We start from the raw sequence: 57,671 nt of genomic DNA, 5'->3' as shown, positions 1-57,671 counted from the left end.
TCGCGCAGGGCTTCGTGGATCTCGTGCTCCACGCGCGCGTCCACCGCCGATGTCGCGTCGTCCAGGACGAGCAGGCGGGGGTCGGTGAGGATGGCGCGGGCGAGGGCCACGCGCTGGCGCTGGCCGCCGGAGAGGGTGAGTCCGTGCTCGCCGACGGTGGTGTCGTACCCGTCGGGCAGCTCGGAGATGAAGCGGTCGGCCTGGGCGGCGCGGGCCGCGGTCTCGATCTCCTCCTGGGTGGCGTCCGGGTGTCCGTACGCGATGTTGGCGCGGATGGTGTCGGAGAAGAGGAAGGAGTCCTCGGGGACCAGGCCGATCGCGGCCCGCAGCGAGTCGGCCGTCAGCTCGCGCACGTCGTGCCCGCCGATGAGGACGGCGCCGTGCGTCACGTCGTAGAAGCGGGGAAGCAGCAGCGAGACGGTGGACTTGCCGCTGCCCGACGTGCCGACGACGGCGAGGGTCTCGCCGGGCCGGATCTCGAAGGAGAGCCCGTCGAGGACGGGGCGGCTGTCCTCGTAGGCGAAGGAGACGTCGTCGAACTCGACGGTGGCCGGGGCGTCGGCGGGCAGCTCCTTGGTGCCGTCCTTCAGCGTCGGCTCGGTGTCGATGAGTTCCAGGACGCGCTCGGCGCCCGCGCGGGCCTGCTGGCCGACGGTGAGCACCATGGCGAGCATGCGGACGGGCCCGACGAGCTGGGCGAGATAGCTGGAGAAGGCGACGAACGTACCGAGCGTGATCTGCCCGCGCACCGCGAGCCAGCCGCCGAGCGCGAGCATCGCGACCTGCCCGAGCGCGGGCACGGCCTGCAGGGCGGGCGTGTACTTGGAGTTCAGGCGGATGGTGCGAAGGCGGCCCGCGAAGAGCTTGCGGCCGACCTCCCTGAGCTTCCCGGTCTCCTGTTCCTCCTGGCCGAACCCCTTCACGACGCGTACGCCGGAGACGGAGCCGTCCACGACTCCGGCGACGGCGGCGGCCTGGGCCTGCGCGTACCAGGTGGAGGGGTGCAGGCGGCTGCGGCTGCGCTTGGCGATGAACCAGAGGGCGGGGGCGACGGCGAGCGCGACGAGGGTGAGCGGCACGGAGAGCCACGCCATGATCACGAGGGACATGACGAAGAGGAGGACGTTGCCGATGGTCATCGGCAGCATGAAGAGCAGACCCTGGATGAGCTGGAGGTCGCTGGTGGCACGCCCGACGACCTGCCCGGTGGACAGCTCGTCCTGCCGCCGCCCGTCGAGCCTGGTGATCGTCCCGAACATCTCGGTCCGCAGGTCGTGCTGGACGTCGAGGGCGAGGCGGCCGCCGTAGTAGCGGCGGATGTAGGTGAAGACGTAGACGAGGAGGGCGGCGCCGATGAGGGCGCCCGCCCAGGGGCCCATGGAGCGCGTCTTGTCCCCGATGACGTCGTCGATGATCACCTTGGTGATGAGCGGGACGAGCGCCATGACGGCCATGCCGCCGAGTGAGGAGCCGAGCGCGAGCAAGACGTCCTTCGGGTGCCGCCACGCGTACCCGGTCAGTCGTTTCGCCCAGCCGGATTTCTCCCGCTCGGACTCGCCCCGTTGCTCCACCACGTGCTGCCTCATCCCGTCGCCCTCGACCTGACCTGCCGAGAGGCCCAACGCGGTGGGATGAGGATTTCATCCCACCGCAACAAAGACAGGTCGTTGGACCTAGGACCACTCAGAGGTGGGCGGGCTCGAACACGCGCAGCAGAGCGGCAGGATCCGTCAGCCGGCGGGGACCGACACGAGCGCCTCCTGCGGCGTGTCCGTCGGGGTGTAGCGCTGGGACGCGGCGGCCGTGGGCGCCAGGTCCTTGTGGACGGCCTTGGCCACGCCCTGGATGGTGGCGACGCCGTAGTTCATGGTGCTGTTGCCGTGGGTGAGCACGGAGAGGGTGTAGTCGTGGCCGCCGCCCTTGAACGCGCCGATGCTGTGCACCCGCCAGCCGTGGGTCGACCGCTGCAGCCAGCCGTTCTTGACGTGGATCTTCACCCCGGCGGGCGCGCCCGCCGGGGTGCCCCAGCGCTGCGAGGAGACGACCTTGCCCATCAGCTTGAGGATGTAGGCGCGCGCGTTGTCGCTCAGGACGGAGTCCTCGCCCGGCTCGGCGGTGATCTGGGCGAGGAGCTTCTGCTCGTCGGCCGCGTTGATCTGGGTCAGGCCCCAGTACCCGCCGGATCCCGGCACCGTCTTCGTCATCTTGGCGGCCTTGAGGAACGCCTTGATCTTGCCCGTGCCGAGCTGACGCCAGAGCGTGCTGGTCGCCGCGTTGTCCGACTTGGTGATCATGGCGTACGCGAGGTCGGACTCGCGGGCCGTCAGCTTCCGGTCGGTCTTCTTCGCGTCCCAGAGCAGCGTCGCGAGGACGGTCGCCTTGACGACGCTCGCCGAGTCGAACGAGGTGGTCGAGCGCAGGGTGCAAGTGGTGCCGGTGGTGCGGTCGCGAAGGCCGATCGCGACGGTGCCCTTGCGGTTCTTCAGCGCCGCCGTGATGTCCTTCGTGAGCTTGGCGGCGAGGCCGGTCTGCGCGGAGGTGCAGGTGACCTTCGGTGCCGCCGCGGCGACGGCGGGCGTGGCGGTCGCTGCGGTGCCGAGCGGCACGAGTACTCCGGCGGCGAGGCCCGCCGAGAGCACGCGGGCACGCCTGGATATCCCGGATATCGGGTGAGTCATCGGATTCTTCCCATCCCCTTGGGTCCGTACAAGACCCACGGGGCCCGTACAAGCGCGCCCCCCGGCGCACTCGCCCCTCATGACCAACAAGAACAACAAGAGGTTGCACACCTTCGGACCGGAGAACCGACCTGTGACAAGCCGGTTGCAAAGAAGTCCCGGCGTCACCCGCTTTTCGCGGGGTGGCGCCGGGACTTTTCCGCAATCGGACGCGGACAGGCGGGGGCCAGGGGGGGGCGGCCGGGTGCGGGCTCTGGCTCTTAGAGGTGCGTCGGTTCGAACATGCGGAGTAGGGCCGGGAGAACGACCACCGAGGGGCCCGGGGCCGCCAGGGCCTTCGCCAGGTCGTCGCGGAGGGTTTCCGGGGTCGTGCGGACGCCCGGCACTCCGAAGGACTCCGCGAGGGCGACGAAGTCGGGGCGGGAGAGCTCCGTCGCCGTCGGTTCGCCGAAGGCGTCGGACATGTACTCGCGGAGGATGCCGTAGCCGCCGTCGTCGACGATCAGCCAGGTCACCGGGAGGTCGTGCTGCTTGGCGGAGGCCAGTTCCGCGATCGAGTACATCGCGCCGCCGTCGCCCGAGACGGCGAGCACCGGCTTGGTCGGGTCCGCCGCCGCCGCGCCGAGCGCCGCGGGGAAGCCGTACCCGAGGCCGCCCGCGCCCTGCGCCGAGTGCATGGTGTTGGGGCGCCGCGCGTCGAAGGCCGACCACGCCCAGTACGCGAGGATCGTCATGTCCCAGAAGGACGGCGCCGCGTCGGGGAGCGCGTCGCGCACCGAGGCGAGGACCTGCTGCTCCAGGGTGAGCTCCTGGGCGGCGATCCGTTCCTTGACCTTGGCGAGGACCGTCCGCACCCGCTCGGGGGCCGATGCGTCCTCGCGGCGGGTGTCGATCGTCTCCAGGAGCGCGGAGAGCGCGAGGCGCGCGTCCGCGTGGATGCCGAGCGCCGGGTGGTTGGACTCCAGCTTCCCGGCGTCCGCCTCGATCTGGACGACCCGGCCGCGCGGCTTGAACGTGTGGTAGTTCGAGGAGAGCTCGCCGAGCCCTGAGCCGACCACCAGGAGGACGTCCGCGTCCTCCAGGAAGTCCGTGGTGTAGCGGTCCTCCAGCCACGACTGGAGCGACAGCGGGTGCTCCCAGGGGAACGCGCCCTTGCCGCCGAAGGTCGTGACGACGGGCGCGTTCACCAGCTCGGCGAGGGCGAGGAGCTTGCCGCTCGCGTCGGAGCGGACGACTCCGCCGCCCGCGATGATCGCCGGGCGCTCGGCCCGGGAGAGCAGGTCGGCAGCGACCGCGGTCAGCTCGGGGCGCGGGACGACCTCGTCCGGGGTCGCGTCCATGGCGGTGACGACGGGCAGGGTCGTCTCCGCGAGCAGCACGTCCTGCGGGATCTCCACCCACACCGGGCCGTGCGGGGCGGTGAGCGCCGACTCCCAGGCCGCCGCGATCGCGGACGGGATCTGCGAGGCCGTGCGGACCGTATGGACGGACTTCACGATGTCGCGGAACGACGCCTGCTGGTCGCGCAGCTCGTGGAGGTATCCGTGCCGGCCGCCGCCGAGCCCCGCCACCGGGATCTGGCTGCCGATCGCGAGCACGGGCGAGGAACCGGCCGCCGCCTCCTGGAGCGCGGCGAGCGAGGTCAGCGCGCCGGGTCCGGTGGAGAGCAGCAGCGGGGCCACCTCACCGGTGATCCGGCCGTACGCGTCCGCCGCGAAGCCCGTGTTGTTCTCGACGCGCAGGCCCACGTACGACAGGGACGAGCGCCGCAGGGCGTCGAACATGCCGAGCGCGTGCTGGCCGGGGAGGCCGAAGACCGTCGTCGCGCCGAGGCCCTGGAGGGTCTCCACGACGAGGTCGCCGCCGTTGCGCCCCTCGGGCGGGTTGAGGGCCGCCTGCTGCTGTGCGTCCGTGGGGCGCAGTACTACGTCGTGGTCGTGCGTCACTTGGCCGCCCGCCCCTCCGCGATCTGGCGGGACATGATCGTCGTCAGCTCGTACGCGGTGTGCGAGGCGGCGACGGCCGTGATCTCCGCGTGGTCGTAGGCGGGGGCGACCTCGACGACGTCCGCCGACACGAGGTTGCAGGAGGAGAGCCCCCGCAGGATCTCCAGGAGCTCGCGCGACGTCATGCCGCCCGCCTCCGGGGTGCCGGTGCCGGGCGCGTGGGCCGGGTCCAGGCAGTCGATGTCGATGGAGATGTACAGCGGGCGGTCGCCGATGCGCTGGCGCAGCTGGTCGGCGACCTCGTCGGCGCCTCGGCGGTAGATGTCCGCCGACGTGACGATGCCGAAGCCCATCTTCTCGTCGTCGGTGAGGTCCTGCTTGCCGTAGAGCGGGCCGCGTGTGCCGACGTGCGAGAGCGCCTCGGTGTCGAGGATGCCTTCCTCGACGGCCCGGCGGAACGGCGTGCCGTGGGTGTACTCGGCGCCGAAGTACGTGTCCCAGGTGTCCAGGTGCGCGTCGAAGTGCAGCAGGGCGACCGGGCCGTGCTTCTTGGCGACCGAGCGGAGCAGCGGCAGGGCGATGGTGTGGTCGCCGCCGAGCGTCATCATGCGGGCGCCCGAGCCGAGGAGGTCGTCCGCCGCGGCCTCGATGGTCTCCACGGCCTCGTTGATGTTGAACGGGTTCGCGGCTATGTCACCGGCGTCCGCGACCTGCGCGAGGGCGAAGGGGGAGGCGTCCTGGGCGGGGTTGTAGGGACGCAGGAGCCGCGAGGCCTCACGGATCGCGTTGCCGCCGAAGCGCGCGCCGGGGCGGTACGAGACACCCGTGTCGAAGGGCACGCCGACCACCGCGACGTCCGTCTTGCCGCCGACCTCGTCGAGGCGGGGCAGCCGAGCGTACGTCGCCGGGCCCGCGTACCGGGGGACGCGGGAGGAATCGACCGGGCCGCGGGGGGTCGGGGTCTCGGCGCTGCTCATGGTCGGTTTCCTCCTGCTGGTACGAATGCTGTGTTGCTGGGACAAGTGTCGCGCGGCCCACTGACAGTGACGCGGGCAGTGGGCCGCGCGCAGGACTAGACGGCCACCGGCGATTCCGGTTCCGCTTCTTGGGACCCCCGGCCCGCGAGCCGCTCGCGCCAGGCGGCGAGGACGTTCGCGTCGGTGGGCTTGGTGGCGAGGGAGACGACGACGTACACGCCGAGGGAGATCAGCAGGCCGTAGTAGATGGGCTCGTTCGCGAGGATTCCGTACCCCCACATCAGCCCGACGACGGAGAGCCCACCGGCGACGATGGCCGCGAGCGCGCCCTCCGCGGTGCCGCGCTTCCACAGCAGTCCGCCGAGGATCGGCACGAGGAGACCGGCGACGAGCAGGTTGTAGGCGACGGTGAGCGCCTGGACGACATCGTTGAGGGCGATGGCGATGAGGACGACGGCGACGCCCATGATCAGGATGAAGAGGCGGTTGCCCTTCACCTCGTCGTGCGGCTCGTCGTCCGCTCCGTCCGCCTTCACGACTCCCCGCAGCCGCGACCAGATGTCGTTGTTGGCGACGGTGGCGCAGGCGATGAGCGCTCCGGAGGACGTGGACATCACGGCGGCGAGCGCCGCGGCGAGCACCAGACCCCGTACGCCCATGGGCAGTTCGTCCTTGACCATGGTCGCGAAGGCCGCGTCGGCGCTCGGCAGCTTCGGGTACATGACCTTGGCCGCCGTGCCGATGACGGCGCCCGCGATCGCGTAGACGAGACAGTAAGTACCGGCGACGGTGCCGCCGTAGCGGGCGACCTTGTCGCTGCGCGCGGTGAAGACGCGCTGCCAGATGTCCTGCCCGATGAGCATGCCGAACGTATAGATCAGGACGTACGTGAAGATCGTCTCGCCGCCGATGCCCAGCGGGTCGAAGTACTCGGTGGGCAGCTTGGCCTTCATCTCGCTGAAGCCACCGGCCTTGACGACCGCGATGGGCAGCAGCAGGAGCAGCACGCCGATGGTCTTCACCACGAACTGCACCATGTCGGTGAGCGTGATCGACCACATGCCGCCGAGCGTCGAGTACGCGACGACGATCGAGCCGCCGAGGATGATCGCGAGCGTGCGGTTCATGTCGAAGATGACGTCGAAGATCGTGGCGTACGCGATGGTCGAGGTGACCGCGAGCATCAGCGTGTACGACCACATGACGACTCCGGAGATGATGCCCGCGCGTCCGCCGTAGCGCAGGTCGAGCATCTCGGAGACGGTGTAGACCTTCAGGCGTGCGATGCGCGCCGAGAAGAAGACGCTCAGCGCGAGCAGGCCGAGGCCGATCGTGAAGACCATCCAGGCGCCGGAGAGCCCGTACTGGTAGCCGAGGCCGACACCGCCGATGGTGGACGCGCCGCCGAGGACGATGGCGGCCATGGTCCCGGAGTACATCCACGGTCCGAGGCGGCGTCCCGCGACCAGGAACTCGCTCTTGGACTTGGCGCGGCGCATGCCCCACCAGCCCATCGCGAGCATCCCGACGAGATAGACGACGATCACTGTGTAGTCGACGGCCATAGGGGGCCCTCCTTCGCGCACCTCGGTGGCGTGTCGTGCAGATGGGGGTGAGGGGGTGGCAACGACCGGCCGCGGGGACATCCGCCCGTACCCGTGGCCTGGGGTCGGCACGACACTAGGTGGCCGGAAAGCAACGCTGAAGTGTACGTTTCATCCACTCTTCACGACCAAGATGGATGGATCGTCCACCGTGCCGGACTCTGCCGCCTCCTCCTCGCCTGCCTCACCCGCATCACCCATCACTCCCCCGACTCCGCCGGTTCCTCTCACCGCGCTCCTCGCCCGGGAGGATCTGGGCCTGCGCCAGATCGCGGGCCCCGACGCCGGGGAGAGCGGGGCGGCCGTCCAGTGGGTGCACACCTCGGAGATGGCGGACCCGTATCCGTACCTCCTGGGCGGCGAGCTGCTGCTGACGGCGGGCGTGCACATCACGGACCCGGTGGGTGCGGGCGTCTATCTCGGCGACTACGTGGCGCGGATCGTCGAGGCGGGCGGCGCGGCCCTGGGCTTCGGCGTCGCGCCCGTGCACGACACGGTGCCGCGCGCCCTGGTGACGGCCTGCGACCGCTACGGCCTGCCGCTCCTTGAGGTGCCGCCGCGCACGACGTTCAGCGGGGTCGCCCGCGCGGTGTGGCAGCTGGTGGCGGAGGCCAGGCTCGCCGAGCTGCGCCGCGTCACGGAGGCCCAGCAGGGCCTCGCCACGGCCGCCGCGCGCCCGGACCCGGTGCCCGCGGTGCTGCGGCAGCTCGCGGCGCGCCTGGGCGGCTGGGCGGCGCTCTACGCGCCGGACGGCGCGGTGCTCCACACGGCGGGGACGGCTCCGGGGACGGGGGTGCGGCAGGCAGTGCACGACCTCTCCGAAGTCGTATGTCCGGCGGGGCGGCCAGGGCCCGTCCCCGCGTCGGCCACCGACTCCATGGGCGGCGCCCACCTCACCGCGTACGCGCTCGGTGGCGGGCAGGGGTTCGCGCTCGGGGTCGCCGCCGAGCAGCGCGAGCCGGGGGATCACACCATCACCGGGGTGGCCGTCGTGCTGCTCTCGCTCCTTACGGGCAAGCACCAGGGGGCCGCCGATTCCGTGCGCTCCGCGGCGCTCGTGCGGCTGCTTCTTGGCTCGGCGGCGGGCGATGTCGCGCCTCTGCTGGGGGCCGATGAGTGGACCGTGGTGCACGCGCGCGGGGATGCGGGGAACGACCCGGTGGCCCACTCCGTCGCCGCCTCCGCGCTCGCCGCCGCGCTGGGCAGCGGCCTGGTCGACACGGACCCGGACCAGGATCTCGTACGGCTCCTGCTCGTCGGCGACCGCGAGCTCACCGGACAGCCGGGCTGGACCCTGGGCGCCTCCGCCCCCGCGTCCCCCGGCGACCTGCCCGCGGCCGACGCCCAGGCGGACCGCGCCCTGCGCCGCGCCGAGGCCACCCGCGCGCCGCTCGTCCGGCACCGCGAGGCGGGCATCGCCGCTCTGGTCGCGCCCGCCGAGGCCGCCGCCCACGCGCGCGTGCTGCTCGCCCCGCTCGGCGGGAGCGCGGCGCTCACCGAGACCCTGCGCACCTGGCTCTCCCTGCACGGCAACTGGGACCGCACGGCGACCGCGCTCGGCGTCCACCGCAACACGGTCCGCCAGCGCGTCACGCGGTGCGCGGCGCTCCTGGGGGCGGACTTGGACGACCCGGACGTACGGATGGAGCTGTGGTTCGCGCTCACCAGGAAGTGACCCGGGGTCGATTCGACCGGAGAGGGGTGCACCTCACAGGTCCAGGGTTCGGGACTGCCCGCCACCAGCGGGTGACCGACGGCAGAATAGGACTCATGCCAATACCCAGCCGTGCCGCGCTCGTCGACCACCTCGTACGCTCCCGCATCGCCGGCGACGTCGCCACGCCACGCGAGAACAACCTCAGCCATTACAGGAAGCTCGCGAACGGCGACCGCCACTACTGGCTCGGTCTGGAGCTCGGCGACCGCTGGACCGACGAGCAGGACGTCCTCGCGGTGATGGCCGAGCGGTGCGGCGTGATCGACGACGACGCGTTCCGGCAGGGGCAGGACACGATCGACCCGGAGCTGACGGTCGACGCCCTGGAGCGCATGGCGGCACGTCTGCGCAAGGCGGCGGCCGGCAAGGAGAGGGTCCTTTTCGCCACCGGCCACCCCGGGGGCCTGCTCGACGTGCACCGCGCCACCGCGGCGGCCCTGCGCGCGGCGGGCTGCGAGATCGTCGTCATCCCGGAGGGCCTCACCGCCGACGAGGGCATGGTCTTCCAGTTCGCGGACGTGGCGATGCTGGAGCGCGGCGCGACCCTGTGGCACACGCACTCCCCCGAGCCGATGAACGCGATCCTGGACGGCCTGCTGCGCGAGGGGCGCCCGCTGCCGGATCTCGTCGTCGCCGACCACGGCTGGGCCGGACGGGCGGGCCAGCGCGGCATCGACTCCGTGGGGTACGCGGACTGCAACGACCCGGCGCTGTTCATCGGCGAGGCCGAGGGCACCCTCCAGGTGACGGTCCCGCTGGACGACCACGTCACGAGCCCGCGCCTCTACGACCCGATGACGGCCTACCTGCTCGACGCGGCGGGCCTCACGGCCACGGGTTGAGCCCTTCCTCGCGCCGCTGGGCGTACCCCGGCGTCGGATCCAGATAGACCCGTCGCACGCCGGGGAACCGCTCCCGCACCCGACGCTCGGCCTGTTCGCAGGCCCACTCGATCTGCGCCGCCGTCGAAGCGTCACGGAAGTCGACCTTGGCGGCGACGAGGGCCTCGCGCGGCCCCTGGAGCAGCGTCGTCAGTTCGAGCACGGCCTCGACGTGCTCGGAGGCGAGGAGTTCGGCGCGGATCTCCGCCCGCATCGGCTTGGGCAGCGGGCGCCCGATGAGGAGCTGGGCGTTGCTGCGCCCGAGGACCCAGGCGACGTACAGGAGCAGCGCACCGATGCAGAGCGAGGCCACGCCGTCCCACGCGCCGGACCCGGTGAGCTGCCCGCCGAGCAGTCCGCCGGCCGCGAGCACGAGGCCCGCGAGGGCGGCGGAGTCCTCCATGACGACGGCTTTCACTGCGGTGTCGGGCGTGTAGCGCAGGTAGCGCCCGAAGGACGCCCCGAAGCGCTCCGCCTCACCGCGTGCCTGTTTGACGCCGGTGCGCAGTGAATAGCCCTCAAGGAGGAAGGCGATGGCGAGCACGATGTACGAGATGAGCGGGTCGCCCAGCTCCTCGCCCGCCACCAGCGTGTGGATGCCGTCGTAGATCGAGAAGACGGCGCCGCCGACGAAGGTGGCGACGGCCGCGAGCATCGCCCAGATGTAGCGCTCGGGGCCGTAGCCCAGCGGATGCTCCTCGTCGGCGGGCTTCTCGCTCCGCTTCAGGGCGGTGAGCAGCAGCAGCTCGGTGACGGTGTCGGCCAGGGAGTGCGCCGCTTCGGAGAGCATCGCGCTCGACCCGCTGATGACACCGGCGACGGCCTTGGCGACGGCGATCCCGAGGTTCGCGACGGCGGCGACGATGACGGTGAAGGTGCTCTCGCCGCCGCCCTCCGGCGGCTCGGGCGGTTCGGGCCTGCTGCTGTCGACCTGCTCACTCATGTATCGGACGGTATGTCCGATCACCGAGGAACGCGATACGTCGATCAGCGCGGAACGCGGACGACGCCTTCCTGGATCACCGTCACCGCGAGCTGTCCGTCCTGCGTCCAGATCCGCGCCTGGCCCAGGCCCCGCCCGCCGGACGCCGACGGCGACTCCTGGTCGTACAGGAGCCATTCGTCCGCCCGGAACGGGCGGTGGAACCACATGGCGTGGTCGAGCGAGGCGCCGACGACGTCACCGACCGCCCAGCCGCCCCGGCCGTGCGCGAGCAGCACCGAGTCGAGCAGCGTCATGTCGGAGACGTAGGTGGCGAGGCAGACGTGCAGCAAAGACGCGTCGATACCGCCGTCGAGTTTGCCGTTCGTGCGGAACCACACCTGGGAGCGCGGCTCGCGCGGCTGCCCGACCGTGGCCCAGGGGGGTGCGTCCACGTAGCGCAGGTCGACGGCCGCGCGGGCCTCGACCAGGCGCTCGGCCACGTGTGACGGCAGATGGCGCGGCAGCATCTCGGCGGCGGTCGGAAGCGTCTCGGGGTCCGGTGCCGACGGCATCCCCGTCTGGTGTTCCAGGCCCTCCTCGTACGTCTGGAAGGACGCGGAGAGGTGGAAGATCGGCTGCCCGTGCTGGACGGCGACGACGCGGCGCGTGGTGAAGGAGCGGCCGTCGCGGATCCGGTCGACGGTGTAGACGATCGGCGCGCCCGGGTCCCCCGCACGCAGGAAGTACGCGTGCAGGGAGTGGGCAGTGGGGCCTCCCCTGCTCGAGCGAAGCCGAGAGCTTGGGGAACTGTCGGCGGGGACCGTACGCCCGGCCGCCACCAGCGCCTGGGCGGCCACTTGGCCGCCGAAGACGCGCGGGACGAGCGCCGAGCGGCTCATGCCCCGGAAAATGTCCTCCTCGATCTGCTCCAGGTCGAGCAGATCGAGGAGGTCTTGAAGTGCCTTGTTCATGAATGCAGTTCTACAGGGGGATCTTTACAGGCCCATGTCCTTGGCGATGATCATCTTCATGACCTCGCTGGTGCCGCCGTAGATGCGGTTGACGCGGTTGTCCGCGTACAGGCGGGCGATGGGGTACTCGTTCATGAAGCCGTAGCCGCCGTGCAGCTGGAGGCACTTGTCGATGACGCGGTGCGCGACCTCGGTGTTGAACAGCTTCGCGGACGCGGCCTCGGCAGCGGTCAGCTCGCCCGCGTCCAGGGCCTCCAGGGCGCGGTCGGCGACGGCCTCGGCGGCGTCCACCTCGGCCTGGCAGGCGGCGAGCTCGAACTTGGTGTTCTGGAAGGAGGCGACCGTCTTGCCGAACACGGTGCGGTCCTGCACGTACTCCTTGGCGAACCGGACGGCGGCCTTGGCCTGCGCGTACGCGCCGTAGGCGATGCCCCAGCGCTCGGAGGGCAGGTTGCTTCCGAGGTAGTAGAAGCCCTTGTTCTCCTCGCCGAGAAGGTCCTCTACGGGGACCTTGACGTCGACGAACGCCAGCTCGGCGGTGTCGGAGGTCTTCAGGCCCAGCTTGTCGAGCTTGCGGCCGACGGAGTAGCCCTCGGACTTGGTGTCGACGGCGAAGAGGGAGATGCCGAAGCGGCGGTCGTCGGCGGTGGGCGCGGACGTACGGGCGCAGACGATCACGCGGTCGGCGTGCACACCGCCGGTGATGAAGGTCTTGGAGCCGTTGAGGACGTAGTGCGTGCCGTCCTCGGAGAGCTTGGCCGTGGTCTTCATGCCCGCGAGGTCGGAGCCGGTGCCCGGCTCGGTCATGGCGAGGGCCCACATCTCCTCGGCGGAGACGAACTTCTCGAGGTAGCGCTTCTTCTGCTCGTCGGTGCCGAGCGCCTTGATGTACGGCAGGGCGAGCAGCACGTGCACACCGGAGCCACCGAAGCTGACGCCCGCGCGGGCCGTCTCCTCGTACTGGATGGCCTCGAACTTGTGCGACTCCATGCCCGCGCCGCCGAACTCCTCGGGGACGCTGATGCCGAAGAGACCGAGCTCGGCGAGCTTGTAGTAGAACTCGCGCGGCACCTGACCCGCGGCGAACCACTCCTCGTGGACCGGGACGACCTCGGCCTCGATGAAGGCGCGCAGGGTCTCCCGGAACGCCTCGTGGTCCTCATTGAAAACGGTACGGCGCACGGAGAACTCCTTCGATACGGCACCAGGCTCGGCCAAGCGCGACACGACTAAGCGCTTGCTCAGATCAACGTTACCCGCCGGTCACCGGACCGTCCAGAGATAAGCCCTGTCGCTCCCGTCACGCCACCGCCGCCGCGAACGCCCCTCGCGCCAGGCCGTGCAGCAGCCGCGCCATGGCGCTGCGACTGGGCAGCGCGTCGCGCCGGCTCAGGTGCGGCGTGGAGTTGAGCAGCCCGAAGACCGCGTGCACACAGACGCGGGCCTCGTTCTCGGCGAGGTCCGGATAGACCTTGCGCACCACGTCGACCCAGATCTCCACGTACTGCCGCTGGAGCTGGCGGACCAGCTTGCGGTCGGTGTCCCGCAGCCGGTCGAGCTCGCGGTCGTGCAGGGTGATCAGGGAGCGGTCGTCCAGGGCGAAGTCGATGTGGCCCTCGATGAGCGCGTCGAGCACCTGCTCCGGCGCCCCGTCCGCGTCGGCCACACAGCGCTTGCCGCCGGTCAGCAGCTGCCCGCTGATGCCGACGAGCAGCTCGGCGAGCATCGCGTCCTTGCCGGGGAAGTGACGGTAGAGGCCAGGGCCGCTGATGCCGACGGCCGCCCCTATCTCGTCCACTCCTACGCCGTGGAAGCCGCGCTCGGCGAAGAGCCGGGCGGCCTCTCTGAGGATCTGTTCGCGACGGGTGGGGGCGTCGGTTCTGGTGGCCATGGAATCAATTCTAGACAGGACGGTTAGCGGTCGTTAACCTGAACGCAATACGTTAACGCTCATTAACCGGGCAAGGGGGCTCGACTGATGCAGCAGGCACCAGTCCTTGCGAGCGCGGCTGATCCCGCGTCCGAAGCATGGCGGACGAACGAGGCGGCGCACACCGCCCTCGTCGAAGACCTGCGGGCCAAGCTCGCGGCGGCCAGGCTCGGCGGCGGCGAGCGGTCCCGCGCCCGCCATGTCGCGCGCGGCAAGCTGCTGCCCCGCGACCGCGTGGACGCGCTGCTCGACCCCGGCTCACCCTTCCTGGAGCTGGCACCGCTCGCGGCCGACGGGTTGTACGGCGGGGACGCTCCGGCCGCCGGAGTCATCGCCGGAATCGGCCGGGTCTCCGGGCGCACCTGCGTGATCGTCGCCAATGACGCCACGGTCAAGGGCGGCACGTATTACCCGATGACGGTGAAGAAGCATCTGCGCGCCCAGGAGGTCGCGCTGGAGAACCGCCTGCCCTGCCTGTATCTGGTCGACTCCGGCGGCGCCTTCCTGCCCATGCAGGACGACGTCTTCCCGGACCGCGAGCACTTCGGGCGGATCTTCTACAACCAGGCGCGGATGTCCGGAGCGGGCGTCCCGCAGATCGCGGCCGTCCTCGGCTCGTGCACGGCGGGCGGGGCGTACGTCCCCGCGATGAGCGACGAAGCGGTGATCGTCCGCGATCAGGGCACGATCTTCCTCGGCGGCCCGCCCCTGGTGAAGGCGGCGACCGGCGAGGTCGTGACGGCCGAGGAGCTGGGCGGCGGCGAGGTCCACTCCCGGGTCTCCGGAGTGACGGACCACCTCGCGGAGGACGACGCGCACGCGCTGCGCATCGTGCGGACGATCGTCTCCACGCTCCCCGATCGCGCCGAACCCCCGTGGTCCGTCCGCCCGGTCGAAGAGCCCAAGGTCGACCCCCTCGGGCTGTACGGGGCGGTGCCGACGGACTCCCGCACCCCCTATGACGTCCGCGAGGTCATCGCGCGCGTGGTCGACGGCTCGCGCTTCGCCGAGTTCAAGGCGGAGTACGGGCAGACCCTGGTGACCGGCTTCGCCCACCTCCACGGCCACCCGGTCGGCATCATCGCGAACAACGGCATCCTCTTCTCCGAGTCCGCCCAGAAGGGCGCCCACTTCATCGAGCTGTGCGACCAGCGCGGCATCCCCCTCGTCTTCTTGCAGAACATCTCCGGCTTCATGGTCGGCCGGGACTATGAGGCGGGCGGCATCGCCAAGCACGGCGCCAAGATGGTGACGGCGGTGGCCTGCACGCGCGTGCCGAAACTGACGGTCGTGATCGGCGGTTCGTACGGCGCGGGGAACTACTCGATGTGCGGCCGTGCCTACTCCCCCCGCTTCCTGTGGATGTGGCCGAACGCCAAGATCTCCGTGATGGGCGGCGAGCAGGCCGCGTCGGTCCTCGCGACCGTCAAGCGCGACCAGCTGGAGGCGCGGGGCGAACAGTGGTCGGAGGCCCAGGAGCAGGCGTTCAAGGACCCGGTCCGCGCCCAGTACGAACAGCAGGGCAACGCCTATTACGCCACCGCCCGCCTCTGGGACGACGGCGTGATCGACCCCATGGAGACCCGGCAGGTCCTCGGCCTCGCCCTGACCGCCTGCGCCGAGGCCCCGCTGGGCGAGCCCGGCTTCGGCGTCTTCCGGATGTGAGGCGGACGATGACTGACTTCAGCAGGAGAGGGACGATGTTCGACACCGTTCTGGTCGCCAACAGGGGCGAGATCGCGGTCCGCGTGATCCGGACGCTGCGGGCGCTCGGCGTGCGCTCGGTCGCCGTGTTCAGCGACGCGGACGCGGACGCCCGGCATGTGCGCGAGGCCGACACGGCCGTGCGGCTCGGTCCGCCGCCGGCCGCCGAGAGCTATCTGTCGGCCGAGCGCCTGCTCGACGCGGCGGCCCGCAGCGGCGCCCAGGCGGTCCACCCCGGGTACGGCTTCCTCGCGGAGAACGCCGAGTTCGCACGGGCCTGCACGGACGCGGGCCTTGTCTTCATCGGGCCGCCCGCATCGGCGATCGACCTGATGGGCGACAAGATCCGCGCCAAGGAGACGGTCGAGGCGGCCGGGGTCCCGGTGGTCCCCGGATCGTCGGGCAGCGGCCTGACCGACGCCCAACTGGCCGACGCCGCGCGGGAGATCGGCATGCCGGTGCTGCTCAAGCCATCGGCGGGCGGCGGCGGCAAGGGCATGCGGCTCGTGCGGGACGCCGCCCTGCTCGCGGACGAGATCGCCGCGGCGCGCCGCGAGGCGCGGTCCTCCTTCGGCGACGACACGCTGCTCGTGGAGCGGTGGATCGACCGCCCCCGGCACATCGAGATCCAGGTCCTGGCGGACGGCCACGGCCATGTGATCCACCTCGGCGAGCGCGAGTGCTCGCTCCAGCGCCGCCACCAGAAGATCATCGAGGAGGCCCCGAGCGTCCTGCTCGACGAGGCCACGCGCGCGTCGATGGGCGAGGCGGCGGTCCAGGCGGCACGCTCCTGCGGGTATGCGGGCGCGGGCACGGTGGAGTTCATCGTGCCGGGCAAGGACCCGGCCTCGTACTACTTCATGGAGATGAACACACGGCTCCAGGTGGAGCACCCGGTGACGGAGCTGATCACCGGCATCGACCTGGTGGAGTGGCAGCTGCGGGTCGCCGCCGGTGAGGAACTCCCTTACGGGCAGGACGACATCACGCTCACCGGGCACGCGATCGAGGCCCGCGTCTGCGCCGAGACCGTGTCTGTCAAAGCGGGTTCACGCGGTTTCCTGCCGTCCGGCGGCACGGTCCTCGCCCTGCACGAACCGCAGGGCGACGGCGTGCGGACCGACTCCGGGCTGAGCGAGGGCACGGAGATCGGGAGCCTGTACGACCCGATGCTGTCGAAGGTCATCGCGTACGGACCCGACCGGCCGACGGCGCTGCGCAAGCTGCGGGCCGCGCTCGCGGACACGGTGACGCTCGGGGTGCCGACGAACGCCGGGTTCCTGCGCAGGCTGCTCGCGCACCCGGCCGTGGTGGCGGGCGAGCTGGACACCGGCCTCGTGGAGCGCGAGGCGGAGAGCCTGGTCCCCCAGGGCGTACCCGACGAGGTGTACGAAGCGGCGGCGGCCGTCCGCACCGCCGCCCTCGAACCCACCGGTGACGGCTGGCGGGACCCGTTCTCGGTGCCGAAGGGCTGGCGCCTCGGCGGCACCCCGGCCCCGCTGACGCACCACCTGCGCGTGCCGGGACACGAACCCGTCGGGCACATCGCGGGCGAGGGCCCGCACACCGTGGAGCCCGGCCGCGTCACGGTCCACGTGGACGGTCTCGCCCACACCTTCCACCGCGCCGCCGACTGGCTCGGCCGGGACGGCGACGCCTGGCACGTACAGGATCACGACCCCGTGGCGGCGAGCCTCACCGGCGCCGCCCACAGCGGGGCCGACGCCCTGACCGCCCCCATGCCCGGCACCGTCACGGTCGTCAAGGTCTCCACCGGCGATCAAGTGGCCCAGGGGCAGAGCCTCCTGGTGGTGGAGGCGATGAAGATGGAGCACGTCATCTCCGCCCCGCACGCGGGCACCGTCAGCGAACTCGACGTCACACCGGGCTCGACCGTCGCCATGGACCAGATCCTGGCCGTGGTGATCCCCGAGGTCCCGCAGGCCCCGCAGGAACCACAGACCCCGCAGGAGGAGAAATGACGCTCCCCACGGCTCTCCCCATGGCCGTTCCCACCCAGGACCTGCCGCCACGCGTCCGCATCTATGAAGTGGGCGCCCGGGACGGCCTGCAGAACGAGAAGGCGCTCGTCCCCACGGAGATCAAGGCGGAGTTCATCCACCGCCTCGCCGCCGCGGGCCTCACGACCATCGAGGCGACCAGCTTCGTGCACCCCAAGTGGGTGCCCCAACTGGCCGACGCCGAGCAGCTTTTCCCGCTCGTGAGCGACCTTGAGCGGGACGCGCGGGCGAAGCTCCCCGTCCTCGTGCCGAACGCCCGGGGTCTTGACCGCGCCCTCGCGCTCGGCGCCCGCGGCGTGGCCGTCTTCGTCAGCGCCACGGAGTCCTTCGCCAAGGCCAACCTCAACCGCACGATGGGCGAGGCCCTCGCGATGTCGGAGCCGGTCGTGGCACGCGCCCGCGAGCAGAAGGTGCATGTGCGGGGCTATCTCTCCATGTGCTTCGGCGACCCGTGGGAGGGCCCGGTGCCCATCGCCCAGGTCGTCCGCACCGCGAAGGCCCTCGTGGACATGGGCTGCCAGGAGCTGAGCCTCGGCGACACCATCGGCGTGGCCACACCGGGCCACGTCCTCGCACTGCTCGCGGAGTTGAACGAAGAGGGCGTGCCGACGGACCGCATCGGCGTGCACTTCCACGACACGTACGGCCAGGCGCTCGCCAACACCCTGGCCGCCCTGCAGCACGGCGTGCGCACGGTCGACGCGTCGGCGGGCGGCCTCGGCGGCTGTCCGTACGCGAAGAGCGCCACCGGAAACCTCGCCACCGAAGACCTCGTATGGATGCTCGACGGCCTCGGCATCGAGACCGGCGTCGATCTCGGCCGCCTCACCGCCACCAGCGCGTGGATGGCCGAACAACTGGGCCGACCCAGCCCGTCCCGCACCGTCCGTGCCCTGACGGGCACCTCCCACCAGGAGCAGTGAAGAACGATGGACCACCGTCTGTCCCCCGAGCACGAGGAACTCCGCCGCACCGTCGAGGCGTTCGCGCACGACGTCGTCGCCCCGAAGATCGGCGACCTCTACGAACGCCACGAGTTCCCGTACGAGATCGTCCGTGAGATGGGCCGCATGGGCCTGTTCGGCCTCCCCTTCCCCGAGGAGTACGGCGGGATGGGCGGCGACTATCTCGCCCTGGGCATCGCGCTCGAAGAGCTGGCGCGGGTCGACTCCTCCGTGGCGATCACCCTGGAGGCGGGCGTCTCCCTCGGCGCGATGCCGATCCACCTCTTCGGTACGGACGAGCAGAAGCGCGAGTGGCTGCCCCGGCTCTGCTCCGGTGAACTCCTCGGCGCCTTCGGCCTGACCGAGCCGGACGGCGGCTCGGACGCGGGCGGTACCCGTACGACCGCAGTGCGGGACGGCGACGAGTGGGTGATCAACGGCTCCAAGTGCTTCATCACCAACTCCGGCACGGACATCACGGGCCTGGTCACGGTCACCGCCGTCACCGGCCGCAAGGCGGACGGCCGTCCGCTCATCTCCTCGATCATCGTGCCGTCGGGGACACCCGGGTTCACGGTCGCGGCTCCGTACTCGAAGGTCGGCTGGAACGCCTCGGACACGCGCGAGCTGGCCTTCTCCGACGTGCGGGTCCCGGCGGCGAACCTCCTGGGTGAAGAGGGGCGCGGCTATGCGCAGTTCCTGCGGATCCTCGACGAGGGCCGGGTCGCGATCTCCGCGCTCGCGACGGGCCTCGCGCAGGGCTGCGTCGACGAGTCCGTGAAGTACGCCAAGGAGCGGCACGCCTTCGGCAAGCCGATCGGGGCGAACCAGGCGATCCAGTTCAAGATCGCCGACATGGAGACGCGGGCGCACATGGCCCGGGTCGGCTGGCGGGACGCGGCGTCGCGCCTCGTCGGCGGTGAACCCTTCAAGAAGGAGGCGGCGATCGCGAAGCTCTACTCCTCCACGGTCGCCGTCGACAACGCCCGTGAGGCCACGCAGATCCACGGCGGCTACGGCTTCATGAACGAGTATCCGGTGGCACGGATGTGGCGGGACTCCAAGATCCTGGAGATCGGCGAGGGGACCAGCGAGGTCCAGCGCATGCTGATCGCCAGGGAGCTGGGCTTCGCGGGATAGGGGCGCGGCACAGGGGAAGCTTGCCGGGGCATCAGCCCGGGTAGCGGCGCGGCACACAGGAAGCTTCCCCGAGGCAACAGCCCGAATAGCGGCGCGGCACAGAGGAAACCTCCCGGGACGACAGCCCGGATAACAGCCCCGCCCGTGGGAAGGCGACCGCGAGGGCCACTGGACATCCGCTTAGGTTAGGTTAGCCTAAGCGCTGATTCCGGCCAGTGGCCACCCGCCGCCGTCCTCACGAAAGCAGAGACCCTCATGCCCAACGCCCGCCTCCCTCAGCCTTCCCGCCGCGGCCTTCTCGCCGCCGGCGGCGCCCTCGGCCTCACGGCCCTGCTGGCAGCCTGCGGGGACGAGAAGAAGGACGGCTCGGGCGCGTCGGCGGACTCCGGGGACTCGGGCCCCTGGAGCTTCAAGGACGACCGCGGCACGAGCGCCAAGAGCAAGGGGACGCCGAAGAACATCGTCGCCTTCACCGGCGTCGCCGCCGCGCTCTTCGACTACGGCATCGAGGTCAAGGGCGTCTTCGGCCCGACGAAGACCAAGAGCGGCAAGCCCGACGTCCAGGCCGGTGACATGGACGTCAGCAAGCTGACGATCCTCGGCAACGAATGGGGTCAGTTCAACATCGAGAAGTACGCGGGCCTCGCCCCCGACCTCCTCGTCTCCACGATGTTCGACGACGCGGGCACCCTCTGGTCCGTCCCCGAGGACAGCAAGGACAAGATCCTCAAGCTCGCCCCGAGCGTCGGCATCAGCGTCTACGACCGCCAGATGACCCAGCCCCTCCAGCGCCTCCTCGCGCTCGCCGAGTCGCTCGGCGCGGACGTGAAGGCCGACAAGGTCGTCAAGGCGAAGAAGCGCTTCGAGGCCGCCGCCGAGCGGCTGCGCAAGGTCGCCAAGGCGAACAAGGACATCAAGGTCCTCGTGGGCTCGGCAAGCCAGGACATCTTCTACGTCTCCGGCACGAACCTCTCCGCCGACCTGGAGTACTTCAAGTCCCTCGGCGTGAACTTCGTGGAGCCGTCCGAGAGCGCCAAGAAGGCGAGCGGCGGCTGGTTCGAGAACCTGAGCTGGGAGAACGTCAACAAGCACGCCGCCGACGTGATCATGATGGACAACCGCACCGCCACCATCCAGCCCGCCGACATCGAGAAGCCGACCTGGGCGAAGCTGCCCGCGGTCAAGGCAGGCCAGGTCATCCCGCGCGTCACCGAGCCCATCTACTCGTACGACAAGTGCGCCCCGATCCTCGAGGACCTCGCCGACGCGATCGAGAAGGCCAAGAAGGTCAGCTGACCCTTCACCCGAGGCCCGCACAGCACAGCCCTCTCCGCATTTCGGAGAGGGCTGTTCCGTTTACCAGGGAGGGCTGTTCCGTTTACCGGAGAGGGCTGGTCCATTTTCCGGAGAGAGTCGTTCCGTTTCCCTGCCTCATGGTGATCACCAGACCCCCCTGGGTTTATCCACAAGGATAGTTAGGTTAGGCTTACCTCACTTCCCCCAAGTCCCCTCACCCAGAGGAAGTTCATGCGCTCGCACCTGCTCAACGACACCACCGCGGAGCGTTACCGCAGCTCCGTGACCGAAGGAGTCGAGCGGGTGGCGGCCAGAATCGCCACCACCTCACGCCCTTTCACCGGCGTCTCCGTCGAAGATCTCGCGCCCCGCATCGAGGCCGTCGACCTGGACGAACCCCTGCACGACACCATCGCAGCCCTGGACGAGCTCGACGAGCTCTACCTGCGCGACGCCGTGTACTTCCACCATCCCCGCTATCTCGCGCACCTCAACTGCCCGGTGGTCATTCCGGCGGTGCTCGGCGAAGCAGTGCTCTCCGCCGTGAACTCTTCCCTCGATACCTGGGATCAATCCGCGGGCGGCACACTGATCGAACGCCGCCTCATCGACTGGACCGCCGACCGCATCGGGCTGGGCCCGGCCGCCGACGGCGTCTTCACGAGCGGCGGCTCACAGTCCAACCTCCAGGCCATGCTGCTCGCCCGCGAGGAGGCCGCCAAGGCGGGAAAGCCTGCCGGGCGGCTGCGCATCTTCGCCTCCGAGGTGGGCCACTTCAGCATCCAGAAGGCCGCGACCCTGCTGGGTCTCGGCGAGGACGCCGTGATCGTCATCCCCACCGATCACAACAAGCGCATGCAGACCGTGGCACTCGCCCGCGAACTGGAGCGCTGCCGCGACAACGACCTCACCCCCATGGCGGTCGTCGCCACGGCGGGCACCACCGACTTCGGCTCCATCGACCCGCTCCCCGAGATCGCCGAACTCTGCGAGCAGTACAACACCTGGATGCACGTCGACGCGGCGTACGGCTGCGGTCTGCTCGCCTCGCTCAAGAACCGGCATCTCATCGACGGCATCGACCGCGCCGACTCCGTCACCGTCGACTACCACAAGTCCTTCTTCCAGCCGGTGAGCTCCTCCGCAGTCCTGGTGCGGGACCGGACGACGCTCAGCCACGCCACCTACCACGCGGAGTACCTCAACCCGCGCCGCATGGTGCAGGAACGTATCCCCAACCAGGTCGACAAGTCCCTCCAGACGACGCGGCGCTTCGACGCCCTGAAGCTGTGGATGACGCTGCGGGTGATGGGCGCCGACGCCATCGGCGAGCTCTTCGACTCCGTGTGCGACATGGCGGACGAGGGCTGGGCACTGCTCGCCGCCGACCCCCGCTACGACGTCGTCGTGGAGCCCCAGCTCTCCACGCTCGTCTTCCGCTACATACCCGAGTCGATCTGCGACCCCTCCGCCATCGACCACGCCAACCTGTACGCCCGCAAGGCCCTGTTCGCCTCCGGTGACGCCGTCGTCGCGGGCACCAAGGTCGGCGACCGCCAGTACCTCAAGTTCACCCTGCTCAACCCCGAGACCACGGTCGAAGACATCACGGCCGTCCTCGATCTGATCGCCGGCCACGCCGAGCAGTACCTGGGAGAGACCCTTGACCGCGCTTCCTGATCACCGAGAACCACGGGAACTCCGAGAACCCCGAGGACCCCTGGAACCTGTGGACCCCATGGAACCCCTGGACTTCATCGGTATCGGACTGGGCCCCTTCAACCTCGGCCTCGCCTGTCTGACCGAACCCATCGACGAGCTCAGCGGCCTCTTCCTGGAGTCCAAGCCGGACTTCGAGTGGCACTCGGGCATGTTCCTGGAGGGCGCTCACCTCCAGACCCCGTTCATGTCGGACCTCGTCACGCTCGCGGACCCGACGTCCCCCTACTCCTTCCTCAACTACCTGAAGGAAGCGGGGCGGTTGTACTCGTTCTACATACGCGAGAACTTCTATCCGCTGCGCACCGAGTACAACGACTACTGCCGCTGGGCCGCGGCCAAACTCTCCTCGATCCGTTTCAGCACGACGGTGACCGAGGTGACGTACGCCGATGAGCTGTACGTCGTCCACACCTCCACCGGCGACACCTTCCGGGCCCGCCACCTCGTCCTGGGGACCGGCACCCCTCCGCACATCCCCGAGGCCTGCGCGGGACTCGGCGGGGACTTCATCCACAACTCCCGCTATCTGCAGTCCAAGCGGGAGCTCCAGAAGAAGGAGTCGATCACGCTCGTCGGCAGCGGTCAGTCCGCCGCCGAGATCTACCAGGACCTCCTGAGCGAGATCGACGTCCACGGCTACCAGCTCAACTGGGTCACGCGCTCCCCGCGCTTCTTCCCCCTCGAATACACCAAGCTGACCCTGGAGATGACCTCTCCGGAGTACGTCGACTACTTCCACGCGCTGCCGGAAGCCACCCGCTACCGCCTCCAGGACCAGCAGAAGACGCTCTTCAAGGGCATCGACGGCGACCTGATCAACGACATCTTCGACCTGCTCTACCAGAAGAACCTCGCCGGCCCGGTGCCGACGCGGCTGCTCACCAACTCCTCGCTGCAGAGCGCGCGTCACGAGAACGGCACCTACACCCTGGGCCTGCGCCAGGACGAACAGGGCAAGGACTTCGAGCTGGAATCCGAGGGCCTGATCCTGGCCACCGGCTACCAGTACGCCACCCCCGACTTCCTGGAGCCGGTGCGCGACCGCATCCGCTGGGACGGCCGGGGCCGCTTCGAGGTCGCCCGCAACTACTCGATCGACACCACGGGACGCGGCATCTTCCTGCAGAACGGTGCCGTGCACGCCCACTCCCTGACCAGCCCCGACCTGGGCATGGGCCCGTACCGCAACGCGTACATCATCGGTGAGCTGCTCGGCGCGGAGTACTACCCCGTCGAGAAGTCCATCGCGTTCCAGGAGTTCGCCGTATGAGCAACCCCAGCACCAACCCGGACCTGGCCCTGCGCCCCCTCGACGCCCTTGAGGACGCCGAGCTCCTGCACGGCTGGGTCACCCACCCCAAGGCCTCGTTCTGGATGATGCAGGACGCGACGCTCCCTGACGTCGAGCGCGAGTACATGGCGATCGCCGCCCACGAGCACCACGACGCGTTCATCGGCCTGCACAAAGGCGTTCCCGCCTTCCTGATGGAGCGCTACGACCCCAGATACGTCGAACTCGTCGGTCTCTACGACCCCGAGCCCGGCGACGTGGGCATGCACTTCCTCACCGCGCCCTCCGACGTCCGCATACCCGGCTTCACCCGGGACGTGATCACCAAGGTCATGGCGACGCTCTTCGCCGACCCGGCGACGGCGCGCGTGGTGGTCGAACCCGACATCGACAACACGGCCGTGCACGCCCTCAACGAAGCCGTCGGGTTCCGCGCGTCCGAAGTCATCCAGAAGCCGGAGAAAAGAGCTCTGCTGAGCTTCTGCACCCGCGAGCAGTTCGAAGAAGCAGTACGCGAAAGGGAATCGGCGATATGACCCTGTCCGACGCAACGGCGCACCTCTCCCCCGAGCGCTGGGAGCAGGCCAACCGCCTCCTCATCCGCAAAGCCATCGCCGAGTTCTCCCACGAGCTGCTCTTCACCCCGGAGCCCCTGGGCGACGACAAGTACGTCATCCGCAGCGACGACGCCCTGACCCGCTACCGCTTCACCGCCAAACGCCTGCGGCTCGACCACTGGCAGGTCGACGCAGAGTCCATATCCCGGCACCGCGACGGCACCGAACTCCCCCTCAACGCACTCGACTTCTTCATCGAGCTGCGCACGGCCCTCGGCCTGAGCGACGAGATCCTGCCGGTCTACCTGGAGGAGATCTCCTCCACGCTCTCCGGCACCTGCTACAAACTCACCAAGCCCGCGATCCCGGCCGCCGAGCTCTCCCGCTCCGGCTTCCAGGAGATCGAGACGGGCATGACCGAGGGCCACCCCTGCTTCGTCGCCAACAACGGCCGGCTCGGCTTCGGCGTGCACGAGTACCTCTCGTACGCTCCCGAGACCGCGAGCCCCGTACGCCTCGTGTGGCTGGCGGCGAGCAAGGAGCGCGCCGCGTTCACCGCGGGCGCGGGCATCGACTACGAGTCGTTCTTCCGGGCCGAGCTCGGCCAGGAGACCCTTGACCGCTTCGACCGCGAACTCCGTGACCAGGGCCTGGACCCCGAGGACTACCTCCTGATCCCGGCCCACCCCTGGCAGTGGTGGAACAAGCTCTCCGTGACCTTCGCGGCCGAGGTCGCCCAGCGCCACCTCGTCTGCCTGGGCGAGGGGGACGACGAGTACCTGGCCCAGCAGTCGATCCGTACGTTCTTCAACACCACCGACCCGGCCAAGCACTACGTCAAAACGGCCCTCTCGGTCATCAACATGGGCTTCATGCGCGGGCTCTCGGCCGCGTACATGGAGGCGACCCCGGCGATCAACGACTGGCTCGCGAACCTCATCGACACCGACGAGACCCTGAAGAGGACGGGCCTCACGGTCATCCGCGAGCGCGCGGCCGTGGGCTATCGCCACCTGGAGTACGAGGCCGCGACCGACCGCTACTCCCCGTACCGCAAAATGCTCGCGGCCCTGTGGCGCGAGAGCCCCGTCCCCACGCTCGCCGACGGCGAGCAACTGGCCACGATGGCCTCGCTGCTCCACACCGACCTCGACGGCGCGTCCTTCGCGGGCGCCCTCATCGAGCGCTCCGGACTCACCCCCGCCGAGTGGCTGCGCGGCTATCTGCACGCCTACCTGACACCGCTCCTGCACAGCTTCTACATGTACGACCTCGTCTACATGCCGCACGGCGAGAACGTCATCCTGGTCCTGAAGGACGGCGCCGTACAGCGGGCGATCTTCAAGGACATCGCCGAGGAGATCGCGGTCATGGACCCCGACGCGGTGCTCCCGCCCGCGGTCGAACGGCTCCGGGTCGAGGTCCCCGACGACCAGAAGCTCCTGTCCATCTTCACGGACGTCTTCGACTGCTTCTTCCGCTTCCTGTCCGCGAACCTCGTCACCGAGGGCCTGGTGGACGAGGAGACGTTCTGGGGCGCCGTCACCGAGTGCGTCACGACGTACCAGGAGGCCACGCCCCAACTGGCCGACAAGTTCAAGCAGTACGACATGTTCGCCCCCGAGTTCGCACGGTCCTGCCTGAACCGGCTCCAGCTGCGGGACAACGAACAGATGGTGGACCTCGCCGACCCGGCGGGCGCGCTGCAACTGGTCGGGACGCTGAAGAACCCGATCGCGTAGCCCGACACCCCTCACCCACGAGCCGAGTGGGGCTCCCGGGACGGTCCCCGGGAGCCCCACTCATGTATGTACGTACGTGACTACTTGCCGGGCCAGGGCACCTCGGGCGACTTGTAGTAGCCGATGCCCAACGCGTCCCAGCGCGGCCCCTGTTCGGCGAGCCGTGCCTTGTACGTGTTCCAGTCGTGCGTCGACGCGGGCGACCAGCCGAGCTCGGCGATGCCGGGCAGGCGCGGGAACGCCATGTACTCGATGTGCGCGGAGGTCGAGAGCGTCTCCGACCACAGCGGGGCCTCGACACCCTTGATCGAGTCCGCGGGCGCGCCCTTCAGGTACGTACCCGGGTCCCAGTCGTAGCTGCGCTGGACCGAGACGTAGCCCGCCCAGGACAGGCCGAGGGGGGTGTCCTTGTCGTACTTCATGTCGAGGTAGGCGCGGTCGGCGGGCGAGAGGACCAGCTTGGTGCCGTTCTTCGCCGCGTCGGCGACCTGCTGGCGCTCGGCGGCGCCGGTGGCGTCGTAGCCCCAGTACTGCGCGATGGCGCCCTTGGCGGGGGTGGCGCCGGTCAGCTGGTGCCAGCCGATCGCGGTCTTGCCGTACTTGGCGACCACGGGCTGCACCTTGTTCATGAACGTCACATAGTCCTCATGGCTGGTGGAGTGCGCCTCGTCACCGCCGATGTGGATGTACCTGCCGGGCGTCAGAGCGGCGATCTCGCGGATGACGTCGTCCACGAAGTCGTACGTCACGCCCTTCTTCACGCACAGCGAGCTGAAGCCGACCTCGGTGCCGGTGTAGAGCGGGGGCGCGACGCCGTCGCAGTTCAGCTCGGCGTACGAGGCGAGCGCGGCGTTCGTGTGGCCCGGCATGTCGATCTCGGGGATCACTTCGAGCTGCCGGGATGCCGCGTACCGGACGATGTCCTTGTACTGGGCCTTCGTGTAGTAGCCGCCCTTGCCGCCGCCGACCTGCGTGGAGCCGCCGTACGTCGTGAGCCTGGGCCAGGAGTCGATGGCGATGCGCCAGCCCTGGTCGTCGCTCAGGTGCAGATGCAGCTTGTTGACCTTGTAGAGCGACATCTGGTCGATGTAGCGCTTGACCTTGTCGACCGAGAAGAAGTGCCGCGACACGTCGAGCATCGCGCCGCGGTGCTCGTAGCGGGGCGCGTCCTTGATGGTGCCGCCCGCGACCAGCCACGGGCCCTTCTGCTTGGTCTTCTTCTCGGCGGCGGCCGGCAACTGCTGCCGCAGCGTCTGGACCCCGTAGAAGAGCCCGGCGGGCTCGCGGGCCGTGATGGTGAGGGAGCCGCGCCTGGATTCGAGGCGGTAGCCCTCGTTCCCCAGGGACTTGTCCTTGGAGTCAAGACGCAGCCGGATGCCGTCGCGGCCGTCGTCGTCGGTGACCTTCAGGGAGTACCCGGTCGAGGGACGCAGGACGCCCGCCAGATAGCCGCCGATCCTGTGCGCGTCACGCGAGTCGTCGACCCTGATGCGGGTCTTGGAGTTGATCTCGTACGGGGATCCGCCGGGGTCGGCGGACGCCGGGGCCGGGATCACCTGGCCGAGCGGGGTCGGGGTGGTGGCCGTGGCTGCCTCCTTCACGCCGTCGCCGCCGCCCGGCACAGCGGCCACGGACGAGAATCCGGCCGCGGCGACGAGCAGCAGCGAGCCGAACAGGCGGGTCGATCTGTGGTGCTGTCTCACGAGCGGGTCCCTTCGACGGGCCATCACTGTGGTGCAACGCAATCGAACGGTCACCATGGGTACCCTGCGCCCCGTGGCGGGTCAAGGGTGTAGACCACTTCGGCGGCCCGCCGATGGAAGAATCGTCCCATGGCGGAAATCATCCAGCGCGACGGGACCTGGACCTTCGACGGAGAGACGCTGCGCCTTGTGCCGGGACGCGACAAGAACGTGTCTCTGCTGCGCAAGTCACTGGGAGAACTGGCCGTGCCGCTGGGTGCGTTGGCGGGTATCGCCTTCGAGCAGGGCAAGAAGTCGGGGCGGCTGCGGCTGCGCCTGCGGGACGGCGCGGATCCGTTCCTGCAGGCCGCGGGGGGCAAGCTCGGGGACGCGGCGGATCCGTATCAGCTGACGGTGGAATCGGACCGCTACGGGGTCGCGGAGTACGTGGTCGACGAGGTCCGCAACGCGCTGCTCATCGAACAGGTGCCCGCCGCGTCCTGCGAGAGCTATCTCCTTCCGGGGCCTTCGGTGCCGCTCTCGGTGTCGGCGGGGGACGGCACGGTGAGCTTCGACGGCGACCACATCCGTCTGGAGTGGAACTGGAAGACGGAAGAGGCGAAATCGGCGTCCGGTACGCGCTCGCTGGCGCTCGCCGAGGTCGCCGCGGTGGAGTGGCAGCCCGCGGTGGGCCTGGAGAACGGCTACCTCCGCTTCAGCGTGCGGCACGCGCCCACGAAGGCCCCTGCGAAGTACGACCCGAACTCCGTCGAACTGTGGGGCTTCAAGAAGGACCCGCTGATGGCACTGATCGCGGCGGCCGTGCAGGCGCGGCTGCCCCATCCGGCGGCGGCCCTCGCGGAGCCCCCGGACGCGCCCCCTGCCCTGACGGCGCAGCCCGCGCCCGCCCCCGCGCCCGCCGTCCCGGCCGAGGACGATCATGACGCCCTCCTGCGGCGCCTCCGTGAGCTGGGCGAACTGCGTCAGTCCGGGATACTCACGGACGAGGAGTTCTCGCTCGCCAAGCAGGCGGTACTGAAGCGCATGTAATCCGTCGGGGCCAGTTTTCGACGCATCCCTGCCCGATTCCGGGCAGGATTGTTGCACCCGGAGGGCTATTCCCTCAGGATCAACGAATGCACGACGACCTGGTGGACCACCTCACCCGCAGCACCCAGCTCCAGCGGGGCGAAGCGCTGCGGGTCGTCCAGGACGTGCTGGCCTACTTCGACGAGACGACCGAGCAGTTCGTCCGTCGCCGCCACCGCGAACTGCAGGGTCAGGGCCTGCTGAACGCGGCGATCTTCGAACAGATCTCGGCGGACCTCCAGTACCGCGCGGTCTCGCCGCCTGAGCTCACCCTCAGACAGCTGCGCCGCATGATCTACGGCTGAAGCCCAGAAGAAGCGAAGCCAGAACCACACCCTCTTACGGCTAGGACACCCTTTATGTGCGGAATCGTCGGTTACATCGGCAAGCGTGACGTGGCCCCCCTCCTCCTGGAAGGCCTCCAGCGCCTGGAGTACCGCGGCTACGACTCCGCGGGCGTCGTCATCACCAGCCCCAAGGCCTCGGGGCTGAAGATGGTCAAGGCCAAGGGGCGCGTGCGCGACCTGGAGGCCAAGGTCCCCGCCCGCTTCAAGGGCACCACCGGCATCGCCCACACCCGCTGGGCCACCCATGGCGCCCCGTCCGACGAGAACGCCCACCCGCACATGTCGGGTGACGACAAGGTCGCCGTCGTGCACAACGGCATCATCGACAACGCGTCCGAGCTGCGCGCCAAGCTCACCGCCGACGGCGTCGAGTTCCTCTCCGAGACGGACACCGAGGTCCTCGTCCACCTCATCGCCCGCGCCCAGGCGGACAAGCTGGAGGAGAAGGTCCGCGAGGCCCTGCGCCACGTCGAGGGCACGTACGGCATCGCCGTCCTGCACGCCGACTTCAACGACCGCATCGTCGTCGCCCGCAACGGCTCCCCCGTCGTGCTCGGCATCGGCGAGAAGGAGATGTTCGTCGCGTCGGACGTCGCCGCGCTCGTCTCGCACACCCGCCAGGTCGTCACCCTCGACGACGGCGAGATGGCCACCATCAAGGCCGACGACTACCGCACGTACACCACCGAGGGCTCGCGTACGACCGCGTCGCCCACCACCGTGGAGTGGGAGGCGGAGTCGTACGACATGGGCGGCCACGACACGTACATGCACAAGGAGATCTTCGAGCAGCCCGAGGCCGTGGACCGCGTCCTGCGCGGCCGCATCGACGACCGCTTCTCCACCGTGCACCTCGGCGGCCTGAACCTCGACGCGCACGACGCCCGCAAGGTGCGCCGCGTCAAGATCCTCGGCTGCGGCACCTCGTACCACGCGGGCATGATCGGCGCCCAGATGATCGAGGAGCTGGCCCGCATCCCCGCGGACGCCGAGCCCGCGAGCGAGTTCCGCTACCGCAACCCGGTCGTGGACCCCGACACCCTCTACATCGCCGTCTCCCAGTCCGGCGAGACGTACGACGTGCTCGCCGCCGTCCAGGAGCTGAAGCGCAAGGGCGCCCGCGTCCTCGGCGTGGTGAACGTCGTCGGTTCCGCGATCGCCCGTGAGGCCGACGCGGGCGTGTACGTCCACGCGGGCCCGGAGGTCTGCGTCGTCTCGACCAAGTGCTTCACCAACACCACGGTCGCCTTCGGCCTGCTCGCGCTGCACCTGGGCCGCATCCGCGACCTGTCGGTCTCCGACGGCAAGCGGATCATCGAGGGCCTGCGCAAGCTGCCGGGGCAGATCTCGGAGATCCTCAAGCAGGAGGACGAGATCAAGAAGATCGCCAAGAATTACGCGGAAGCCCGCTCGATGCTCTTCATCGGACGTGTACGCGGCTACCCCGTCGCCCGCGAAGCCTCCCTCAAGCTCAAGGAGGTCTCGTACATCCACGCCGAGGCCTACCCCGCGTCCGAGCTCAAGCACGGCCCGCTCGCGCTCATCGAGCCCGCGCTCCCGACGGTCGCGATCGTCCCGGACGACGACCTCCTGGAGAAGAACCGCGCCGCCCTCGAAGAGATCAAGGCCCGCAGCGGCAAGATCCTCGCGGTCGCGCACCAGGAGCAGGAGAAGGCCGACCAGACCATCCTGGTCCCGAAGAACGAGAACGAGCTGGACCCGATCCTGATGGGCATCCCGCTCCAACTCCTCGCCTACCACACGGCATTGGCGCTCGGCCGGGACATCGACAAGCCCCGCAACCTCGCCAAGTCCGTCACGGTGGAGTAGTCCGGGCGCCGCAGAAACGTGAACGGCCCCTCGCGCGTGCCACCAGGCGTGCGAGGGGCCGTTCTTCAGGGGACGGGGGCGCCCATTCCCCCGACCCACGCCTGCCTCGACCGGTGGCCGTCACTCCCCGGCCTGCAGGGCGTGCAGTTGTCCTTGCCACCAGTACGTACCCTTCACAAGGGCACAACCCACCCCTACGCACGAGTAGATTTATCTACACCCGGGAAGCCGCCCGGAAAGGAAGTCGACGGCGCACCACCCTCACCCCACCTGCGGCGAGGCGGCGTTACGGAATGACGACGACGGGGCGTTGCGCGCGGCGCGCGAGCCGGCCCGCGACCGAGCCGAAGATGCGCCCCACGATCCCGTGCGTCGATCCGACGACGATCGCGTCCGCGGAGTACTCACGGCCGACCTCTTCGAGTTCGTGGCAGATGTCGCCGCCGCGCTCGACAAGAATCCACGGCACCTCGGACAGATAATCCGCACAGGCCAGTTCGAGGCCGAGCACTTCCGTGCGGTGGTCCGGCACGTCGACGAAGACCGGCGGCTCGCAGCCCGCCCACACCGTGGTGGGGAGCCTGTTGGCGACATGCACGATGATCAGACCGGATCCGGAGCGATGGGCCATGCCGATCGCGTACGAGAGCGCGCGCTCGCTGGACATCGAGCCGTCGAAACCGACGACCACCCCGTGCCGAAAGGCCGGATCGCAGGAATGACGTAGTTCTTCAGCCGCCTGGGGGGTCGCCGTGGGATCGGCGACCTGCCGCTTGCGGTCCGCTGGTTCGGAGAATTCGTGACCGGCCATGGGTGTCTCGGCGAAGGAGTCCTCTGTGGGAGGGTCGACTTTGTTCGGGTCGTACAGCGCGGTATCGGGCAGATCGGACAGGATCAGACAGGGTCGAGCAGGGGCGAGGAGGAGCGGCGACGAGAACCGGAGCTGTGTCCGGGAATCATCTTCCCAACCCCATACCCCCAAGGGTACGGCGACACTCCTCTCCTGCCCAGGGCTTGTTACCGGCCCTGCGGGAGCCTCACGGCGTTCACCGGAGCATGCATGAGCGTCGCCCGTATGGCAATGGTTGCTGCCCCGTACAGGTGGTTTGGGCACCCACTCGCGTGGACCGCCATCGGCCACAAGGTTCACGCCAGTGACCGGCCGGGCGACCACGCGTTGAACTCCGGTACACCACCGCCACGAGGAGACCTCCGTGCCTGGACCGCCCCCCGTGTCCTCACAGGTCACGACGGACTCACACGTCACACTGCGGAGCCACCGACGCCCGCCGCAGGGGGCGCACGAACGCCCGCGCGGGGGCGTTCCGGCGCCGCGCGCCGAGGAAACACCCCCCACCCCCGCGCAGGACTCCGTGACCGATGTCGTGCGCTGGGCCGCGTTCAGCTGCGTCCTGGTCCCCGTGGTCCTTGTGGGCTATGGGACGTCGCTGGCCGGAGCCGCCGGGTCCGCCCTCGGTCTTGTGGCCGTGACGGGGGTCTGCCGGCTGCTGCTGCGGCAGTCCGAGCGAGGGTCCGCGCGACTGATCGAGGAGCGGGGCGACGACCGTCGCGGACGGCACGGGCGGGCGGGCTCGGGGGCGCACAGGGGCGGTCGGCATGCTGGTGGGTCTACGCCGGAGGGCTGACCGATTCGTACGTACTCCCCCGTTGCTTTTCAGCCAACTTCCTATGGCCATGCATTCCTTGGCCGAAGGGGTACCCAACCCTGGTCCCACCAGGGCTGAAAGGCGTACAGAGGCCGTCTGAACCCTATGGGGACCGGCCACGGAGGTGAGGCGCACTTCCCAGCAACGCCCGTGAGTGCAACGCTTCGTGATCGACTGCTTCACGCCAAGTTGCCATGTCGACATAGTGCCGGGTCCTTAACTGGTCACCCCGGCAGCACAGGACACAGTAGATTCGATCATGACTGTATTACGGCGGGGGACTGGTGGAGGACCGAGGGGAAACGTGCAGGAGCGACAGGTCCGACAGGAACGCCAAGAGCGCCGGGAACGCAGAGACCGTAGAAAACGGAGCAAAAACAGAAAAGGCCAAGAACAGGGAGCCGCGACGACCGAGGGGGGCTTAGCACCATGAGCCACGACTCCACTGCCGTGCAAGAAGCCGCGTCGCGGAAGCTTTCCGGACGCCGCCGCAGGGAGATTGTCGCGGTGCTGCTGTTCAGCGGTGGCCCCATCTTCGAGAGTTCCATACCGCTCTCCGTGTTCGGGATCGACCGGCAGGACGCCGGGGTTCCCCGGTACCGGCTGCTGGTCTGCGCCGGTGAGGACGGCCCGCTGCGTACGACCGGGGGGCTCGAACTCACCGCGCCGCATGGCCTGGAGGCGATAGGACGCGCGGGCACCGTCGTGGTGCCGGCCTGGCGGTCGATCACATCGCCGCCACCGCCGGAGGCACTCGACGCGTTGCGCCGCGCGCACGAAGAGGGCGCCCGCATCGTGGGGCTGTGCACCGGAGCTTTCGTGCTCGCGGCGGCCGGTCTGCTCGACGGCCGTCCGGCGACCACGCACTGGATGTACGCACCGACGCTGGCCAAGCGCTATCCGTCCGTCCATGTGGACCCGCGTGAGCTCTTCGTCGACGACGGAGACGTGCTCACGAGCGCGGGGACCGCGGCCGGAATTGATCTGTGCCTGCACATCGTGCGGACGGACCACGGCAACGAAGCGGCGGGCGCGCTCGCCCGCAGGCTCGTGGTGCCTCCGCGCAGGGCCGGCGGCCAGGAGCGCTATCTCGACAGGTCTTTACCTGAGGAGATCGGCGCCGACCCGCTCGCCGAGGTCGTCGCCTGGGCCCTGGAGCATCTCCACGAGCAGTTCGACGTGGAGACCCTGGCCGCGCGCGCTTACATGAGCAGGCGCACGTTCGACCGCAGGTTCCGCTCGCTCACCGGGAGCGCTCCCCTGCAGTGGCTGATCACTCAGCGCGTACTGCAGGCACAGCGGCTGCTCGAGACCTCCGACTACTCCGTCGACGAGGTCGCGGGCCGCTGCGGATTCCGTTCGCCGGTGGCCCTGCGCGGGCACTTCCGCCGCCAGCTGGGCTCGTCGCCGGCCGCCTACCGGGCCGCTTACCGCGCCCGCAGGCCGCAGGGGGGTGAGCGGGCCTTGCTGGAATCCCCGGCGCCCGTTCCCACCACGGCGACACTGAACGCGGAGAGCGGTCCTGTCCCGTCGCAGACCCGGCGTACGGCGGCCGCGAGTGCGTTCGCCCCGTCGACCTCACTGTCGACGGATCCGGGAAAGCCGTACTCGGATGCGTACGCGCCAGGGCGACAACCACTGCCCGGCCAGAGGAGCGCGCCGTAGGGTAAGACGCATGAACGATCGCATGGTGTGGATCGACTGCGAGATGACCGGGCTCTCGTTGACGGATGACGCACTTATCGAGGTGGCCGCACTGGTCACCGACTCGGAACTGAACGTGCTCGGTGAAGGTGTGGACATCGTGATCCGCCCGCCGGACGCGGCGCTGGAGACCATGCCCGAGGTGGTGCGCAAAATGCACACCACCTCGGGGCTCCTCGACGAGCTGGCATCGGGCACGACGCTGGCCGACGCCGAGGAGCAGGTCCTGGCGTACGTACGTGAGCACGTCAAGGAGCCCCGCAAGGCTCCGCTCTGCGGGAACTCGGTCGGTACCGACCGGGGCTTCCTGCTGCGCGACATGCGGACGCTGGAGGAGTTCCTCCACTACCGCATCGTCGACGTCTCCTCGATCAAGGAGCTCGCCCGGCGGTGGTACCCCCGGGCGTACTTCAACAGCCCGGACAAGAACGGCAACCACCGGGCCCTCGCGGACATCCGCGAATCCATCGCCGAGCTGCGGTACTACCGCGAGGCGGTCTTCGTGCCGCAGCCGGGCCCGGACTCCGACACCGCGAAAACCATCGCGGCCAAGTACGTGCTGCCCACGGAGTAGCCTCCGCGGAACCCTTCTGTACGGGGTCCGGGCTGTATCTCTCGGGGGGCGACCCCCGGACCTCCAGCCGCGGACAGCCGGGCGGAAGCCGATACCCATCCGGAGCCCAGCCGCACGGAAATCCGTGTGACGTCCGCCCCGGTAGCCATCCCTCGTGCAGGGTCCGGAAAACGCGTGCGCGAGCACCCCTTCGGACCCTGTACACTTTTTCTCGGCCGGTCAGAAGAAAGAAAAACGACCGGACATGGTGGGTGTAGCTCAGTTGGTAGAGCACCTGGTTGTGGTCCAGGTGGCCGCGGGTTCAAGTCCCGTCACTCACCCTGAAGAAAGGGCCCCGGTTCTCAGGAACCGGGGCCCTTTCGCATGCCGTCCGCAATTGCCGCTCCCGTAATCGGACACCGGGGCGCCGGGCCGTCGGTCGCCTCCCGCGTCGGCGGCCCGTCCGTCGTCCCGCGGAGCCGCCCGGTGGCCGCTCAGGACGACGCCCGCTCCACCAGTTCCGTCGGAAGCACCAGTTGGCGGTGTTCCAGGCGCCGGGCGGACGCGGGGCGGTCGTCCGCGATCTCGGCGAGCAGCAGATCGATCATCGCCCGGCCCATCTCCTCGATGGGCTGGCGCACGCTCGTCAGCGGCGGGTCCATGTGGCGGGCGATCGCCGAGTCGTCGAAGCCGACGAGCGCCACGTCGTCGGGTATGCGGCGCCCGGCCTCGCGCAGGACCTGGCGGGCACCCGCGGCCATCACGTCGGAGCCCGCGAACACCGCGTCCACCCCGGGGCAGGCTTCGAGCAGCTCCGACATCGCCCGGCGGCCACCCTCCTCCGTGAAGTCGCCGGCGGCGATGAGCCGCTCGTCCACCGGGCGGCCCGCGTCCGTCAGGGCGGCGCGGTAGCCGTCGAGGCGGCGCTGGGCGCCGTAGACGTCCAGGCGCCCCGTGATGGTGGCTATGCAGGTGCGTCCGCGCCCCAGGAGGTGCTCCACCGCCGAGTGCGCCCCGGCGAAGTTGTCGGAGTCGACCGAGGGCAGCGCCTCGTCGGCCGAGCGGCGGCCGCTGATCACCGCGGGGATCTCCAGCTGGGTCAGGAGGTCGGGCAGCGGGTCGTCGGCGTGGACCGAGACCAGGAGGACGCCGTCGACGCGGTGGGCCGCGAGGTACTGGGCCAGGCGCTGACGCCTGCGGTCGTTCCCGGCGAAGATCAGGAGGAGCTGCATCTCCGTCTCGCCGAGCTCGGCGCCGACCCCGCGCAGCACGTCGGAGAAGTACGGCTCGGCGAAGAAGCGGGTCTCCGGCTCGGGCACGACGAGGGCGATGGCGTTCGTGCGGTTGGCGGCCAGCGCGCGGGCCGCCGTGTTCGGGACGTAACCGAGTTCCGCGACGGCGGCCTCGACCGCCGTCCGGGTCGCCTCGCTCACCCGCGGCGATCCGTTGATCACCCGGGAGACCGTCCCGCGGCCTACTCCCGCCCTGGCGGCGACCTCCTCCAGGGTCGGTCGCCCGCCACTGCGGCTACGCGCACCGTGAGCTGCCATTGTCCGCCTCCCGTCGCACTTCCCCCGGCGAGGAATGTAGAGGAATGTAACAGCCTGATCATCGCCGGGCGGATGGGCCGAACGCGCGAGCGTCCTCGTACCAGCCCGAGTGGCACCCGAGTCGCCGCCCGAGTAACAGCCCGATAACTGAAGACATATCTCTATGTCCGGTCTCTTGACACCCCCGCTCCCAGCCACGACTCTTCAACTCATCACTTGTGGGAGCGCTCCCACAGTACCTGACACGTACACATCCCGCACGTTCCCCACCCGAGCCGCAGAGTCAGATCAACGGGGCAAGAAGTGCAGTTGGCCGGGGGGTCGGCACGTCAGGCAACAGGAGGACGTAATGCGCACGATTTCCCGCCGACCCGGTCGGCTGGTGGCCTTCGCGACCGTGACCGCGCTGGCCACAAGCCTGCTGGCCGGTTGTTCCAGCGACGACGAAGGCTCGGGGGGCAGCGACGGCAAGGTCACGCTCAACGTGGGCACCTTCGGTGTCCTTGGCCTGAAGCAAGCAGGTCTCTACGACGAGTACGAGAAGTCGCACCCGAACATCAAGATCAAAGAGAACGTGATCGAGCGCAACGACGCCTATTACCCGAAGCTCCTCACCCAGCTCCAGTCCGGCGCCGGTGTCAACGACGTCGCGGCCATAGAGGTCAGCAACATCACCGAGGTCGTCAAGACCCAGGGCGCCAAGTTCGAGGACCTGAGCAAGGCCGAGGGCGTGGACAAGTCCACGTATCTCGACTGGAAGTGGAAGCAGGCCACCACCGACGACGGCAAGACGGTCGGCCTCGGCGTCGACATCGGCCCGACGGCGCTCTGTTACCGCAAGGACCTCTTCAAGAAGGCCGGTCTTCCCACCGACCGCGAGGAGCTCGCCAAGGCGTGGGGCGGTGACTGGAACAAGTACGTCGCGCTCGGCGACAAGTACATGAAGAAGGCCCCCGATGGGACCAAGTTCGTCGACTCCGCCTCCAGTGTCTACAACGCCGTCTTCGCCGGTGCGAAAGAGCGCTACTACGACAAGGGCGGCAAGGAGATCTACGAGGACAGCCAGGGCCGCAAGGACGCCTGGGACGCGGCGATGAAGGTCGCGAAGGGCGACATGTCGTCCAAGCTCAAGCAGTTCGACCCGACGTGGGACCAGGGCTTCGCCAACGCCAAGTTCGCCACCGTGGCCTGCCCCGCGTGGATGGCCGGCTACATCCAGGAGAAGACGGGCCCGGAGGGCAAGGGCCAGTGGGACATGGCCAAGGCGCCCACCGACGGCAACTGGGGCGGAACGTTCCTGGGCGTGCCGAGCGCGGGCAAGCACAAGAAGGAGGCGACCGAGCTCGCCGTCTGGCTGACCCAGCCCGAGCAGCTCTCGAAGGTCTTCGCGAAGCAGGCGAGCTTCCCGTCCACCCCGTCGGCGTACGACACGCTGAAGCCGTCGCCCGCGACCAAGGCGTACTTCAACGACGCGCCCATCACGGAGATCTACGCCGACATCGCGAAGAACACCCCCTCGGCCATCTACGGCCTGAAGGACGCCCAGATCGGCCAGTCCATCACGGACATCGGTGTGCTCCAGGTGGAGCAGCAGGGCAAGTCTCCGGCTGAGGGCTGGGAGGCCGCGCAGAAGGAGATCAAGGATGTTCTGGGACAGTGACGCGCATGTCCGAGACCGCTGAGTACGCCGAGTCCGCGTCCCCCGGTGAGGGGGACGCGGCCCCGGCCGCGTCCGGGACCCGCAAGGGCTCCCCCACGTCCTCGTGGCGCAGTCGCCTGTACCGCTGGGACATAAAGGCGTCGCCGTACGTCTTCGTCGCCCCGTTCTTCCTCTTCTTCGGCGCCTTCGGGCTCTTCCCGCTGCTCTACACCGGCTGGGCCTCGCTGCACCGCCTGGAGCTGACCAACCTCGACGACAGCACCTGGCTGGGCCTGGACAACTACACCAACCTGCTGCAGAGCGACTACTTCTGGAACGCGCTCGGCAACACCTTCACCATCGGCATCATCTCCACCATCCCCCAGCTCGCCATCGCGCTCGGCGTCGCGCACCTGCTCAACTACAAGCTGCGCGGCTCCACCCTGTGGCGGGTCGCGATGCTCGCTCCGTACGCCACGTCGGTGGCGAGTGCCTCGCTGGTCTTCACGCTGCTCTTCGCGTGGGACGGCGGCATGGTCAACTGGATCATCGGGTCCGTCGGCATCGACGCGGTCAACTGGCGTGAATCGTCGTGGGGTTCGCAGTTCGCGGTGTCGTCGATCGTCATCTGGCGGTGGACCGGCTACAACGCGCTGATCTACCTGGCGGCGATGCAGGCCGTGCCGTACGACCTGTACGAGTCGGCCTCGCTCGACGGCGCCTCGCGCTGGCAGCAGTTCCGGCACGTGACCATCCCGATGCTGCGGCCGACGATCCTGTTCACCGTGGTCGTCTCCACCATCGGGGCGACCCAGCTCTTCGGTGAGCCACTCCTCTTCGGTGGCACGTCCGGGTCCAAGGGTGGCGCCGACCACCAGTTCCAGACGCTGGGTCTCTATCTGTACGACCAGGGCTGGATCAACGGCCATCTGGGCAGGGCTTCCGCCGTCGCCTGGCTGATGCTCGTGATCCTGCTGCTCATCGCCGCGGTCAATCTGCTGATCGCCCGACGTCTGAGGAAGGCCCAATGAAGTCCCGCACCACGGGCCCGACGACCGACGTCGCCGCGGCCCCGGAGACCGATCCGGTCGCGAGCCCGAAGGCGGCCCGCGCCAAGGGCCCGAAGTCGGGCCGCCCCCTGGGGCTCAAGGCCGGTCGCACCATGCACGCGGGGCCCGTGACCTACGTCGTTCTCGCGTTGTTCATGGCCGTCTCGCTCGCACCGCTGATCTGGACGGCGATCGCGGCCTCGCGCACGAGCGGCAGGCTCGCCCAGACACCGCCGCCCCTGTGGTTCGGCGGGAACCTCTTCAAGAACCTGGAGCGGGCCTGGACGGAGGCGAGCCTGGGTGACGCGATGCTCAACACCACGATCGTGGCGGGCAGCATCACCATCGGCACCGTCCTGTTCTCCACGATCGCCGGATTCGCCTTCGCCAAGCTGAAGTTCAAGTTCAGCGGTCTGCTGCTGCTCCTGACGATCGGCACGATGATGGTGCCGCCGCAGCTGAGTGTCGTACCGCTCTATCTGTGGATCGCCGATCTTCAGTGGACCAACCAGCTCCAGGCGGTGATCCTGCCGACGTTCGTGAGCGCCTTCGGGGTGTTCTTCATGCGGCAGTTCCTGCTCCAGGCGCTGCCGAGCGAGCTCATCGAGGCGGCCCGGATGGACGGGGCGAGCAGCCTGCGCATCATCTGGCACGTGGTGTTCCCGGCGGCGCGGCCCGCGATGGCGGTCCTCGGGCTGCTCACGTTCGTCATGGCCTGGAACGACTTCCTCTGGCCGATCATCGCCCTCAACCAGTCGAACCCCACCGTGCAGGTGGCGCTCAACTCCCTCGGCACGGGCTACATCCCGGACCGGGCGGTGATCATGGCGGGCGCGCTGCTCGGCACTCTGCCGCTGCTCCTGGCGTTCGTCCTGTTCGGAAAGCAGATCGTGAGCGGCATCATGCAGGGAGCGGTCAAGGGCTAGCCACCATCGGCCGCCATCGGCGGTCCTCGGCGGTCATCAGCCGTCATCAGCCGTCATCAGCGCCATGGGCCGTCACAGGCCAGGACCCCTCTCCGCCTGCCGTATCCCTCTCCCGCCAGGGTCGAGCCGCCGCCACCTCGGCCCTGGCCGTCCGCCCCCTCTTGCTTCACCTGTCTTCTTCTCTCTTCCCCCCCTCCGATGGGAGCGCTTCCATGCCCGAACCCCTCACCTTTCCGGCCGACTTCCTCTGGGGCGCGGCCACGTCCGCTTACCAGATCGAGGGCGCCGTACGCGAAGACGGCCGCACCCCCTCCATCTGGGACACCTTCAGTCACACGCCCGGCAAGACGTTCGACGGCGAGACCGGTGACGTCGCCGTCGAGCACTTCCACCGCTACCGCGACGACGTGGCGCTCATGGCGGACCTCGGTCTTGACGCCTACCGGTTCTCCGTCTCCTGGTCGCGGGTGCAGCCCACCGGGCGAGGCCCCGCCGTCCAGCGCGGCCTCGACTTCTACCGGCGGCTCGTCGACGAGCTGCTCGCCAAGGGCATCAAGCCCGCCCTGACCCTCTACCACTGGGATCTGCCGCAGGAGCTGGAGGACGCGGGCGGCTGGCCGGCGCGGGAGACCGCGTACCGGTTCGCCGAGTACGCGGGCTTCGTGGCCGAGGCGCTCGGCGACCGGGTCGAGTCGTGGATCACCCTGAACGAGCCGTGGTGCAGCGCCTTCCTGGGCTACGGCTCCGGCGTGCACGCCCCCGGCCGCACCGACCCGGCGGCAGCGCTACAAGCCGCGCACCACCTCAACCTCGCGCACGGACTGGGTACGCAGGCGCTGCGCGCCGCCCTTCCGGCCCGCGCCCGCATCGCGGTGAGCCTCAACTCCTCCGTCGTCAGGGCGGTTTCGGAGAGTCCGCAGGACCAGGACGCCCGCCGCCGCATCGACAACCTCGCCAACGGCGTCTTCCACGGCCCGATGCTGCACGGCGCCTACCCGGCGGACCTGCTCACCGACACGGCCCGCGTCACCGACTGGTCCTTCGTGCAGGACGGCGACCTGGCCACCGCCCACCAGCCGCTGGACGCGCTCGGCCTCAACTACTACACGCCCGCCCTCGTCTCGGCCGCCGAGGACGGCCCGGCGAGCGAGCGCAACGACGGACACGGCGCCAGCGAGCACTCCCCGTGGCCCGGCTCCGACGACGTGGCCTTCCACCAGACGCCGGGCGACCGCACCGAGATGGGCTGGACCATCGACCCGACGGGGCTGCACGACTTGATCATGCGCTACACCCGGGAGGCGCCGGGCCTCCCGCTGTACGTCACCGAGAACGGCGCCGCCTACGACGACAAGCCCGACGCTGAGGGCCGCGTCCACGACCCGGAGCGCATCGCCTACCTCCACGGCCACCTGGCCGCCGTCCGCCGGGCCATCACGGACGGCGCCGACGTCCGCGGCTACTACCTCTGGTCCCTCATGGACAACTTCGAATGGTCGTACGGCTACAGCAAGCGCTTCGGCGCGGTGTACGTCGACTACGAGACGCAGGCCCGCGTCCCGAAGTCCAGCGCCCACTGGTACGCGGCGGTGGCGGCCGCCGGTGAGCTGCCGCGGGAGGGCGCCGCGGGCTGACCCGCCCCCGGCAGCACGCCCTGAGGAGCCGAGTGGCAGCCCGCCGCTCGGCTCCTTAGGTTTCCCATATGCCACATAACGCAACTGATCAGGCACGGTGAGCGCCGGTGGGCGTACTCCGTGATCACCCCGAGTTCGCACTGTTCGTCTGCCTCGCCCTGGGCTACCTGGTCGGCAAGGTGCGCGTCGGCCCCATCACCCTCGGCGGCATCTGCGGCACCCTGATCGTCTCGCTGCTGCTCGGCGCCTGGGCCGAGGTCGTCGTCTCCGACGACGTCAAGACGATCTTCTTCGCGCTCTTCATCTTCGCGCTCGGCTATCTCGCGGGCCCCCAGTTCTTCTCCAACCTCAACCGCGAGAGCCTGCGCTTCTTCGCGCTCTGCGCGATCGAGCTCGTCTGCGTCCTGGGCATCGCACTCGGCCTCGCCAAGGCCTTCGACCTGGACGTCGGCACCGCGTCGGGCATCCTGGCGGGCGCGGCCACCGAGTCGGCCGTCGTCGGCACGGCGACCGAGGCCATCGGCAAGCTCGACGGCCTCACCCCGGACCAGATCACCCAGTACCAGGGGCACGTCGCCACCGCGTACACGGTCTGCTATCTCTTCGGCCTGATCACCATCGTGCTCTACACCAGCCAGATCATGCCGATGATGCTGCGCATCAACCTGCGGGACGCCTCGCGCGAGCTGTGGGAGAAGATGCGCGGCTCGGGCGACGGCCTGGAGTCCGACGAGCGGGAAGCCCTGCCCGGCATGGTCGGCCGCACCTATCTGGTGACGACGGCCGACGGCAGGACCGTGGGCGATCTGGAGTCCGAGCTCGAAGGGCGGATCACCGTCGAGGCCGTCAAGCGCGGCAGCAAGACCCTGACGCCCCGCCCCGATCTCGCCCTGACCCTCTCCGACCTGGTCCTCGTCGTCGGCCGCCGCGCCAATGCCATCGAGGCGGGACGCCTTATCGGCACCGAGACCCCGGGCATCCCCGGCGTCGACACCCCGCTCGCCACCGCCCAGGTCGCCGTCACCGAGAAGTCGATGGACGGCATGAGCGTGGACGCGATGCAGCGCGCGCACCCCGAGTTCATCAAGGACGGCGTGTACGTCACCGACGTACTGCGCGGTGATCAGCATCTGCCCGCCGACGGGGGCACCACCGTGCGGCGCGGTGACGTGCTCACCCTGGTGGGCGCGCGCTCCGGCCTGAACAGGCTGGTCGCGCGGATCGGCGCGGTCGTCAAGAACGACGCCACCGACTTCATCTATCTGGGGCTCGGCATCGCGGCCGGTTCGCTGCTCGGGCAGGTCGTCGTGCACTTCGGCGACGTGCCGATGTCGCTCGGCACGGGCGGCGGCTGTCTGGTCTCCGGGCTGCTCTTCGGCTGGTTCCGCTCGCGCAGGCAGACCTTCGGAGCGTTCCCGCCGCAGGCCGCCAACACCCTCAAGGACATGGGCCTGGCGATCTTCATCGCGTGTACGGGGCTCGTCTCGGGACCACAGGCCTGGCCGCTGCTCAAGCAGTACGGGGCGCTCCTTCCGTTCGCCGGGATCGCGATGGTCCTCGTACCCGCGACGATCTCGCTGTTCATCGGCCGCAGACTCCTGAAGATCGAGAAACCGCTCCTCATCGGCGCCATCGCGGGCCAGCAGTGCTCGACCCCGGCGATCACCTCCGTCACCCAGGTGGCCCAGAGCTCGGTCCCGCTGCTCGGCTACACGATCACTTACGCCCTCTCGAACTTCCTGCTCCCGCTGACCGGACCGATCCTCGTCGGCGTGCTCGGCACCTGAAGCGGCGTACTCGGCATCATCCGAAGCGGCGCACCCGGAGCGTAGAAAATGATCGACTTCCTCAACCGGAACATCTTCCAGCCCCACCCCGAGCTGCTCGTCTTCATCACCGTGGCGATCGGTTTCCTCTTCGGGAAGCTGCGCTACAGGGCGATCGGGCTCGGCGCGGTCACCGGCTGCCTCATCGCGGGGCTGCTCCTCGGGGCGCAGTTCAAGGTCGAGATCGACGGGACGGTGAAGAACCTCTTCTTCACGATGTTCCTCTTCGCCCTCGGCTACAAGGTCGGCCCGCAGTTCTTCCGCGGGCTGAAGAAGGACGGCCTTCCGCAGGTGCTCAACGCGGTCGTGGTCTGTGTGACAGGGCTGCTCGTCTGCTGGGGCTTCGCCGCGATGCTCGGATACGGTCCCGGGCTCTCGGCCGGTCTGCTCGGCGGGGCGCTCACCCAGTCCGCCGTCATCGGTGTCGCGGGCGACGCGATCTCCAATCTGCCGGGGCTCAGCTCCGCGCAGGTCAAGAGCGAGTCGAACCTGGTCGCCATCGGGTACGCGGTGACGTACCCCCTGGGCACGATCCTCTGCGCGATGCTGCTCGCCAACGTCCTGCCGAAGCTCTACCGCAAGGATCTCGCGGCCGAATCCGCCGCCCTGGCCAAGGAGTTGGACACACCAGGCGACAACCCCGACCTGGCCGACGGCTACTACGAGGTGGTCCTGCGCGCCTACACCATCCAGCGCCCCGACCTCGCGGGACGCACCATCGAGGACTTCGAGAACCAGCAGCGCGAGCTGGGCCGCCGGGTCTACATCACCCGCGTACGCAGGGACGGGAACATCCTCGACCACGACCAGCGGACCGCGCTGCGCGAGGGCGATGTCGTCGCGCTGAGCGCGCTGCGCGGCTCGCTCGTCGAGTTCGACCCGCGCACGCACATCGGCGGCGAGACCGATGACGTCGAACTCCTCGGCTACCAGACCGAGTCCCTGCACGTCGTCGCCTCGGAGAAGGCCCAACTCGGCCGGAGCATCGGTGACGTGCGCCGCGAGCCGTTCATGGTCGGCGTCTACGTCGACAAGCTGTACCGCTCCGGCGCCGAGTTCCCCTACCGCCTCACCACGAAGCTGGAGCGCGGCGACACCCTGATCCTCACCGGACCCAAACGCCTGGTGGACCCGGCGGGCAAGGAGCTCGGCAAGCCCGTGCCGACGTCGTTCGCCACCGACATGATCTGGGTGGGCCTCGGCATCTTCCTCGGCGGCTGCATCGGCATCCCGGCACTGACCGCGGGCGGTGTGCCGATCTCGCTCTCCACGTCCGGGGGTGCGCTGATCATGGGTCTGGTCTTCGGCTGGATCCGCGGCAAGTACCCGACGTACGGGAACGTCCCGCCCGGCGCCCAGTGGTTCATGGACACCCTCGGGCTCTGCCTCTTCGTCGCGGTCGTCGGCATCAACGCGGGCCCGAGCTTCACCTCCGGTCTGTCGACGGCGGGCTGGGGTCTGCTCCTCTTCGGCGCGATCGCCACGGTGATCCCGTTGATCGTCGGCTTCCTCTTCGGCCACCACGTACAGAAGATCCGCTTCCCGATCCTGATGGGAGTCCTCGCGGGCGGCCAGACGACCACCGCGGCGATCGGCGCGATCAACGAGACGTCACGGTCCCAGATCCCGACGCTCGGCTACACGATTCCGTACGCCGTCGGCAACGTGCTCCTGACCATCTGGGGCGCGGTCGTCGTCCTGCTCCACCACTGAACCCCGCCCGACCCCCGACCCCTGAACATCCGCCCGCATGTGAGGAACGAGCCGTGCCCAAGACCACCTTCACCCGCGAGGAAATCCAGTCGTTCGCGCAGCTCAGCCCGTTCGAGCTGAAGGACAAGTTCATCCAGATCGCCCAGGCGGTGCAGGCCGACAAGCCGGGCCAGAAGGAGAAGTCAAGCGCGCAGATGCTCAACGCGGGCCGCGGCAACCCCAACTGGGTTGCCACAGGGCCTCGCGAGGCGTTCTACGCGCTCGGCTACTTCGCCCTCTCCGAGTCCCGCCGCGTCTGGACCGCCGACAACCTCGGCGGCATGCCGGAGAAGACGGGATCGGGCGCCCGCTTCGACACCTTCGTACGGCAGCACCCCGACCTGCCCGGCATCGAGCTGCTCCAGAGCTGCGTCGCGTACGCCGTCGAGCGCTTCGGCTTCGACAGGGACGACTTCATCCATGAGCTGACGGACTGCTCGGTCGGCGACAACTACCCCGTGCCCGACCGGATGATGAAGCACGCCGAGCAGATCGTGCGCGGCTACGTCGCCGACGAGATGTTCGACCACAGGCCCCCGGCGGGCAATCTGAGCCTGTTCGCCACCGAGGGCGGCACGGCCGCGATGTGCTACATCTTCGACTCGCTCATGAAGAACGGCATCCTGCGCAAGGGCGACAAGATCGCCCTGATGGTGCCGGTGTTCACGCCGTACGTGGAGATTCCCGAGCTCGACACGTACGAGTTCGACGTGACGTACGTCCAGGCCAGCATGTTCGCCGAGGCGGGCGTACGGGAGTGGCGCTATCCGCAGGAGGAGGTGGCGAAGCTGGCGGACCCCGGCATCAAGATGGTCTGCCTGGTCAACCCCTCCAACCCGCCCTCACTGGCGCTGAGTCAGCGGGTCGCGGACCAGATCAAGCAGATCGTCGCCACGTCGAACCCGAACCTGCTGATCGTGACGGACGACGTGTACGGCACGTTCGTCGAGGGCTTCCGCTCCATCGCCGCCGACCTGCCGCGCAACACGCTGCTGGTCTACTCGTACTCCAAGCACTACGGCTGCACCGGCTGGCGGCTCGGGGTCATCGGCCTGAACGACGACAACGTCATCGACGAGCTGATCGCGGCGCTCCCGCAGACGGAGAAGGACCGGCTCGCCAAGCGGTACGGGACGCTGACCCTTGAGCCGGAGAAGATCAAGTTCATCGACCGCCTCGTCGCGGACTCGCGCCAGGTGGCCCTGAACCACACCTCGGGCCTCTCGCTCCCCCAGCAGACGATGATGGTCCTCTTCTCCCTCTTCGACATGCTGGAGGAGGGGCAGGCGTACAAGCTGCGCATCCGCTCGATCGTGCGGCAGCGGCTCGAACTGCTCCTGGAGGGCGCCGGGATGAAGATCTCGGACGACCCCGAGCGGGCCGGTTACTACATCGAGCTGGACCTGCTCGCCGAGGCGGAACGCGTCCACGGCAAGGACTTCGCCGACTTCCTGGAGAAGAGCTACGAGCCGGTCGACCCGCTGTTCCGCCTCGCCGAGCAGACCCACGTGGTGCTCCTGAACGGGGGCGGGTTCGAGGGGCCCGAGTGGTCGGTGCGGGTGTCGCTCGCCAACCTGGACGACCTCGACTACCTGAAGATCGGGCACCATCTGCGGGCGATCTTCAACGACTACGCGTCGGAGTGGAAGGCGGCCAAGGGGTAGTGCGGGAAAGAGGTGGGCGCCCCGACCGGGTGGGGGGGATGTGGGGTGCCGGTCGAGGCGCCGTGGGGGGCGGTGGTTCAGGGGGCCTTGTGGTCTTTGGGACTCTTGGGGACCTACTTGTAGGCGCCGAAGGCCTTCGTGAAGGCGAGCGGCTCCTGCTCGATCGACGAACAGGTCGGCTGCGCGCTGTTGCCCGCGCCGCCCTCACAGGCCTTGTCGCGGGTCGAGGACCACATCGCCAGCCAGCCGATGCCCTTCTCCTCGGCGAACTTCACCAGCTGCGTGGCGTCGTCGACCTTGAAGACCTCGGTGGCGACGTCGTTCACGCCGATCATCGGGGTGACCGCGACGGCCTTCCAGGCGGCCTCGTCGGAGAGGTCGAGGGCGCCCTTGATCTGCTTCTGCGTGGCGGTCGCGGCGTCTATGGCGTACTGGCCCATGTCACCGCTGTAGGAGGGCCCGTAGTCCATCGCCATGATGTTGACGGCGGAGACCTTCACGCCGTTCTTCTTCGCGTCGGCGACGAGGTCGACGCCCGGCTGGGTCAGGCCCTCGGGCATGACGGGCAGCGTGAACGAGACGTCCAGGCCCGCGTGGTCCTTCTGCAGCTGCGCGATGGCCTGCGCGCGACGGGTGTTGGCGGCGGTGTCGGGAAGGGCGCCGCCCTCGATGTCGAAGTCGACCTTCGTCAGCTTGTACTTGTCGATGACCTTGCCGTACGCCTTGGCCAGCGCGTCGGCGCTGTCGCACTTGAGGCCGAGCTCGGAGCCGGCGGCCCCGCCGAAGGACACGCGTACGTCGCCGCCCTTGGCCCGCAGGTCGCCGATCTGCGAGGCGACCTTGTCGTCGTCGAGCCCGGTGACGCCGCCCCACAGGGGCTCGCAGCTGCCGCCGGAGGTGATGAAGGCGAGGTTGAACTCCTTGACGCCGGTCTTGGTCGCGGTGTCGACGAGGTCGTACGCGGGAGCGAGTGAAGTGTCCACGAACGGGGCGAACTTGGCGTTGCCCTCGGCCTTCGCGGTGGGCGCGGCGGACTCGGCGGGAGCCTTGCTGGCCAGCGCCGTCCCGGAGAAGGCGAAGGCGCCGCCGCCGACGAGGGCGACGGCGGCGAGGCCGCCCATGACCTTGGACTTGGTGCTCACCGTGCGCCGATGCGTGCTGCTCATCGCGTGCCTGCCTTAGCTGTACGGGGGTGGGGGTGCGTCAGCACGTTAGCCTCGCGAGGGCACGACATTGCGGGCAATTGGGGCTCTGCACCGGATCTTAGGGTGCGCTTAAGGGAGCGATCGGGGCCGGTTAAAGGTCACCGCACGCCAGGGACGCGCTTCCGGCGGCGTACGGACCCCCCGTGCCCCCGCCCCCCGGCGACAGGCCGACGCCCGTCCAGCTGGATCCAGATCCGGACCTCCGTGCCGCCGAGCACGGACCGCCCGATGCGGACATCCCCACCGGACGACTCCGCGAGCTGACGCACGATGTCGAGCCCCAGGCCAGTGGACCCGTCGGCCCCCGACCCCGCGCCCCGCGCCAACGCCGCCTCAGGATCGGCGATCCCCGCCCCCGCGTCCGAGACGAGCACGATCACCGCGTCCTCCCCGCTGTGCACGTCCACCGCGAACGCCGACCCCTCGCGCGTGTGCCGGAAGACGTTGCCCAGCAACGCGTCCAGGGAGGCGACGAGTTCGGGGCGGGGCACCGGTATCCATACCGGGCGTTCCACCCCCGCGACCCGCACCTCACGCCCCTCGTCCTCCGCGAGCGCCGACCAGAAGGCCATGCGCTCCTGGATCACCTCGGAGGCGTCGCAGCCGGCGCCGGGGCCGACCGCGACGGTCTGCGGCTTGGCGTCGCGGGCGGTGCGGATGATCGTGTCGACCTCGCGTTCCAGCTTCTCCACCGCGATACGGGTCTGCTCGGCCGCGGGGCCGTCCCCGAGGGAGGCCGCGTTCAGCCGCAGCACCGTCAGTGGGGTGCGCAGGCGGTGGGAGAGGTCAGCCGCCAACTCCCGCTCGTTCGCCAGGAGTTGCACCACCTGGTCCGCCATCGAGTTGAACGCCACGGCGGCCAGGCGCAGTTCCGTCGGGCCTTCCTCCGCGACCCTCGAACCCAGCTTCCCCTCCCCCAGGGACCGCGCCGCCCCCACGAGCCGCTTGGCGGGCTGCACCATACGTACGCCGAGCCGGTCCGCCACCGCCACGGACCCGATGATCAGCGCGACGCCGACACCCGCAAGGACCAGCCACGCCGTGGTCACGCCGTTGCTGACCGCGCCCTCGGGCACGAAGATCTCGACCACGGCGATCTGGGTGGAGCTCAGCGCCATCGGCTGGAGGAGGGCGAAGCCGCCGTCGACCGTCGCCGTCCGCGCCCGGCCCTCCTTGCGCGTGGTCTCCACCGCGTGCGCGTCCGCCCGCCGGTCGCCGATCTCCAGGGCGGGCGCCTTGTCGATGGCGGGCACGTACACCGCCATCCGCCCCTCGCCGCCCGCCTCGGACGTGGCGACGGCCCGCGTCAGCTGATCCCGGTCGGTGGTGATGGAGAGCGTGGGACCCATGCCGGCCGCGTGCCGCTCGGCGTTGGAGAAGGCCCGGTCCCGTGCCATCTCCTGGATGACAAGGCCGAGCGGTACCGCGAAGGCCACCACGACCATCGTCGTGACGGCCAAGCACACCTTGACGAGTGCCCACCTCACAGCGGTGGCTCCAGCTTGACGCCGACACCCCGCAGCGTGTGCAGATAGCGCGGCCTGGCAGCCGTCTCGCCCAACTTCCTGCGCAGCCAAGAGAGATGTACGTCGATGGTCTGGTCGTCCCCGTAGCTCTGCTGCCACACCTCGGCGAGCAGTTCCTTGCGGGGTACGACGACACCGGGGCGCCCGGCGAGGAAGGCGAGCAGGTCGAACTCGCGCCTCGTCAGATCGAGCCGCGCCCCGTCCAGCTCCGCCTGGCGCCGCAGCGGGTCTATGGCGAGCCCGCCGACCCGTATCTCCCGGCTCGGCGGCGCCTCGTCCGCCGCGGCGCGCGAGCGGCGCAGGACGGCGGCCATCCGGGCCGACAGATGCTCGACGGAGAACGGCTTGGTCAGGTAGTCGTCGGCGCCGTCGTTCAGGAGCCTGACGATCTCGGTCTCGTCGTCACGCGCGGTGGCGATGATGACGGGAACGTCGGTGATCCCGCGCAGCATCTTCAGCGCCTCGGAACCGTCGAGATCGGGCAGGCCGAGGTCCAGGATCACCACGTCGAAACGGAAATGGGCCACCTCGCGCAGCGCCTCGAGGGCCGTGCCGACGCTGCGCACGGTGTGCGATGCCTCGGTCAGATGCCGGATGAGAGCGGAGCGTACGAACTGGTCATCCTCGACGACGAGCACACTTGCCATGGGCGGCACCGTACGCCATACGAGCGATCACGGTCGCCTGGGACAGCGGCGGCCCCTGTGGTGCAGTATGGCTCGCGATGCGCAGAGGACTCATACACGCAATAGCTTGGTCGCTGGCCACGGGAGCGGCGGTCACGCTCTCCTGGTGGGGCGTCCACACGGTCATGGCGGGCACCGCGTACGACCCGCCGCGTGCCGTCCCCCTGGCCGCCGACGGCGACCGGGCGGAGCCGCTCTCCTCCTCCACGCACCGCCCGGACCCGACGCCGACCCCCTCCCCGTCGAAGTCGAAGCAAGCGTCGAAGAATCCCTCGAAGCCCCCCGAGGGCAAGCCTTCCAAGACCAGGACAGGCAAGCCGAGCGCCCCCTCCACGCCCGCTTCCACACCCGGCAACGTGAAGAGCTACTCCTCCGACGGCGGCCGGGTCGTCTTCGACCTCGGCAAGAACTCCGCGACGCTGGTCTCGGCGACCCCGGCGGCGGGCTGGTCGGTGCAGGTGTGGAAGCAGGACACCTGGATCCGGGTGGAGTTCACGTCGGGCGCCGAGAAGGTCTCGGTGTTCTGCACGTGGCACGACCACGCCCCGGCGGTAGAAATCAACGAGTACTGACCGGTTGGTTCAGCAGAAGACCCAGAGTTGAAAAAACTCGGCTGAGAACCCCGGCGAAGGCGTCCTCACGCCCGAAACGTCCTCACATCGGAAGTGCCCTCCCCCGCGAAGTGTCCTCCCACGCGAAGTGTCCTCAGCGGAACACCGACGGTGGCGGCGCCGGCGACGCCACCGCGCTCGCGTCCGTGACCGCCGCCGCTCCCCCGCTGAAGTCGACGAGCGCCCGGCCGTGCTCGACCCGCGCCGGATGGGAGTCCCCGGCACTGCGCCGGGTCAGCTCGGCGATCGGCAGCGACCGGTCGGAGCCGACGAGCACCGCGTTGCCGAATCGCTTGCCGCGCAGTACCGCCGGGTCGGCGATCAGCGCGAGCTCGGGGAAGAGCGTGGCGGCGGTGGCGAGCTGGCCGCGCAGATGCGCGAGCGGAGGGCCGTCGGCGAGGTTCGCGGCGTAGTACCCGCCGGGCTTCAGAACCCTGCGTACGTCCCCGAGGAACTCGGTGCTCGTGAGGTGCGCGGGCGTACGGGCGCCGCTGAAGACGTCGGCGATGACGAGATCCGCCCAGCCGTCCGCGATCTTCGCCAGTCCTTCGCGGGCGTCCGTGCCGCGCACCCGCACACGCGCCTGCGGGTCCAACGGCAGCTCGCGGCGGACGAGTTGGATGAGTGACGTGTCGCGCTCGATGATCTGCTGGGTGGAGCGGGGGCGGGTCGCGGCTATGTAGCGGGCGAGGGTGAAGGCGCCGCCGCCGAGGTGCAGGGCCTGGATCGGCTTGCCGGGCGGCGCGACCAGGTCGGCGACGTGCCCGAGCCTGCGCTGGTACTCGAAGTCGAGATACGCCGGGTCGTCGAGGTCGACGTGTGACTGCGGGGCGCCGTCCACGAGCAGCGTCCACGCGCGCGGCCTGTCCCGGTCGGGCATCAGCTCGGCGAGCCCGCCGTCCACCTTCTCGACGACGGCTTGTGCCTCTTCCCGGGATCGCCTGTTCCTTGCCATCGGACCATTATCGGCGCACGCGGACGGCGCGGCCCGATGACCTTGGAGCACCCCCGGTCACGGGCTCAGCGGCAGTTGTCGGCGGCCTCGATCGTGCGGGCCGCCACGCCGAGCGCCGCCCGCAGGACGGCCGGATCGGTGACCGGATCGGTCTCGTCGGGGGGAAGGAGCCAGCCCGTCCCGGCGACCGGGGGCGGCGGGGGGACGGGCTCCGGCTCGGCGTGCAGGCGGGCGCCGCGGCCGAAGGTCTGCGTACACGCGCTGCCCGGCAGGTCCCAGGCGTCGGCGGTGCCGGGCGGCACCAGGAAGCCGAGGGTGTCGCACCCCCCGTCGTGCAGGACGGGGCCGACGGCGTCACCCGCGCCGCGGCGAAGGATATCGACCGCTTCGAGACCCTGGCGGGCCGGGACGGTGACGAGATCGCAGAATTCCGTGGACTCGGAGGACTCGCGGGACTCGAAGGAGCTGAAGGACTCCGTGGGACAGATGCCCTGCTGTGGTGGTGCGCTGCGGTCCTGGGTCGGCAGGTGTCGTGCCGTCGTCAGCGATGCCCGCGATGCGTCGTTCTCCACGTCGATCTCCAACAAGGGGACCCCTCCTCGCAAGGGCGGAAGCCACGTCGCTCCCTCTCCACATGGTTCAACGCGGGACGGCGTCAATAGCTACGGCGTAATGCTGCCGCAAAGGATGGCAGTTCATGGCAGATCAAGGGTGAGATATCCGGTTTGTAGCCAAAGTCCGTGTGCCGTCCCTATCAGACCGGGTACGTTCTTGCTTCGCCGGAACAGGGGGAAGCATCGCCGGATCCACAGGATTCGTCGCACTCCGGCACGATCCGTACGAGAGGGTCAGGCCATGGCGTCGTCACCGATGGCATCGTCAAATCCAGCCCCATGGGCGAACATCCGCTTCCGGCGACTGCGCGGTCAGCGCTCGCCGAGCGAGTTCGCAGCCGTGATCCGCAGAGCAGCTCGCGACATCGGGGAGCGCGTCAGCTGCGACGCCCGTTACGTCGGACGCGTCGAGGCAGGGGAGATCCGCTGCCCCAACTACGCGTACGAACGGGTCTTTCTGCACATGTTCCCCGGCCGGACGCTCACGGATCTGGGGTTCGCGCCCCGGTCCACGGTGCGCGGACGGGGGGCGCGCGCCGAGTCCGATGCGCCCGTGTCACACACCACGATCCATCCGTATGAGTCTTCACCGTCCGGCCTTTCCGGCCTCGAAGCACACGAGTTCGACCCGTACGAGATCCGGAACAGCGAGGAGAACGACGTGCGGCGCCGCGCATTCATGAGCGGCACGGCCACCGTGGCCGCCGCCTCTTTGGGGTCCTTCGGGCTCGCCGCCCAGAGTCCGGCCGAGGCCGCCGCGGGGCGCGGCGGCCGGGTGGGCGAGGCCGAGGTGAGCGCGGTCGAGGCCGCCGTGCGAAAGATCCGGCTGCTGGACGACCGGCACGGCGCGGACGGCCTCTACCGCCGCGCCTCCGCACCGCTGCGGACCGCGTACGCCCTGCTCGACGCGGGCACCACCCGCCAGTCGACGGCGGAGCGGCTGCACGCGGGCGCCGGTGAACTGGCGATCTCGGTGGGCTGGCTCGCGCACGACTCGGGCCGGTTCGACGACGCGCGCTCGCACTACGCGGAGGCTCTCGCGACGGCCCGGATGTCCGCCGATCCGGCTCTCGAAGCACACGCCTTCTGCAATACGGCCTTCCTGGCGCGCGACGCCGGGCGGCCCCGCGAGGCGGTGCGGGCGTCCCAGGCCGCGGCGCGCGCCGCCCGCCACCTCTCGTCGCCGCGGCTGCTCTCGCTCCTCGCGATGCGCGAGGCAGGAGGCTGGGCGGGGCTCGGCGACCGGCTGGGCTGCGAGCAGTCACTGACCCGCGCGCACATCCTCTTCGACCGCGGGCCTTCGGACTCCGATCCGGAGTGGATGAGCTTCTACGGCCCCGCCGAGCTGGAGGGCCTCGAGGCGCAGTGCTGGTCGGCGCTCGGCGAGTGGGACCGGGCGTCCCTGCACGCACGGCGCGCGGTGAGCGTGGCATCGGCGCAGACCCCGCAGTTCACCCGGAACATCGCCCTCTACACCGCCGAGCTCGCCGACGACCTGGCCCGAGCGGGCCGCCCGGACGAGGCGGCGACGGCGGGACTGCGGGTGCTCGGGCTCCTCGACGAGGTGCAGTCGTCGCGCATCCAGTCGATGCTCGCCACGACGGCCCGGGTGCTGCTTCCGCACCGACGGGCCTCGGGGGTGTGCGGCTTCCTGGAGCGGCATGCTTCGTTGCCGAGGGTCGTATAGACAGGCAGTAAGTACTGCGCCACGTGGCAGCAGACAGTGGACGGCAGACGGCAGACGGCAGACGGCAGTCAGTGCTGCGACAGGTGCCCCGTGTCGTTCCACGACTCGACGGCCGGTTCGCCGTAGGCCCAGCCGAGGGTGGAGATCGAGGTCGGGTTGAGGCGGACGCGGGCGGCGAAGTCGATGCCGAGGCCGAGCCAGCGTGCGCCGATGGACCGCAGGATGTGCCCGTGCGCGAAGACCAGGACATCGCGGTCCGCGCTGCGCGCCCAGTCCACCACCTCGTCCGCGCGGGCGGTGATCTGTTCCAGGGTCTCGCCCCCGGGGACGCCGTCGCGCCAGATGAACCAGCCGGGGCGTACGTCCTGGATCTCGGCCGGGGTCATCCCCTCGTAGGAGCCGTAGTCCCACTCCATGAGCGTGTCCCAGACGGTGGCGCGGTCCCCGAAGCCGGCGATCTCGCAGGTCTCCCGCGCGCGGGAGAGGGGGCTTGTGCGCACCTCGACGTCCGGGAGGCCGTCGAAGGGGGTGCGGTGCAGGCGGTCACCCAGTAGTTTCGCGCCGTCGCGGCCCTCTTCCAGGAGCGGGATGTCCGTCCTGCCGGTGTGCTTCCCGGACAGGGACCACTCGGTCTGTCCGTGCCGGGCCAGCAGGATGCGCGGTGCCATGTCGAGCCTTTCCGAGCCGACAGCCATCGGTGGAGACCATCAGCTGTCATAGAGCGATTTCCGCGGACAGACAGCTGTCCGTACCCTCCATCATCACTCACGCGCGATGTCGCGATCATCCGTGCCCACAGCGCGATCTTCCGTGCCCACAAGGAGCAACCCGCTAGACGATCTCAGCGTCTAAGACGACCGGGGACCGCGTCAGGGCGGTTTCGCGTACGCCGTAAAGTGAGGCGGCGGCGAACACCGCATGACCAAGAACGGATGGGGGAACGACCGGATGCCGCAGAGGGACACGCCGGGCAGCGGGGGCACCGGCGGGCTTCGGCTTCGTTGGTGGACGGAGCTGCCGCTGATTCTGGTGGTGTACGCCCTCTACTCCGCTGGACGGCTGCTGGCGCGCGGCGACGTGTCCACCGCCGTCGACCACGGTGTGGGCATTCTCCGCGTGGAGAAGTTCCTGCGCCTCAACGCCGAGAGCCCGCTGAACCGTCTCTTCACCGAGCATGCCTGGATAGGCGTCCCCGCCGACTTCTGGTACGCGTCGCTGCACTATGTGGTGACGCCCCTGATCCTCGTCTGGGTCTTCCGCAGCCACGCGGTCCAGTTCCGTGCCGCACGCGCGTGGCTGATGACTTCCACTCTGATCGGCCTGGTCGGCTTCACGCTCCTGCCGACCTGCCCGCCCCGCCTGCTGAGCGCGGGCCACGGATTCGTCGACACCATGGCGCAGTACAGCGACTACGGCTGGTGGGGCGGCGAGGCGAGTGCGCCGCGCGGGCTCGGCGGCATGACCAACCAGTACGCGGCGATGCCGAGCCTGCACGTGGGGTGGGCGCTGTGGTGCGGTGTGATGCTGTGGCGCCACGGGCGTTCGCCGCTGGCCAAGGTCGCGGCGGTGGGCTATCCGCTGATCACCACGATCGTCGTGATGGGCACCGCGAACCACTACTTCCTCGACGCGGTCGCGGGCGCCGTGGTGATGGGCGTCGGCCTGCTCCTCGTACAGCCTGTGCTGCGGCTCGCGGACCGGGTGAAGGCGAGGGTGCGGCTGCCGCTTGCGGTCGCGCGGCCGTCGTCGGGGGTGGTGGCCGGATCGAACGCGGCGTCCGTCGCGGGCTCGCCGTCGGCTTCATCCGCCCCAGAGTCCTCAATTGTCAGTGCCGAGTGCCAGACTTCGACAGGTGAGCGAATTCCCCGGCCGCGCGAGCGGCCTGCCGAGCCACGCGTCGAGTCGAGTGCCCGATCCGCCGACGCGGGGGACAGCGCTGCGACAGCGTCTCGCTGAGCTGCGCGGTCCTGACGTCCCCGCTCAGCCGCTCGACGCACGCGCCCTCGCGGCTCTCGCCGCGAATCCGGGGTGCAACAGGCGCGCGCTGCTCGACGGCGCGGGCGTGGACAAGGCGACGCTCGCGCAGTCGCTCGGCTCCCCCGCCTCCTTCGGGCAGTCGCAGTTCGCGTTCATGCGGGGCAACGCCTTCGAGGCGAAGGTCAAGGCGGACGGCGGTGCGGAGCTGCTGCGTCTGGTGCACGGCAGGCTCGGGGGCGGTCCTGAGCCGGTGCCCGGTGAGTCGTCCGTGCCGGATCTCACCGCGGTGGGCCCCGAGGGACGCGCGGCCCGCACCTCGCTCGCGCTGCGCGAGGCGACGTCGACGGAGGGCTGGACCCTCCTGGACCACCCCATGCTGGCGCTCGACGTCGCCGGAACACCTGCCTTCCTCGAACCGGACGCGGTGGTGGTCCACCCCGACGGCACCTGGACGGTCGTCGAGATCAAGTCCTTCCCGATGATCGACGGCTCGGCGGACGCGGCGAAGGTGGGCGCGGCGGCGCGCCAGGCCGCGGTGTACGCACTGGCGCTGGAGCGGGTGGCGGCCCGCATGGAGCCCGCGCCCCAGGTCCGGCACCACGTGCTCCTGGTCTGCCCCAAGGATTTCTCGAACCTCCCGACGGCGTCGGCCATCGACGTACGCAAACAAATCTCGGTGACCAGGCGCCAGTTGGCGCGCCTGACCCGCATCGAGGACATCGCGGCGGCGCTTCCTGAGGGCACCACCTTCGACGTGACCCGCCCCGCGGCCGACCTGACGGCAGCGGTCGAATCGGTCCCCGCGACATACGCCCCCGAGTGCCTGGCCGCCTGCGAACTGGCCTTCCACTGCCGCGAACGCTCCCGCGAACAGGACGCGGTGACGGCCCTGGGCCGCGCGCTGCGGGGCGAACTGGGCGGCCTGACGACGGTGACGGGGGTCCTCTCCGCGGCCAACGGCACATCGGGCGACGCGGCCGACCCGGCGGTGGCGGCGTTGCGGAGGGCGGCGGCGCTGAGAACAGAGGCGTTGGCGGGCGCGGGCGCCTCGGGCGGGGGCACGACGGGGGGCACGCCGTGCTGAGCCCCGGTGTGACGCCGCCACATCGCACGCACCACCGCCCGCACCTCCGTCCGACGACGGCCGCACGCCGCTCCCCCGCTCACCCACCCCTGAGCCCTTCGGCGACTGGCTGTCGCCGGGTGATCGGGTGGGTGGGCGGGAAAACTCCGCCGCGAAACGGCAAGGCAGCCGACCACCACCCGCAGACGCCGACGCACCGCGCAACGGAGCCGCACCACGCAACGGCCCTCCCCTTCTCGACCACTCCCCTGCCCCTGAGCCCTTCGGCCACCGGCTGTCGCCGGGTGATCGGGTGGGTGGGCGGGAAAACTCCGCCGCGAAACGGCAAGGCAGCCGACCACCACCCGCAGACGCCGACGCACCGCGCA

At 69.7% G+C, this 57,671-nt stretch carries 45 protein-coding genes, 1 tRNA gene and 1 pseudogene (1 of these 47 cut by a window edge); 29 read left to right on the top strand and 18 right to left on the bottom strand.

What is annotated here, in order from left to right:
- From ACZ5CR_RS05945 to ACZ5CR_RS05925, 5 genes are all read right to left on the bottom strand, one after another.
- Positions 1–1,574, bottom strand: the start of a protein-coding gene (locus ACZ5CR_RS05945; RefSeq protein WP_468854009.1) for an ABC transporter ATP-binding protein. 2,164 nt of this gene lie to the left of the window's left edge; only the first 1,574 of its 3,738 coding nucleotides appear in the window; its start codon is at positions 1,572–1,574; its stop codon lies off the left edge, out of view.
- A 156-nt stretch (positions 1,575–1,730) separates the two neighbouring features.
- Positions 1,731–2,678, bottom strand: a complete 948-nt coding sequence (locus tag ACZ5CR_RS05940) for a serine hydrolase (RefSeq protein ID WP_468854006.1) — start codon at positions 2,676–2,678, stop codon at positions 1,731–1,733.
- A 260-nt stretch (positions 2,679–2,938) separates the two neighbouring features.
- Positions 2,939–4,624 (bottom strand): thiamine pyrophosphate-binding protein, encoded by a 1,686-nt coding sequence (locus ACZ5CR_RS05935; protein WP_468854005.1) that lies wholly within the window; start codon positions 4,622–4,624, stop codon positions 2,939–2,941.
- Positions 4,621–5,601 carry an agmatinase gene (gene speB / locus ACZ5CR_RS05930; RefSeq protein ID WP_468854002.1) on the bottom strand — a complete coding sequence of 327 codons (981 nt, stop codon included), beginning with the start codon at positions 5,599–5,601 and terminating at the stop codon, positions 4,621–4,623. Before speB ends, ACZ5CR_RS05935 begins: the two co-directional genes overlap by 4 nt.
- 95 nt (positions 5,602–5,696) lie before the next feature.
- Positions 5,697–7,166 (bottom strand): sodium:solute symporter family protein, encoded by a 1,470-nt coding sequence (locus ACZ5CR_RS05925; RefSeq protein WP_468853999.1) that lies wholly within the window; start codon positions 7,164–7,166, stop codon positions 5,697–5,699.
- Positions 7,167–7,338: 172 nt separating this feature from the next.
- Here ACZ5CR_RS05925 and ACZ5CR_RS05920 point away from each other — a divergent pair, with 172 nt between their 5' ends.
- Complete coding sequence (locus ACZ5CR_RS05920; RefSeq protein ID WP_468853997.1) at positions 7,339–8,880, top strand: PucR family transcriptional regulator ligand-binding domain-containing protein; 1,542 nt, start codon at positions 7,339–7,341, stop codon at positions 8,878–8,880.
- A gap of 95 nt (positions 8,881–8,975) precedes the next feature.
- Complete coding sequence (locus ACZ5CR_RS05915) at positions 8,976–9,764, top strand: phosphatase (protein ID WP_468853996.1); 789 nt, start codon at positions 8,976–8,978, stop codon at positions 9,762–9,764.
- Here ACZ5CR_RS05915 and ACZ5CR_RS05910 read toward each other — a convergent pair.
- From ACZ5CR_RS05910 to ACZ5CR_RS05895, 4 genes are all read right to left on the bottom strand, one after another.
- Positions 9,748–10,746: a cation diffusion facilitator family transporter gene (locus ACZ5CR_RS05910; RefSeq protein ID WP_468853995.1), complete on the bottom strand. Its 999-nt coding sequence runs from the start codon at positions 10,744–10,746 to the stop codon at positions 9,748–9,750. The genes ACZ5CR_RS05915 and ACZ5CR_RS05910 overlap by 17 nt on opposite strands.
- Before the next feature lie 44 nt (positions 10,747–10,790).
- Positions 10,791–11,699 carry an acyl-CoA thioesterase gene (locus ACZ5CR_RS05905; protein WP_468853993.1) on the bottom strand — a complete coding sequence of 303 codons (909 nt, stop codon included), beginning with the start codon at positions 11,697–11,699 and terminating at the stop codon, positions 10,791–10,793.
- Positions 11,700–11,723: 24 nt separating this feature from the next.
- Positions 11,724–12,881: an acyl-CoA dehydrogenase family protein gene (locus tag ACZ5CR_RS05900; RefSeq protein WP_468853992.1), complete on the bottom strand. Its 1,158-nt coding sequence runs from the start codon at positions 12,879–12,881 to the stop codon at positions 11,724–11,726.
- A 118-nt stretch (positions 12,882–12,999) separates the two neighbouring features.
- On the bottom strand, positions 13,000–13,590 hold the full coding sequence (locus ACZ5CR_RS05895; protein WP_468853989.1) for an SACE_7040 family transcriptional regulator: 591 nt from the start codon (positions 13,588–13,590) through the stop codon (positions 13,000–13,002).
- A gap of 87 nt (positions 13,591–13,677) precedes the next feature.
- Here ACZ5CR_RS05895 and ACZ5CR_RS05890 point away from each other — a divergent pair, with 87 nt between their 5' ends.
- The 9 genes from ACZ5CR_RS05890 (at position 13,678) to ACZ5CR_RS05850 (ending at position 26,046) form a co-directional block, all read left to right on the top strand.
- Positions 13,678–15,294: a carboxyl transferase domain-containing protein gene (locus tag ACZ5CR_RS05890; protein ID WP_468853988.1), complete on the top strand. Its 1,617-nt coding sequence runs from the start codon at positions 13,678–13,680 to the stop codon at positions 15,292–15,294.
- Between the two features lie 35 nt (positions 15,295–15,329).
- Positions 15,330–17,315, top strand: coding sequence for an acetyl/propionyl/methylcrotonyl-CoA carboxylase subunit alpha (locus ACZ5CR_RS05885; RefSeq protein WP_468853986.1), 1,986 nt, complete (start codon positions 15,330–15,332; stop codon positions 17,313–17,315).
- Positions 17,312–18,277 (top strand): hydroxymethylglutaryl-CoA lyase, encoded by a 966-nt coding sequence (locus ACZ5CR_RS05880; protein ID WP_389908123.1) that lies wholly within the window; start codon positions 17,312–17,314, stop codon positions 18,275–18,277. Before ACZ5CR_RS05885 ends, ACZ5CR_RS05880 begins: the two co-directional genes overlap by 4 nt.
- A gap of 6 nt (positions 18,278–18,283) precedes the next feature.
- The gene (locus ACZ5CR_RS05875) at positions 18,284–19,438 is read left to right on the top strand and encodes an acyl-CoA dehydrogenase family protein (protein ID WP_383277534.1); all 1,155 of its coding nucleotides are present in this window, start codon (positions 18,284–18,286) and stop codon (positions 19,436–19,438) included.
- A gap of 255 nt (positions 19,439–19,693) precedes the next feature.
- Positions 19,694–20,734 (top strand): ABC transporter substrate-binding protein, encoded by a 1,041-nt coding sequence (locus tag ACZ5CR_RS05870; protein WP_468853984.1) that lies wholly within the window; start codon positions 19,694–19,696, stop codon positions 20,732–20,734.
- A gap of 231 nt (positions 20,735–20,965) precedes the next feature.
- Positions 20,966–22,414 (top strand): pyridoxal phosphate-dependent decarboxylase family protein, encoded by a 1,449-nt coding sequence (locus ACZ5CR_RS05865; RefSeq protein ID WP_468853981.1) that lies wholly within the window; start codon positions 20,966–20,968, stop codon positions 22,412–22,414.
- A gap of 58 nt (positions 22,415–22,472) precedes the next feature.
- Positions 22,473–23,726, top strand: a complete 1,254-nt coding sequence (locus ACZ5CR_RS05860) for a lysine N(6)-hydroxylase/L-ornithine N(5)-oxygenase family protein (protein WP_468854781.1) — start codon at positions 22,473–22,475, stop codon at positions 23,724–23,726.
- Positions 23,723–24,283 carry a GNAT family N-acetyltransferase gene (locus ACZ5CR_RS05855; protein WP_468853980.1) on the top strand — a complete coding sequence of 187 codons (561 nt, stop codon included), beginning with the start codon at positions 23,723–23,725 and terminating at the stop codon, positions 24,281–24,283. Before ACZ5CR_RS05860 ends, ACZ5CR_RS05855 begins: the two co-directional genes overlap by 4 nt.
- Entirely contained in the window at positions 24,280–26,046 is a 1,767-nt protein-coding gene (locus tag ACZ5CR_RS05850) for an IucA/IucC family protein (RefSeq protein ID WP_468853977.1), read from the top strand. Before ACZ5CR_RS05855 ends, ACZ5CR_RS05850 begins: the two co-directional genes overlap by 4 nt.
- Positions 26,047–26,126: 80 nt before the next feature.
- On the opposite strand, the gene ACZ5CR_RS05845 is transcribed toward ACZ5CR_RS05850, so the two are convergent.
- Positions 26,127–27,749, bottom strand: a complete 1,623-nt coding sequence (locus ACZ5CR_RS05845; RefSeq protein WP_468853974.1) for a beta-N-acetylhexosaminidase — start codon at positions 27,747–27,749, stop codon at positions 26,127–26,129.
- A 129-nt stretch (positions 27,750–27,878) separates the two neighbouring features.
- On the opposite strand from ACZ5CR_RS05845, the gene ACZ5CR_RS05840 reads away from it, so the two are divergent.
- The 3 genes from ACZ5CR_RS05840 to glmS all read left to right on the top strand — a co-directional run bounded on the left by ACZ5CR_RS05840 (position 27,879) and on the right by glmS (position 30,994).
- A complete protein-coding gene (locus ACZ5CR_RS05840; protein ID WP_468853972.1) occupies positions 27,879–28,778 on the top strand; it encodes a DUF4429 domain-containing protein in 900 nt (299 codons plus the stop codon).
- 86 nt (positions 28,779–28,864) lie between these two features.
- On the top strand, positions 28,865–29,122 hold the full coding sequence (locus tag ACZ5CR_RS05835) for a hypothetical protein (protein WP_389908139.1): 258 nt from the start codon (positions 28,865–28,867) through the stop codon (positions 29,120–29,122).
- 54 nt (positions 29,123–29,176) lie between these two features.
- Positions 29,177–30,994 carry a glutamine--fructose-6-phosphate transaminase (isomerizing) gene (gene glmS / locus ACZ5CR_RS05830; protein WP_389908141.1) on the top strand — a complete coding sequence of 606 codons (1,818 nt, stop codon included), beginning with the start codon at positions 29,177–29,179 and terminating at the stop codon, positions 30,992–30,994.
- A gap of 286 nt (positions 30,995–31,280) precedes the next feature.
- Here the strand turns inward: glmS and ACZ5CR_RS05825 are convergent, their stop codons facing one another.
- The gene (locus ACZ5CR_RS05825; RefSeq protein ID WP_389908143.1) at positions 31,281–31,805 is read right to left on the bottom strand and encodes a universal stress protein; all 525 of its coding nucleotides are present in this window, start codon (positions 31,803–31,805) and stop codon (positions 31,281–31,283) included.
- A 562-nt stretch (positions 31,806–32,367) separates the two neighbouring features.
- Between ACZ5CR_RS05825 and ACZ5CR_RS05820 the strand changes: the two genes are divergently transcribed.
- From ACZ5CR_RS05820 to ACZ5CR_RS05805, 4 genes are all read left to right on the top strand, one after another.
- Positions 32,368–32,640: a hypothetical protein gene (locus tag ACZ5CR_RS05820; protein WP_468854779.1), complete on the top strand. Its 273-nt coding sequence runs from the start codon at positions 32,368–32,370 to the stop codon at positions 32,638–32,640.
- A 450-nt stretch (positions 32,641–33,090) separates the two neighbouring features.
- Positions 33,091–34,326, top strand: coding sequence for a helix-turn-helix domain-containing protein (locus ACZ5CR_RS05815; protein WP_468853969.1), 1,236 nt, complete (start codon positions 33,091–33,093; stop codon positions 34,324–34,326).
- Between the two features lie 10 nt (positions 34,327–34,336).
- Positions 34,337–34,939 (top strand): oligoribonuclease, encoded by a 603-nt coding sequence (orn, locus tag ACZ5CR_RS05810; protein WP_468853967.1) that lies wholly within the window; start codon positions 34,337–34,339, stop codon positions 34,937–34,939.
- 247 nt (positions 34,940–35,186) lie between these two features.
- Positions 35,187–35,259: transfer RNA gene (locus ACZ5CR_RS05805), tRNA-His, on the top strand.
- A 153-nt stretch (positions 35,260–35,412) separates the two neighbouring features.
- Here ACZ5CR_RS05805 and ACZ5CR_RS05800 read toward each other — a convergent pair.
- Positions 35,413–36,468, bottom strand: coding sequence for a LacI family DNA-binding transcriptional regulator (locus ACZ5CR_RS05800; protein ID WP_468853966.1), 1,056 nt, complete (start codon positions 36,466–36,468; stop codon positions 35,413–35,415).
- A gap of 349 nt (positions 36,469–36,817) precedes the next feature.
- Here ACZ5CR_RS05800 and ACZ5CR_RS05795 point away from each other — a divergent pair, with 349 nt between their 5' ends.
- The 7 genes from ACZ5CR_RS05795 to ACZ5CR_RS05765 all read left to right on the top strand — a co-directional run bounded on the left by ACZ5CR_RS05795 (position 36,818) and on the right by ACZ5CR_RS05765 (position 46,958).
- A complete protein-coding gene (locus ACZ5CR_RS05795) occupies positions 36,818–38,128 on the top strand; it encodes an ABC transporter substrate-binding protein (RefSeq protein WP_468853965.1) in 1,311 nt (436 codons plus the stop codon).
- Between the two features lie 5 nt (positions 38,129–38,133).
- Positions 38,134–39,138, top strand: a complete 1,005-nt coding sequence (locus tag ACZ5CR_RS05790) for a carbohydrate ABC transporter permease (protein WP_468853962.1) — start codon at positions 38,134–38,136, stop codon at positions 39,136–39,138.
- The gene (locus tag ACZ5CR_RS05785) at positions 39,135–40,082 is read left to right on the top strand and encodes a carbohydrate ABC transporter permease (RefSeq protein WP_468853961.1); all 948 of its coding nucleotides are present in this window, start codon (positions 39,135–39,137) and stop codon (positions 40,080–40,082) included. Before ACZ5CR_RS05790 ends, ACZ5CR_RS05785 begins: the two co-directional genes overlap by 4 nt.
- Before the next feature lie 212 nt (positions 40,083–40,294).
- Positions 40,295–41,716 carry a GH1 family beta-glucosidase gene (locus tag ACZ5CR_RS05780; RefSeq protein WP_468853960.1) on the top strand — a complete coding sequence of 474 codons (1,422 nt, stop codon included), beginning with the start codon at positions 40,295–40,297 and terminating at the stop codon, positions 41,714–41,716.
- A 107-nt stretch (positions 41,717–41,823) separates the two neighbouring features.
- Positions 41,824–43,503: an aspartate-alanine antiporter gene (gene aspT / locus ACZ5CR_RS05775; RefSeq protein WP_468853957.1), complete on the top strand. Its 1,680-nt coding sequence runs from the start codon at positions 41,824–41,826 to the stop codon at positions 43,501–43,503.
- Positions 43,504–43,551: 48 nt separating this feature from the next.
- Positions 43,552–45,255, top strand: a complete 1,704-nt coding sequence (gene aspT, locus ACZ5CR_RS05770) for an aspartate-alanine antiporter (protein WP_468853955.1) — start codon at positions 43,552–43,554, stop codon at positions 45,253–45,255.
- Between the two features lie 53 nt (positions 45,256–45,308).
- Positions 45,309–46,958, top strand: coding sequence for a bifunctional aspartate transaminase/aspartate 4-decarboxylase (locus ACZ5CR_RS05765; protein ID WP_468853954.1), 1,650 nt, complete (start codon positions 45,309–45,311; stop codon positions 46,956–46,958).
- Positions 46,959–47,071: 113 nt separating this feature from the next.
- On the opposite strand, the pseudogene ACZ5CR_RS05760 reads toward ACZ5CR_RS05765, so the two are convergent.
- The 3 genes and pseudogenes from ACZ5CR_RS05760 to ACZ5CR_RS05750 all read right to left on the bottom strand — a co-directional run.
- Positions 47,072–47,959, bottom strand: a pseudogene (locus ACZ5CR_RS05760) (chitinase); the annotation flags it as partial.
- A gap of 302 nt (positions 47,960–48,261) precedes the next feature.
- Positions 48,262–49,650 (bottom strand): sensor histidine kinase, encoded by a 1,389-nt coding sequence (locus ACZ5CR_RS05755; RefSeq protein WP_468853952.1) that lies wholly within the window; start codon positions 49,648–49,650, stop codon positions 48,262–48,264.
- Entirely contained in the window at positions 49,647–50,336 is a 690-nt protein-coding gene (locus tag ACZ5CR_RS05750) for a response regulator transcription factor (protein ID WP_468853950.1), read from the bottom strand. Before ACZ5CR_RS05750 ends, ACZ5CR_RS05755 begins: the two co-directional genes overlap by 4 nt.
- 77 nt (positions 50,337–50,413) lie before the next feature.
- On the opposite strand from ACZ5CR_RS05750, the gene ACZ5CR_RS05745 reads away from it, so the two are divergent.
- The gene (locus ACZ5CR_RS05745; protein WP_468853947.1) at positions 50,414–50,947 is read left to right on the top strand and encodes a hypothetical protein; all 534 of its coding nucleotides are present in this window, start codon (positions 50,414–50,416) and stop codon (positions 50,945–50,947) included.
- A gap of 133 nt (positions 50,948–51,080) precedes the next feature.
- Here ACZ5CR_RS05745 and ACZ5CR_RS05740 read toward each other — a convergent pair whose 3' ends face one another.
- On the bottom strand, positions 51,081–51,941 hold the full coding sequence (locus ACZ5CR_RS05740; RefSeq protein WP_468853945.1) for a spermidine synthase: 861 nt from the start codon (positions 51,939–51,941) through the stop codon (positions 51,081–51,083).
- Positions 51,942–52,006: 65 nt separating this feature from the next.
- Complete coding sequence (locus tag ACZ5CR_RS05735) at positions 52,007–52,429, bottom strand: hypothetical protein (RefSeq protein ID WP_468854776.1); 423 nt, start codon at positions 52,427–52,429, stop codon at positions 52,007–52,009.
- 367 nt (positions 52,430–52,796) lie between these two features.
- On the opposite strand from ACZ5CR_RS05735, the gene ACZ5CR_RS05730 reads away from it, so the two are divergent.
- Positions 52,797–54,242, top strand: coding sequence for a tetratricopeptide repeat protein (locus ACZ5CR_RS05730; protein WP_468853942.1), 1,446 nt, complete (start codon positions 52,797–52,799; stop codon positions 54,240–54,242).
- A gap of 68 nt (positions 54,243–54,310) precedes the next feature.
- Here the strand turns inward: ACZ5CR_RS05730 and ACZ5CR_RS05725 are convergent, their stop codons facing one another.
- Entirely contained in the window at positions 54,311–54,910 is a 600-nt protein-coding gene (locus ACZ5CR_RS05725) for a histidine phosphatase family protein (protein WP_468853940.1), read from the bottom strand.
- A gap of 280 nt (positions 54,911–55,190) precedes the next feature.
- Between ACZ5CR_RS05725 and ACZ5CR_RS05720 the strand changes: the two genes are divergently transcribed.
- Together ACZ5CR_RS05720 and ACZ5CR_RS05715 are read left to right on the top strand one after the other, a co-directional pair.
- Positions 55,191–56,198, top strand: a complete 1,008-nt coding sequence (locus tag ACZ5CR_RS05720) for a phosphatase PAP2 family protein (protein WP_468854773.1) — start codon at positions 55,191–55,193, stop codon at positions 56,196–56,198.
- Positions 56,149–57,303, top strand: coding sequence for a hypothetical protein (locus ACZ5CR_RS05715; RefSeq protein ID WP_468854772.1), 1,155 nt, complete (start codon positions 56,149–56,151; stop codon positions 57,301–57,303). Before ACZ5CR_RS05720 ends, ACZ5CR_RS05715 begins: the two co-directional genes overlap by 50 nt.
- Positions 57,304–57,671: the final 368 nt, after the last annotated feature.

The organism is Streptomyces sp. NPDC031274 (assembly GCF_055570235.1).
The sequence above is the reverse complement of the archived record's forward strand: the minus strand, read 5'-3'. Positions and strand labels throughout refer to the sequence as shown.

What these genes read in the sequence shown, in the direction of transcription:
- ACZ5CR_RS05940 (WP_468854006.1), bottom strand. Translation starts at nt 2,678, where the DNA reads ATGACTCACCCGATATCCGGGATATCCAGGCGTGCCCGCGTGCTCTCG.
- speB (WP_468854002.1), bottom strand. Translation starts at nt 5,601, where the DNA reads ATGAGCAGCGCCGAGACCCCGACCCCCCGCGGCCCGGTCGATTCCTCC.
- ACZ5CR_RS05925 (WP_468853999.1), bottom strand. Translation starts at nt 7,166, where the DNA reads ATGGCCGTCGACTACACAGTGATCGTCGTCTATCTCGTCGGGATGCTC.
- ACZ5CR_RS05920 (WP_468853997.1), top strand. Translation starts at nt 7,339, where the DNA reads ATGGATGGATCGTCCACCGTGCCGGACTCTGCCGCCTCCTCCTCGCCT.
- ACZ5CR_RS05915 (WP_468853996.1), top strand. Translation starts at nt 8,976, where the DNA reads ATGCCAATACCCAGCCGTGCCGCGCTCGTCGACCACCTCGTACGCTCC.
- ACZ5CR_RS05910 (WP_468853995.1), bottom strand. Translation starts at nt 10,746, where the DNA reads ATGAGTGAGCAGGTCGACAGCAGCAGGCCCGAACCGCCCGAGCCGCCG.
- ACZ5CR_RS05905 (WP_468853993.1), bottom strand. Translation starts at nt 11,699, where the DNA reads ATGAACAAGGCACTTCAAGACCTCCTCGATCTGCTCGACCTGGAGCAG.
- ACZ5CR_RS05895 (WP_468853989.1), bottom strand. Translation starts at nt 13,590, where the DNA reads ATGGCCACCAGAACCGACGCCCCCACCCGTCGCGAACAGATCCTCAGA.
- ACZ5CR_RS05890 (WP_468853988.1), top strand. Translation starts at nt 13,678, where the DNA reads ATGCAGCAGGCACCAGTCCTTGCGAGCGCGGCTGATCCCGCGTCCGAA.
- ACZ5CR_RS05885 (WP_468853986.1), top strand. Translation starts at nt 15,330, where the DNA reads ATGTTCGACACCGTTCTGGTCGCCAACAGGGGCGAGATCGCGGTCCGC.
- ACZ5CR_RS05880 (WP_389908123.1), top strand. Translation starts at nt 17,312, where the DNA reads ATGACGCTCCCCACGGCTCTCCCCATGGCCGTTCCCACCCAGGACCTG.
- ACZ5CR_RS05875 (WP_383277534.1), top strand. Translation starts at nt 18,284, where the DNA reads ATGGACCACCGTCTGTCCCCCGAGCACGAGGAACTCCGCCGCACCGTC.
- ACZ5CR_RS05870 (WP_468853984.1), top strand. Translation starts at nt 19,694, where the DNA reads ATGCCCAACGCCCGCCTCCCTCAGCCTTCCCGCCGCGGCCTTCTCGCC.
- ACZ5CR_RS05865 (WP_468853981.1), top strand. Translation starts at nt 20,966, where the DNA reads ATGCGCTCGCACCTGCTCAACGACACCACCGCGGAGCGTTACCGCAGC.
- ACZ5CR_RS05860 (WP_468854781.1), top strand. Translation starts at nt 22,473, where the DNA reads ATGGAACCCCTGGACTTCATCGGTATCGGACTGGGCCCCTTCAACCTC.
- ACZ5CR_RS05855 (WP_468853980.1), top strand. Translation starts at nt 23,723, where the DNA reads ATGAGCAACCCCAGCACCAACCCGGACCTGGCCCTGCGCCCCCTCGAC.
- ACZ5CR_RS05850 (WP_468853977.1), top strand. Translation starts at nt 24,280, where the DNA reads ATGACCCTGTCCGACGCAACGGCGCACCTCTCCCCCGAGCGCTGGGAG.
- ACZ5CR_RS05840 (WP_468853972.1), top strand. Translation starts at nt 27,879, where the DNA reads ATGGCGGAAATCATCCAGCGCGACGGGACCTGGACCTTCGACGGAGAG.
- ACZ5CR_RS05835 (WP_389908139.1), top strand. Translation starts at nt 28,865, where the DNA reads ATGCACGACGACCTGGTGGACCACCTCACCCGCAGCACCCAGCTCCAG.
- glmS (WP_389908141.1), top strand. Translation starts at nt 29,177, where the DNA reads ATGTGCGGAATCGTCGGTTACATCGGCAAGCGTGACGTGGCCCCCCTC.
- ACZ5CR_RS05825 (WP_389908143.1), bottom strand. Translation starts at nt 31,805, where the DNA reads ATGGCCGGTCACGAATTCTCCGAACCAGCGGACCGCAAGCGGCAGGTC.
- ACZ5CR_RS05815 (WP_468853969.1), top strand. Translation starts at nt 33,091, where the DNA reads ATGAGCCACGACTCCACTGCCGTGCAAGAAGCCGCGTCGCGGAAGCTT.
- orn (WP_468853967.1), top strand. Translation starts at nt 34,337, where the DNA reads ATGAACGATCGCATGGTGTGGATCGACTGCGAGATGACCGGGCTCTCG.
- ACZ5CR_RS05800 (WP_468853966.1), bottom strand. Translation starts at nt 36,468, where the DNA reads ATGGCAGCTCACGGTGCGCGTAGCCGCAGTGGCGGGCGACCGACCCTG.
- ACZ5CR_RS05795 (WP_468853965.1), top strand. Translation starts at nt 36,818, where the DNA reads ATGCGCACGATTTCCCGCCGACCCGGTCGGCTGGTGGCCTTCGCGACC.
- ACZ5CR_RS05790 (WP_468853962.1), top strand. Translation starts at nt 38,134, where the DNA reads ATGTCCGAGACCGCTGAGTACGCCGAGTCCGCGTCCCCCGGTGAGGGG.
- ACZ5CR_RS05785 (WP_468853961.1), top strand. Translation starts at nt 39,135, where the DNA reads ATGAAGTCCCGCACCACGGGCCCGACGACCGACGTCGCCGCGGCCCCG.
- ACZ5CR_RS05780 (WP_468853960.1), top strand. Translation starts at nt 40,295, where the DNA reads ATGCCCGAACCCCTCACCTTTCCGGCCGACTTCCTCTGGGGCGCGGCC.
- aspT (WP_468853955.1), top strand. Translation starts at nt 43,552, where the DNA reads ATGATCGACTTCCTCAACCGGAACATCTTCCAGCCCCACCCCGAGCTG.
- ACZ5CR_RS05750 (WP_468853950.1), bottom strand. Translation starts at nt 50,336, where the DNA reads ATGGCAAGTGTGCTCGTCGTCGAGGATGACCAGTTCGTACGCTCCGCT.
- ACZ5CR_RS05745 (WP_468853947.1), top strand. Translation starts at nt 50,414, where the DNA reads ATGCGCAGAGGACTCATACACGCAATAGCTTGGTCGCTGGCCACGGGA.
- ACZ5CR_RS05740 (WP_468853945.1), bottom strand. Translation starts at nt 51,941, where the DNA reads ATGGCAAGGAACAGGCGATCCCGGGAAGAGGCACAAGCCGTCGTCGAG.
- ACZ5CR_RS05730 (WP_468853942.1), top strand. Translation starts at nt 52,797, where the DNA reads ATGGCGTCGTCACCGATGGCATCGTCAAATCCAGCCCCATGGGCGAAC.
- ACZ5CR_RS05725 (WP_468853940.1), bottom strand. Translation starts at nt 54,910, where the DNA reads ATGGCACCGCGCATCCTGCTGGCCCGGCACGGACAGACCGAGTGGTCC.
- ACZ5CR_RS05720 (WP_468854773.1), top strand. Translation starts at nt 55,191, where the DNA reads ATGCCGCAGAGGGACACGCCGGGCAGCGGGGGCACCGGCGGGCTTCGG.